The organism is uncultured Polaribacter sp. (genome assembly GCF_947501385.1).
In the GTDB taxonomy this organism is placed as follows: domain Bacteria; phylum Bacteroidota; class Bacteroidia; order Flavobacteriales; family Flavobacteriaceae; genus Polaribacter.
Genome location: NZ_CANMVP010000023.1, coordinates 1 through 57,671, shown reverse-complemented (window position 1 = coordinate 57,671; position 57,671 = coordinate 1). Strand labels below are relative to the sequence as shown.

At 30.8% G+C, this 57,671-nt stretch carries 52 protein-coding genes (1 of these 52 running past the window's edge); 15 read left to right on the top strand and 37 right to left on the bottom strand.

All coding sequences use genetic code 11. The features are described from left to right. Window positions 1–913 carry the 5' portion of a hypothetical protein gene (locus tag Q0998_RS14750; RefSeq protein ID WP_299671088.1) on the bottom strand. It extends 143 nt beyond the left edge of the window, so the window shows 913 of its 1,056 coding nt (coding positions 1–913); it begins with the start codon at window positions 911–913; its stop codon lies beyond the left edge, outside the window. 232 nt (window positions 914–1,145) lie between these two features. On the opposite strand from Q0998_RS14750, the gene Q0998_RS14745 reads away from it, so the two are divergent. The 3 genes from Q0998_RS14745 to Q0998_RS14735 all read left to right on the top strand — a co-directional run bounded on the left by Q0998_RS14745 (window position 1,146) and on the right by Q0998_RS14735 (window position 5,483). Next, window positions 1,146–1,637, top strand: coding sequence for a DinB family protein (locus tag Q0998_RS14745; RefSeq protein WP_299671086.1), 492 nt, complete (start codon window positions 1,146–1,148; stop codon window positions 1,635–1,637). 88 nt (window positions 1,638–1,725) lie between these two features. Then, the gene (locus tag Q0998_RS14740; protein WP_299671084.1) at window positions 1,726–2,637 is read left to right on the top strand and encodes a serine hydrolase; all 912 of its coding nucleotides are present in this window, start codon (window positions 1,726–1,728) and stop codon (window positions 2,635–2,637) included. A 20-nt stretch (window positions 2,638–2,657) separates the two neighbouring features. Further along, on the top strand, window positions 2,658–5,483 hold the full coding sequence (locus Q0998_RS14735; RefSeq protein ID WP_299671082.1) for an Npt1/Npt2 family nucleotide transporter: 2,826 nt from the start codon (window positions 2,658–2,660) through the stop codon (window positions 5,481–5,483). Here the strand turns inward: Q0998_RS14735 and Q0998_RS14730 are convergent. The 30 genes from Q0998_RS14730 to Q0998_RS14585 all read right to left on the bottom strand — a co-directional run bounded on the left by Q0998_RS14730 (window position 5,480) and on the right by Q0998_RS14585 (window position 43,827). Then, complete coding sequence (locus tag Q0998_RS14730) at window positions 5,480–6,787, bottom strand: serine hydrolase (protein WP_299671080.1); 1,308 nt, start codon at window positions 6,785–6,787, stop codon at window positions 5,480–5,482. The genes Q0998_RS14735 and Q0998_RS14730 overlap by 4 nt on opposite strands. Before the next feature lie 4 nt (window positions 6,788–6,791). Then, window positions 6,792–9,701 carry a PEP/pyruvate-binding domain-containing protein gene (locus Q0998_RS14725; protein ID WP_299671078.1) on the bottom strand — a complete coding sequence of 970 codons (2,910 nt, stop codon included), beginning with the start codon at window positions 9,699–9,701 and terminating at the stop codon, window positions 6,792–6,794. A 160-nt stretch (window positions 9,702–9,861) separates the two neighbouring features. Continuing rightward, window positions 9,862–10,854, bottom strand: a complete 993-nt coding sequence (locus Q0998_RS14720; RefSeq protein WP_299671075.1) for a DUF6695 family protein — start codon at window positions 10,852–10,854, stop codon at window positions 9,862–9,864. A gap of 5 nt (window positions 10,855–10,859) precedes the next feature. Continuing rightward, window positions 10,860–11,102, bottom strand: coding sequence for a DUF6095 family protein (locus tag Q0998_RS14715; protein ID WP_299671074.1), 243 nt, complete (start codon window positions 11,100–11,102; stop codon window positions 10,860–10,862). After that, the gene (gene murQ / locus Q0998_RS14710) at window positions 11,099–11,911 is read right to left on the bottom strand and encodes an N-acetylmuramic acid 6-phosphate etherase (protein ID WP_299671072.1); all 813 of its coding nucleotides are present in this window, start codon (window positions 11,909–11,911) and stop codon (window positions 11,099–11,101) included. Before murQ ends, Q0998_RS14715 begins: the two co-directional genes overlap by 4 nt. Window positions 11,912–11,963: 52 nt before the next feature. Continuing rightward, on the bottom strand, window positions 11,964–12,794 hold the full coding sequence (locus Q0998_RS14705) for a DUF4249 family protein (RefSeq protein ID WP_299671070.1): 831 nt from the start codon (window positions 12,792–12,794) through the stop codon (window positions 11,964–11,966). A gap of 37 nt (window positions 12,795–12,831) precedes the next feature. After that, window positions 12,832–15,210 (bottom strand): TonB-dependent receptor, encoded by a 2,379-nt coding sequence (locus Q0998_RS14700; RefSeq protein WP_299671068.1) that lies wholly within the window; start codon window positions 15,208–15,210, stop codon window positions 12,832–12,834. 87 nt (window positions 15,211–15,297) lie between these two features. Continuing rightward, complete coding sequence (locus Q0998_RS14695; RefSeq protein ID WP_299671066.1) at window positions 15,298–16,758, bottom strand: TolC family protein; 1,461 nt, start codon at window positions 16,756–16,758, stop codon at window positions 15,298–15,300. A 4-nt stretch (window positions 16,759–16,762) separates the two neighbouring features. Continuing rightward, window positions 16,763–18,139, bottom strand: a complete 1,377-nt coding sequence (locus Q0998_RS14690; RefSeq protein ID WP_299671064.1) for an ABC transporter permease — start codon at window positions 18,137–18,139, stop codon at window positions 16,763–16,765. Between the two features lie 7 nt (window positions 18,140–18,146). Then, on the bottom strand, window positions 18,147–19,394 hold the full coding sequence (locus Q0998_RS14685) for an RND transporter (RefSeq protein WP_299671062.1): 1,248 nt from the start codon (window positions 19,392–19,394) through the stop codon (window positions 18,147–18,149). 89 nt (window positions 19,395–19,483) lie between these two features. Beyond that, window positions 19,484–21,709 carry an NADP-dependent isocitrate dehydrogenase gene (locus Q0998_RS14680; protein WP_299671060.1) on the bottom strand — a complete coding sequence of 742 codons (2,226 nt, stop codon included), beginning with the start codon at window positions 21,707–21,709 and terminating at the stop codon, window positions 19,484–19,486. Window positions 21,710–22,413: 704 nt separating this feature from the next. Further along, a complete protein-coding gene (rplS, locus tag Q0998_RS14675) occupies window positions 22,414–22,764 on the bottom strand; it encodes a 50S ribosomal protein L19 (RefSeq protein ID WP_271487622.1) in 351 nt (116 codons plus the stop codon). A gap of 110 nt (window positions 22,765–22,874) precedes the next feature. After that, window positions 22,875–24,362: a glycosyltransferase family 39 protein gene (locus Q0998_RS14670; protein WP_299671056.1), complete on the bottom strand. Its 1,488-nt coding sequence runs from the start codon at window positions 24,360–24,362 to the stop codon at window positions 22,875–22,877. Beyond that, on the bottom strand, window positions 24,355–25,035 hold the full coding sequence (gene trmD, locus Q0998_RS14665) for a tRNA (guanosine(37)-N1)-methyltransferase TrmD (RefSeq protein WP_299671146.1): 681 nt from the start codon (window positions 25,033–25,035) through the stop codon (window positions 24,355–24,357). Before trmD ends, Q0998_RS14670 begins: the two co-directional genes overlap by 8 nt. Window positions 25,036–25,186: 151 nt before the next feature. Further along, on the bottom strand, window positions 25,187–25,468 hold the full coding sequence (locus Q0998_RS14660) for a chaperone modulator CbpM (protein WP_299671054.1): 282 nt from the start codon (window positions 25,466–25,468) through the stop codon (window positions 25,187–25,189). Window positions 25,469–25,471: 3 nt separating this feature from the next. After that, window positions 25,472–26,371, bottom strand: a complete 900-nt coding sequence (locus Q0998_RS14655) for a J domain-containing protein (RefSeq protein WP_299671052.1) — start codon at window positions 26,369–26,371, stop codon at window positions 25,472–25,474. 92 nt (window positions 26,372–26,463) lie between these two features. Continuing rightward, a complete protein-coding gene (locus Q0998_RS14650; RefSeq protein ID WP_299671050.1) occupies window positions 26,464–26,949 on the bottom strand; it encodes a hypothetical protein in 486 nt (161 codons plus the stop codon). 76 nt (window positions 26,950–27,025) lie between these two features. Continuing rightward, window positions 27,026–27,463, bottom strand: a complete 438-nt coding sequence (locus Q0998_RS14645; protein WP_299671048.1) for an Hsp20/alpha crystallin family protein — start codon at window positions 27,461–27,463, stop codon at window positions 27,026–27,028. 365 nt (window positions 27,464–27,828) lie between these two features. Then, window positions 27,829–28,722, bottom strand: coding sequence for a hypothetical protein (locus tag Q0998_RS14640; RefSeq protein ID WP_299671047.1), 894 nt, complete (start codon window positions 28,720–28,722; stop codon window positions 27,829–27,831). A gap of 112 nt (window positions 28,723–28,834) precedes the next feature. Further along, a complete protein-coding gene (locus Q0998_RS14635) occupies window positions 28,835–29,251 on the bottom strand; it encodes a hypothetical protein (protein ID WP_299671045.1) in 417 nt (138 codons plus the stop codon). 60 nt (window positions 29,252–29,311) lie between these two features. Then, window positions 29,312–30,262 (bottom strand): succinylglutamate desuccinylase/aspartoacylase family protein, encoded by a 951-nt coding sequence (locus tag Q0998_RS14630; protein ID WP_299671043.1) that lies wholly within the window; start codon window positions 30,260–30,262, stop codon window positions 29,312–29,314. Then, a complete protein-coding gene (gene rimK / locus Q0998_RS14625) occupies window positions 30,252–31,127 on the bottom strand; it encodes a 30S ribosomal protein S6--L-glutamate ligase (protein ID WP_299671041.1) in 876 nt (291 codons plus the stop codon). Before rimK ends, Q0998_RS14630 begins: the two co-directional genes overlap by 11 nt. Continuing rightward, window positions 31,124–31,564 carry a RimK/LysX family protein gene (locus Q0998_RS14620; protein WP_299671039.1) on the bottom strand — a complete coding sequence of 147 codons (441 nt, stop codon included), beginning with the start codon at window positions 31,562–31,564 and terminating at the stop codon, window positions 31,124–31,126. Before Q0998_RS14620 ends, rimK begins: the two co-directional genes overlap by 4 nt. A 60-nt stretch (window positions 31,565–31,624) precedes the next feature. Further along, on the bottom strand, window positions 31,625–33,181 hold the full coding sequence (locus Q0998_RS14615) for an NAD(P)/FAD-dependent oxidoreductase (RefSeq protein WP_299671037.1): 1,557 nt from the start codon (window positions 33,179–33,181) through the stop codon (window positions 31,625–31,627). 98 nt (window positions 33,182–33,279) lie between these two features. Next, complete coding sequence (locus Q0998_RS14610) at window positions 33,280–38,613, bottom strand: FG-GAP-like repeat-containing protein (protein ID WP_299671035.1); 5,334 nt, start codon at window positions 38,611–38,613, stop codon at window positions 33,280–33,282. Beyond that, a complete protein-coding gene (locus tag Q0998_RS14605) occupies window positions 38,613–39,071 on the bottom strand; it encodes a hypothetical protein (protein WP_299671033.1) in 459 nt (152 codons plus the stop codon). The genes Q0998_RS14610 and Q0998_RS14605 overlap by 1 nt, the downstream gene beginning before the upstream one ends. 188 nt (window positions 39,072–39,259) lie before the next feature. After that, window positions 39,260–40,747 carry a 7TM diverse intracellular signaling domain-containing protein gene (locus Q0998_RS14600; protein WP_299671031.1) on the bottom strand — a complete coding sequence of 496 codons (1,488 nt, stop codon included), beginning with the start codon at window positions 40,745–40,747 and terminating at the stop codon, window positions 39,260–39,262. Between the two features lie 219 nt (window positions 40,748–40,966). After that, window positions 40,967–41,893, bottom strand: a complete 927-nt coding sequence (gene prmC / locus Q0998_RS14595) for a peptide chain release factor N(5)-glutamine methyltransferase (RefSeq protein WP_299671029.1) — start codon at window positions 41,891–41,893, stop codon at window positions 40,967–40,969. A gap of 5 nt (window positions 41,894–41,898) precedes the next feature. After that, the gene (cls, locus tag Q0998_RS14590; RefSeq protein ID WP_299671027.1) at window positions 41,899–43,323 is read right to left on the bottom strand and encodes a cardiolipin synthase; all 1,425 of its coding nucleotides are present in this window, start codon (window positions 43,321–43,323) and stop codon (window positions 41,899–41,901) included. Between the two features lie 12 nt (window positions 43,324–43,335). Further along, the gene (locus tag Q0998_RS14585; protein WP_299671025.1) at window positions 43,336–43,827 is read right to left on the bottom strand and encodes a GNAT family N-acetyltransferase; all 492 of its coding nucleotides are present in this window, start codon (window positions 43,825–43,827) and stop codon (window positions 43,336–43,338) included. A 52-nt stretch (window positions 43,828–43,879) separates the two neighbouring features. Between Q0998_RS14585 and Q0998_RS14580 the strand changes: the two genes are divergently transcribed. The 9 genes from Q0998_RS14580 to Q0998_RS14540 all read left to right on the top strand — a co-directional run bounded on the left by Q0998_RS14580 (window position 43,880) and on the right by Q0998_RS14540 (window position 50,922). Beyond that, window positions 43,880–44,344 carry a hypothetical protein gene (locus Q0998_RS14580; RefSeq protein WP_299671023.1) on the top strand — a complete coding sequence of 155 codons (465 nt, stop codon included), beginning with the start codon at window positions 43,880–43,882 and terminating at the stop codon, window positions 44,342–44,344. Between the two features lie 3 nt (window positions 44,345–44,347). Continuing rightward, window positions 44,348–45,415, top strand: coding sequence for a bifunctional diaminohydroxyphosphoribosylaminopyrimidine deaminase/5-amino-6-(5-phosphoribosylamino)uracil reductase RibD (ribD, locus tag Q0998_RS14575; protein ID WP_299671144.1), 1,068 nt, complete (start codon window positions 44,348–44,350; stop codon window positions 45,413–45,415). Next, window positions 45,408–46,019, top strand: a complete 612-nt coding sequence (locus tag Q0998_RS14570) for an HAD-IA family hydrolase (RefSeq protein WP_299671022.1) — start codon at window positions 45,408–45,410, stop codon at window positions 46,017–46,019. The genes ribD and Q0998_RS14570 overlap by 8 nt, the downstream gene beginning before the upstream one ends. Further along, entirely contained in the window at window positions 46,016–46,876 is an 861-nt protein-coding gene (locus tag Q0998_RS14565; protein ID WP_299671020.1) for an EamA family transporter, read from the top strand. The genes Q0998_RS14570 and Q0998_RS14565 overlap by 4 nt, the downstream gene beginning before the upstream one ends. Before the next feature lie 273 nt (window positions 46,877–47,149). Further along, window positions 47,150–47,758: a YigZ family protein gene (locus Q0998_RS14560; RefSeq protein ID WP_299671018.1), complete on the top strand. Its 609-nt coding sequence runs from the start codon at window positions 47,150–47,152 to the stop codon at window positions 47,756–47,758. 207 nt (window positions 47,759–47,965) lie between these two features. Further along, entirely contained in the window at window positions 47,966–48,820 is an 855-nt protein-coding gene (locus tag Q0998_RS14555; protein ID WP_299671016.1) for a CPBP family intramembrane glutamic endopeptidase, read from the top strand. Continuing rightward, on the top strand, window positions 48,817–49,353 hold the full coding sequence (locus Q0998_RS14550) for a flavodoxin domain-containing protein (RefSeq protein WP_299671014.1): 537 nt from the start codon (window positions 48,817–48,819) through the stop codon (window positions 49,351–49,353). Before Q0998_RS14555 ends, Q0998_RS14550 begins: the two co-directional genes overlap by 4 nt. A gap of 220 nt (window positions 49,354–49,573) precedes the next feature. Next, window positions 49,574–50,563 carry a UDP-3-O-(3-hydroxymyristoyl)glucosamine N-acyltransferase gene (lpxD, locus tag Q0998_RS14545; RefSeq protein ID WP_299671012.1) on the top strand — a complete coding sequence of 330 codons (990 nt, stop codon included), beginning with the start codon at window positions 49,574–49,576 and terminating at the stop codon, window positions 50,561–50,563. Window positions 50,564–50,772: 209 nt separating this feature from the next. Beyond that, window positions 50,773–50,922, top strand: a complete 150-nt coding sequence (locus tag Q0998_RS14540) for a hypothetical protein (protein ID WP_299671010.1) — start codon at window positions 50,773–50,775, stop codon at window positions 50,920–50,922. Here the strand turns inward: Q0998_RS14540 and Q0998_RS14535 are convergent. Further along, a complete protein-coding gene (locus Q0998_RS14535; RefSeq protein WP_299671008.1) occupies window positions 50,919–51,320 on the bottom strand; it encodes a thioesterase family protein in 402 nt (133 codons plus the stop codon). The genes Q0998_RS14540 and Q0998_RS14535 overlap by 4 nt on opposite strands. Before the next feature lie 171 nt (window positions 51,321–51,491). Between Q0998_RS14535 and dnaA the strand changes: the two genes are divergently transcribed. From dnaA to Q0998_RS14520, 3 genes are read left to right on the top strand one after another with little or no spacing between them, the layout of a single operon-like run. After that, the gene (gene dnaA / locus Q0998_RS14530) at window positions 51,492–52,919 is read left to right on the top strand and encodes a chromosomal replication initiator protein DnaA (protein WP_299671006.1); all 1,428 of its coding nucleotides are present in this window, start codon (window positions 51,492–51,494) and stop codon (window positions 52,917–52,919) included. A gap of 32 nt (window positions 52,920–52,951) precedes the next feature. After that, window positions 52,952–53,410: a low molecular weight protein-tyrosine-phosphatase gene (locus tag Q0998_RS14525; RefSeq protein ID WP_299671004.1), complete on the top strand. Its 459-nt coding sequence runs from the start codon at window positions 52,952–52,954 to the stop codon at window positions 53,408–53,410. A 57-nt stretch (window positions 53,411–53,467) separates the two neighbouring features. Next, on the top strand, window positions 53,468–54,172 hold the full coding sequence (locus Q0998_RS14520; RefSeq protein WP_299671002.1) for an SAM-dependent methyltransferase: 705 nt from the start codon (window positions 53,468–53,470) through the stop codon (window positions 54,170–54,172). 92 nt (window positions 54,173–54,264) lie between these two features. Here Q0998_RS14520 and Q0998_RS14515 read toward each other — a convergent pair whose 3' ends face one another. The 5 genes from Q0998_RS14515 to Q0998_RS14495 all read right to left on the bottom strand — a co-directional run bounded on the left by Q0998_RS14515 (window position 54,265) and on the right by Q0998_RS14495 (window position 57,542). Next, window positions 54,265–54,891, bottom strand: a complete 627-nt coding sequence (locus tag Q0998_RS14515) for a peptidoglycan-binding protein LysM (RefSeq protein ID WP_299671000.1) — start codon at window positions 54,889–54,891, stop codon at window positions 54,265–54,267. Between the two features lie 328 nt (window positions 54,892–55,219). Further along, on the bottom strand, window positions 55,220–55,852 hold the full coding sequence (locus Q0998_RS14510; protein ID WP_366943656.1) for a DUF2279 domain-containing protein: 633 nt from the start codon (window positions 55,850–55,852) through the stop codon (window positions 55,220–55,222). 9 nt (window positions 55,853–55,861) lie between these two features. Beyond that, window positions 55,862–55,987 carry a hypothetical protein gene (locus Q0998_RS14505; protein WP_299670998.1) on the bottom strand — a complete coding sequence of 42 codons (126 nt, stop codon included), beginning with the start codon at window positions 55,985–55,987 and terminating at the stop codon, window positions 55,862–55,864. Further along, window positions 55,965–56,993 (bottom strand): endolytic transglycosylase MltG, encoded by a 1,029-nt coding sequence (gene mltG, locus Q0998_RS14500; protein ID WP_299670996.1) that lies wholly within the window; start codon window positions 56,991–56,993, stop codon window positions 55,965–55,967. The genes Q0998_RS14505 and mltG overlap by 23 nt, the downstream gene beginning before the upstream one ends. A 27-nt stretch (window positions 56,994–57,020) precedes the next feature. Beyond that, window positions 57,021–57,542, bottom strand: a complete 522-nt coding sequence (locus Q0998_RS14495) for a GNAT family N-acetyltransferase (RefSeq protein ID WP_299670995.1) — start codon at window positions 57,540–57,542, stop codon at window positions 57,021–57,023. Between the last annotated feature and the right edge of the window lie 129 nt (window positions 57,543–57,671).

Here is a 57,671-nt window from a genome sequence, read left to right as displayed (position 1 = left end):
CATTAGAATTGGTGTTCTTTCTAGTATTTGCTCCTACTGTTCTTTTAATTCTAGTAGGTGCTTTCGCATTTTCATTATTTCGAGTTACAGAAGTTCTTTTTGTATTCTTGTCTGTAGTTCTTCTAACATTCGTATTTGAATTTCTTCTAGTACTTGCATCGCTATTTTTTCTTACCTCTGAATTTCTTCTAGTATTTGCATCAAGGTTTCTTTTAGCTTCAGATTTTCTATAAGATTTAATACTACGTTTAGTGTTACTGTTATTTCTATTTACAGAAGTTTGTTTTCTTCTTTTTAGAATTTGAGATCGTTTTCCAATCTTCGCATTTCTATTTGCTTTGTAATAGAAAAAATTACGATCTTCTCTAAATTGTGTATAGTTTCTTCTAAAATCATTATTAAAAAAATACGCATGGTTATAGTTCCAAATAGTTCCTAAATTTAGGTTGATTCTAATGCCGTTGTGATTGTAAAAATTATCTCTTACATTTCCATAAAACACAGGATCTCCCCATCTGTTGTAGGATATATTTAAGTTTCCAACATTTGTAAGTCTATTTCCAAAATATCGCATGTAAACAGAACCTACTCTAGAGACGTTTCCTCTAAAATCATAGTTAATAAATACAGAACCAACACGTCTTATTCTACCTCTATAATCTCTATCTATGGTTACGCCATTTCTTCTTGTACGTACTCCGTTAAAGTCATAATATGTATCGTTATAATTGCTGTTAAAATCAAAATCACCATTCGTAAAAATAAAAAATTCAATTCCTCTTTCTAAGAAGTTAACAGAATTGTTATAAGAATGGTGAACCCTAATGTTGTTTGATAAATTTTCGCCATTTTTGGCTTCAACAGTAGAAACCATCATGAACATTCCTAATAATATAAGTACACCTTTTTTCATAATATATGGTTTAAGGGTTTTGCCTACTCTAATTGCTTTTCGGCTTCCGCATTTGTTGTAGTATTTTCAAAGAGCGTGCCAAAAAAGTAAAGATTTGTTTACATAGTACTACTAATGCTTAACTATTAATGTGTAAGAAGTTGTGTGTCATTTGATTATAAAATTTTTAAAATTCAGAAAGAACTCGTAATTTAGAAGCATATTTTACGACCATTATTCCAAAATAAATTACATGATTGAAACGATTGCCCAGAATTTAGAGAAAGGAATTCAATTATTAAAAAGTATTAGTGACGAAGAATATTCAGATAGATCAGTAGCACCTTATTATTCAAGTATAGGCTGTCATATACGTCATGTTTTAGATGTGTTTTCTTGTATTTTTAAAGGACTAGAAAATAAAGCAATAGATTTTTCTATAAGAGATAGAAATGAGCTAGTGGAATTAAAAACGACTATAGGCATCGCATATTTCGAAACAATCATTTTTCAACTTTATAAAATTAAAAAAGAAGATTTTAATAAAATAGTTAAAGTCTCTGATGATTTAGGGCAAGGAATTGAAACGGCAAATTATACACTTGCTGCGGTTTTAATGCAAACCCAAAGTCATACAACACATCATTACGCTAGTATTGGTTATTTGATTTATCAATTAGGTATTGAATTACCAAACACAAACTTTGGTTTTAACCCTACAACACCAATAAAAGTAAGAAATTAATGCTAGGTTTAGATAATATTAACAACTATAATTTGTTTACTGGCACATATTTTGTATATTATATACTATGATTGACAAAAAAATAAATATGCATTTTAAAAAAATTAAAGAACATTTTTTAATATTAACTTTTCTAGTATTTTCTGGGGTCGTTTACGGACAAAATGGGTTGCCTATAAGTCACGTAGATGATATAGACCCAATTGCAGAAATTGAAAATGCTGAATTAAAAGATATCTTAACCAAACAAATAAATTCTAATAAAAAATGGAAACGCCTTGTAGCAGGAAGACAAATGTCTATTGGTATTGTAGATTTAAGTGATCCTTTAAATTTTAAGTATGCAGGAATGAATGATAATTTTATGATGTATGCTGCAAGTTTACCAAAAATTGCCATTCTTTTAGCGGCTATGGATGCCATAGAAAATGGTGAAATGGAGTATACCGATGAAATTAAAAAAGATTTACGCTTAATGATCAGTAAATCGAACAATCAGGCATCTACGAGAATGATTGATAGACTTGGGTATAAAAAAATTGAAGAAGTTTTACGAGCTCCAAAAAATAAACTATACGATGAAGAAGTTGGTGGTGGTCTTTGGGTTGGTAAAAGATATGCAGCTGCAGGAAAAAGAAGTCCAGATCCTATGAAAGGTCTAAGTCATGCGGCTACAACAAGACAGGTTTGTAGTTTTTATTACCAATTGGCATTAGGAAACTTAATTAGTACAGAACGTTCTAAAGAAATGTTAGATATTATGAAAGATCCTAAGTTGCATCATAAGTTTGTAAATACTTTAGACATTATTGCACCCAAAGCAACGGTTTATAGAAAGTCTGGTTCTTGGAGAAATTACCATTCAGACTCTGCATTGGTTTGGGGTCCAAAAAGAAAATATATTATTGTAGCTTTAATTGATAATGATTATGGTGAACAAATTATTAGAAATTTAGTGAGACCTTTAGAAAAGGTATTAAAAAAAGCCCGTTCTTTATAGTTCTATTTATGAAATAAGCTGTGAGAAAGATTATTACAAAAACATTTGGACTAAGAGATGATGAGATAGGCATCTCTTTTTTAATGCTATTATATATTTTTATAATTATTACGGTTTTACTTATTGTAAAACCCACTGTAAATGCACTTTTTGTATCTCAATTGGGTGCAGATAACTTGCCATTTGGTTATCTTTTAGTGGCTGGTGTGGCTGTACTAACAACCTATTTTTATAATAGAGCCATCAGAAAATTTTCTCTTGTAAAAGTTACTGTAATTTCTTTAGTCATATTTAGTTTGGCTTTTGTTGCTTTAAGCTTGGTATTAAGACATGATATTATTAGTAGTTGGGTACTTTATTTCTACTATGTATTTATATCCTTATTTGCTGTAGTAGCAACTTCACAATTTTGGTTGTTTGCGAACATGGTTTTTAATGCCAGAGAAGCCAAAAGAAATTTTGGTTTTATTGGCGCAGGAGCTATTGCAGGCGGAATATTTGGTGGGTACTTAACAAGTATCATCGCTACCAGCTTTGGAAACGAATATGCTATCTTTCTTGCTGCATTGTTAATTTTACTTTGTATTCCTATTTTAAAAAGTGTTTATAATTTAAAAATTAAATTTTTAAACTCTTTTAAACGAAAACAAGTAATTGCAGATCAAGAAAATTTAGAAAGTTCTTCTTTACGTTTGATTGCAAAATCGAAACACTTAACATACATTGCCTTAATTACAGGAATTGGAGTTATTGTAGCAAAACTAGTAGATTTTCAATTTAGTGCTTTTGCTTATGAAGCCATTCCAGATTCTGATGAATTGGCTGCTTTTTTTGGATTCTGGTTTTCAACATTTAATGTTGTTGCGCTTGTAATACAATTATTTCTTACCAATAAAATTTTAACTAGAATAGGGGTTTCTTCAACCTTATTAATTCTTCCATTAACTATTGCGTTTGGGAGTTTGCTATTTTTAACATTTCCAGAATTATGGGTTTTAATATTGATAAAAGGAATTGATGGCAGTGCGAAACAATCTTTGAATAAAGCCGCTGTAGAATTGTCTATCATGCCAATTCCGTTGTTAGTTAAAAATCAAGCAAAATCTTATATAGATGTTGCTGTAGATAGTATTGCAACTGGTTTTGCGGGTTTTTTATTAATCTTTTTAATAAAGAGATTAGATTTAGACTCTTCTTACATTACTGTAATTGTATTGTTGTTTACTTTTATTTGGATCTTATTAATTTACCGTCTGCGTGAAGCCTATTTTAATTCTTTTAAAACAAATATTCAAAAGACATTAACTTTTGAAGCAAATTCAGAAAAAAATAAAAAGACAGAAAATACCATTGCAGATGTTAAAAATATTTTAGAAAATGGCGATGAAGCTTCTATTTTAAGCATATTAGATCGCTTAAAAGATTATAAGGAAACCTCTTTTAATACTAAAATTATTAAATTGTTAGACCACCCTTCTAATAAAGTGAAAACAGAAGCTATTGATTACTTAGATTCTTTTGAAGATCTAGATATTTTAGACAAAGTAGAGACGTTGGTTCATGAGAAAGACGATGTTTTGGTCTACATAGCTTTAGATTATATATTAGCACATTCTCCCATTACAGATGAATCTTTTTTTAATAAATATTTAGACAACCAAAATGAATACATCGCAAATGGTGCACTACTAACACTAGCGAAACAAAGCTCTAACAATGCTAAACTAGGTGAAAAATACAATTTAGTAGAAAGATTAGAGCAAAGAATGTATATTTTGACTTCAGATGATGTAGATGCTAAAAAAGAGCTGCTAGCGGGTTTATTAATGAGTATTGCCTATACAAGACTTATAAAATATTATAAATATATAAATATCCACCTGAAAAGTAATGTAAATTATGTTGTAAAATTTGCAACAACTGCTGCTGGAATTTCTTCAGATGAGGTTTTTATAAACGATTTGTTAGCGTTATTAGAGTCTAAAACGCATAGAAAAAGAGCGATAAAAGCACTTAAAAGCTATGGTCCAAAAATTATTGAAATCATTTTAAAAATTGATAAGAATAATCAGCTTAAACCTTCCATTAGAAAATTTATACCAAAAGTAATTGAGTCTTTTAATAATGAGGAAGCCGTAAGAATTTTAATGCGTTTGTTAAAAAGTAAAAATGCAGTTACAAGACTAGAATCATCAAAATCATTAAAAAAATTAAAGAAAAGTAATCATCAATTATACATCAGTACAAGAGTTATTAAAAATCAAATATTTAGAGAAAGTAGTTACTATAAAAATACCCTAGAAATTATCAATTCGATACAACACATTATTAATGAGGACTTATCTAAAGAAGAAGATGCATCTGATCAGAATGTTTATGAAGCAAGAAAAGACATGATGACTGCTTTAGAAAAAGTGCTAGAGTACAATTTAAAATGTATCTTCAACTTATTGAGTTTAATTTACAATGAAGAAGATATCAATATGACCTATATTGGCATACAGAGTGAAATTAGAGAGGCTAAAGTAAACTCTTTAGAATTTTTGGATAACATTCTTCAAAGTAAAATTAAAATGATGGTACTACCTGTTGTAGAGAATTATATTGTAGATGACAAGTTGAATTCGCCCGTTATAGCGCTTAAAGTATTGACTGAAAAGAAATATTTACAAAGAATTATGAGAATGGGAGGTACCCAACTAAAAATTCTTGTTCTTAAATACCTACAAGTATCTAAAAACAAGAATTATATTTCAATTGTTTTACCTTTAAAAAAGTTTAAAAATAGCGAAGTGAAAGAAATAGCAACAAAAACCTATCACTTGTTTATTACAAACAATCATTAATTATCACCACCGTCATCTAGCGTATACTCTTCCTCTTTAATTTCTAGTTTCCTCACATTTGCATCACTATTAATAATGTCGTCTATTTTGCTTGCCAAATACATGTGTGCACCCGCAGAATTTTTGTTTAAAACGTTAGACATTAAACAAACAATATATTTAATACCATTGTCATGCTCTACAATAATAACAGAGTTCATATAATTGAAAACGTTACCCGCATAACTAGAACAATTCGGGTTTTTATTTCGATCACATTTGTAATAACTACCAGATTTAAAATACACAGCTGCACTGTCTAATCTTTTAGAATAGGCGTAACGGATTCTTCTATCTGTTAAGTATAACAATCTTTTCATTTCTAAGCTTGCCGCTTTATCAATTACTTTTCCTTGTTCTAATTGTGCTAAAAATTTCATCAAACCTTTTGGCGTTCCAATACTACCTCCTTTTCTACTCAAATGTCTTCCAGAACCTCTAGTGAAAAAACCACCTAATTTCCATTCATTTTCTTCAATTCCTAAATCTCTTAAGGGTTGATTCACAACTCTGTGAGATAAATTTGTTAAAGAATCTCTTGGGGTATCTTCAAAATATTGCTCCGCTTTTTCTGCATCTAAAAAGAAGTACTCCTGCCCAAAAGCAGCCATTAACATCGCCTCTCTATACAGAACGCTAGCTGCGCCATTATTACTCACAGAAACCATGTGGTCTAACCATTCGTATAACGAAAATTCATCACTTGCACGAACTGTTCTTTTTACCAATTTGTCTGTTTCTATGTCGTACACAGGAATTGTATGATGATCTCCTGTTCCCCAATATCTAGAAGTTACTCTAATATTCTTTAAATAGGCAGCTCTTTCATCCCAATCTGGACATAGTTTTGCCAACTGATCCATTACCGCTAATAAAACAGCTATTTTACCAACACTTCCTGGTTGATAACCCACATTTTCTCTATGTGCTGCATATCTTAGTTTTTCAGGATTACTCATATCCATAATAGCTACAGAATACGCACCAGAAGGCATTATTCTTTTTAATTTTCTTTCAAAATCGTTGTCAGCAACTAATAAATCCGCTACGCTGTCTTTCTTTCTATCTAGAAGATTTAATTTTATATCAGAAAGCTTTTTAAAAGCTCCTGCAGGTATTCTTGTATAGCGAACACTGTCTCGTTGAAATTGTCTTAGTTGATACAATCTTGCGATTCCAGTGCTATCATAGCCGTCTATCGGATATTTCATAAAACCTAAAGATGCAATGATTAAAATTCCTAATACTATATATTTTCCTTTCATATTTTTATATTCTTTCCGTTAATTTTATTTTTGTGTTATTTTTTACTTTTGGTGCAATAGAGTTTAAATAATCAGAACTTTTAGCTTGCTTATTTTCAACAAATGGTCTTATTTGAAACAACCAAAGTTTGTTGTCTTTAAAACCAAACTCAACATCATGCGCGTGTTGGTCTTCCAAAGATTTTGAACCAATTTTATTTCTAATTTCAGTAGCTAACTCTCTAATTTCATTTATATTTCCTTCATTTAAAATAGGATTATTAAAAGTAGTATAATATTTTTTTGTACTTCCTGAGGCTGGCAAACGAATATAATCTGCTTGTCTTGCAGGACTTAACAAATAGCTTGTCTCTGAAGTAATTAATCTGGTTTCTGCAGATTGTCCATCTACAGCACCACCAGCTCCTCTACTAAAAGCAACAGTTAAATCGTTTTCTGAACCTTGATTAATTCCTTTTGTAATCATAACACCAGAATAATCTACATCTACACTTGGTATAATTAATATAGAAGGATATACATTTTCTGGATTCAGTAAGTATTTTTGTCTCCATTTAAAACTTCTTTCTGTGTATGCAGAAGCCCAAACTTGTTTGATTCCTTGAATAATTTTTTCTTCTTTTAAGATATTGAAAAGCGTAAGGTTTAAACCAGCTCCAGTAAATTCTTTCAAATCCTCCATATTGGTATCACTTCTTAAAAAGACAGGAACATTCCCAATTCTATCTCCAAATACAGATTTGAAACTGCTTTTTAAATCTTCAGTAAAACTACGATCTAAGTTGATGTTTAACATCGCTGCGTGCAATTCTTTTAAAGAAGAAATTAAGAATTTTTCTATTTGCTCATCAGAAGTATTATTTGCTTTTAAAGCTTCCGCCTTCGAAAAAGTACTATTTAAAAACTCCCAATAGGTTTTGTTTTTATTGGGCATTTGTTTGTTCATGTGTGTTCTAAAAATTCCGAAAGGAATAATAAGACCTTCAACAACTTTGGTAGGGAAAAGATTTTTCAATTCTCCTAAATTTGCTGCTTTTGGCCCACATAAAATCCCCGAATCGGTTGCTTTTACATCTCTCATATTTATGATTTTAGAGACGTCTAACTTTAATTTGTCAGTGGGTACTCTAATCATATTTTTTGTTCTTTCTTTCTTATCGAACAATTTTACTTCTTCGGCAGTCATGTCATTTTCTAATTTTAAAATAACATTTCCTTTACTAGAAACCGCATAAAAAACATTTCTATTGCTATATTTTTCTAATGATTTTAAATTGTCACTTGACAATGCGGCATTTGGAATTCCTAAATTTCTAGCTAACAATTGTACGTGAGAAACTAAATTTCCTTCAGAAACGGTCATAATTCCTGCAACCGGCTTTAGGTCAGATGGTGGTTTTTGAAAAATATAAATGTTGTTTTTATTTACTTCTACTGCATCAGGATTTCCATCTACCACAATTAATTTACCAAAAGCATACCCAGGATTTAAACCTCTGATAGCGCCTTGGTTGCTAATGTTCATGACATTGTTGTTGATGTTCGAGATTTTTGCAGCAAAACCATTTAATTTACTAACGGTTTCACCCAAATTAAGGGTAATAGAATTTCTAATTCTATCATCTATAAAACCATAGGCTAAAGATTCAAAAGCCGCATACTCATTTACATCTTCTTGATAATTCGCTTTTACCAAAGAAGTACTCCACTCTACAATTCTTCTTGCACTTGCCACCAAAGAATTTAATTCTCCTAAAGTAGTTTTTTCATTTTTTAAGGTATTAGAAAAAACAGGTTTTACAATTTCGTACTCCCAAGCTTCAATTAAACCAGTGGCAAAAGACGCACACGTTAAAGTTTGTACTTTTAGAATTGTTTCGGCTAAAGTATCAGGATTCCAATTTTGAGTTTCAATCAATAAAATCTTCTCTAACTGATTTGTTAAGTCTAAAAGATGTAAACGGTCTTTTCCATTTTTAAAAAGCGTAATGTTTTGTCTTAAGGATTCTAAATTGTCTGTAAGCCTAATCACAATTTCTTTGGAAGATAAACTAGTTTTGTCTTCATTTACAAAATCTTTTAAACCATTAAGAATGCCTTTTGAATCTTTAATTTTAGCAATGTCTTCAGCAATTGTTTTATAATTTAAAGGTGCGTAAAACTCTTTCATAGTATTTAAGAGTTTATCAAATGCCTTTTTATCTTTTGCAGAAATTTTAGATGCATTTTTTTTCATGTAATTCTGCACTAAGTAAATGTCAGATTTTTGCGGATTTCCATGAATTTTAATTCGTATGTCCATAAAATCAGAAATCTCTTCAGCCAAAACTTTAGATTCACTTCTCATTAATTGCGCAATGTTAGAATCACCATTATGAGGAATGTCTTTTAAAGACTGTCTTACCAAATAATAGTTTGCATTTAAAAAATCATCATTTTTTAAAACTTTCTCGAAGAATTCTTTTCCCCAAGCTTCTTCATCTTCAGATTGAATGGAACCCCTGTAGAATTGTCCTTTTCTTAAAACCCAACCATCATCTACATTTGCTAAGTATTGGCCTATTTGGTATTGTTTCAATCTGCTAAAATTATGATCAGCATCTAAAAAATCTTCAATATTTGTACTCGCTAAAATTTCAGCAAAAAATAAATGATTACTTTTTCTTAAATCTAAAGCAGAACCTTTAAAAGAGGCATGTTGAATTCCACCACCAATGGCATCTGGACAAGGGTCTTTTGGATCTCTAATACTACCATCTTTACAAAACCATTTAATTCTATAATACGGCCCTCTAATATCTCTCTTGTAAGTATCTATTAATTGTTTCACTTCTTCAGTAGTTTTTTCTTGTGCATTGGTTTTCGAATTGAAAAATAAAGCCACTAAAAAAGTTATAAATATTATTTTTTTCATATTGGTTTCTTAATTTCTACAAATTTATGTTTTTGAAAGTTATAATTGAATTATTTAGCTTATTAAGGCTAACAATAAAACGGATTGAGTTAAAACTTTTTCTTTTCTTTTTTAATTTTCTCGAAAAAGAAAATTGAAAGACAAAATTATGTTTAGAAAATTATATTTTATGAAAAGAAAAAACCTGTTGGTCTTGTTTGATATACGCCTCTTTACAATTTGTTGGATGTATAAAATCATAGTTTTGTAAATTATTAAAACCTGTTTCAATGATTGAAAATATACCTTCAAAATCTTTTTCTCCGTCCGATGTGAACCTTTCAATAGTATAGTTTTTTTCTGTTATTTTGCTTTCAATTTTAAACCAAGCACCACTTCCAATGCCACCTAACCAAGTGCCATTTTCTAACTGAAAAACGGCTAAGTTTGGCAATTCTGTACCGATTAAATTGGGCTCTGTATCAAATTTATTTAAAAAGGAAGCTTTGTATTCTTTTACGATAGATCTGTTTTTATATTGAGTAATTTTCTGATTGTAGACCGTATAAATTAAATTGTTGGTGTTTCCTCTAATTACATTGCCTATAGGACTTGGTGTAAATAAATTCGATTTTTTTAAGAGGGAAGCAATCTTCTTATTTTTTGAAGATGCAATGATACTATCTGTGACAAACCGTGCGCAATTAGAACCGTTTTTTAAAAAGACACCGTAAGGAATTTCTTTTTTTTCTACAAACTGATGAATAAATTTTTGAGCTTTATTAAAATCGATTTCTTCATGAACACTTGCCACCAATCTTCCAGCACCATGTGTTTTATTAGGGTGTTTTTCTATCCAAAGTAAAATTTCTTTTAGGTTCGATAATTCTTTATTTTTAAATGTTGCAGCAATAGCAATTTTTAATTCTGGATCTGTTTCTTTCGATCGAACACGCCCGTTCCCATACGTTGTTATATACCGTCCGAAATCAAAATAATTAATTTCAGAATTTCCTTTTTGAATTAACAATAAAGCAGCGTGACCTGCTTGAATAGCATGCTTTCCGCCAATACCAATTTTGGGCCAAACATTACTTAAAGTTTCCCAGTAAGCGGGTCTTACAATAGTATCTGGATAGGAAAGGATGATGATAATTCCGTCAGAATTTTGCATTGGCATCAATTATTAAAAATGGCTTCTAATAAGATTTTAAATGTTTTAAAAGCAACATAAATAGTAAATATAACGAGAATACTTGCAGCCAATAAAAGAATATACGATAGGTATTCTTTAGACGTGTTTTCAAACTTTTTTAAGGCTTTAAAACCCATGGTAAGCGTTATTGGTGAAGCAATAAATAAAAAAACTAAAAGAGATAAATATTTTAAACCTTTTCCTAATAAATTTACGTTTGTACTCATCTTTTGTGGTTTTCGATGGCATTTCTAACATTGCCATATTTTTCTAAAAGGCTAGAAGCTTGCGTTGTGTCAATATTTAGTTCTTTTGATAAGATTTTCTGTCCTCTTTCTACCAGCTTATTATTAGACAATTGCATGTCTACCATTTTATTTCCTTTCACTTTTCCTAACTGAATCATTGTGGCTGTAGAAATCATATTTAGCACTAATTTTTGAGCAGTTCCTGCTTTCATTCTAGAGCTTCCTGTTACAAATTCTGATCCAACCACAACTTCTACAGGAAATTGAGAAACCGTTGCTAAAGGACTATTTTTATTACAAGCAATACAGCCAGTAATAATATTACTTTCATTACACTTTTCTAAGGCAGCAATTACATATGGTGTGGTACCAGAAGCAGCAATACCTATAACAACATCTTTTTCTGAAACATGATACTTTTGTAAATCTAACCAGCCTTGTGTCTTAGAATCCTCTGCAAATTCAACTGCGTTTCGAATAGCAAGATCTCCGCCCGCAATAATAGCCACAACCAAATCATGAGGAACACCAAAAGTTGGCGGACATTCAGAAGCATCTAGAATTCCTAACCTACCTGAAGTACCTGCACCAATATAGAAAAGTCTTCCTCCATTTTTTAAATTTCTAACAATATTTGTTGTTAATAGTGTTATTTGAGGTAAGCATTTTTCTACTGCTAAAGGTACTGTTTTGTCTTCTGTATTAATATGTGTCAATAATTCCTTAACAGACATCTTTTCTAGATGATTGTACTTAGAATCTTGCTCTGTGGTTTTTATAAAATTCATCGTTCAAAAATACTGTTTTTTTATATTTTGAATGTTGAATTAAAGTGAAGTTTTAATTTTTCTCTATCAAATCTATATTAAAGGTATCTGTTTCAGAAATATGAAAATAGCCTAAAGGGAAATTCGCTTCATTTGTTGTGTTTATCATGTTTCCTAGCAAAGAGGAAGGTACAGATTGAAAAGGGCCACCGCCAGTTGTACCACTTTGATCTAGTAAAATTCTATAATAGGTAAAATATTCTTTGGTTATACCAGACATTTTTACAGTAACATTGGTGGGAACTTCAATTTCATCTTCTTGATAGAAAAAAGAAAAGTTATAATCTGTACCATTAAAAAAACGATCTTCTAATGCTAAGAATAAATTGTTTGTAAAATCAAATAAGTAATAGTTTTCAGTACTTTTATCATCTTTAAAAGCAACTTTTACTTCTATTTCTTCACCAGAAAAAAGCGTTTCATCTCCTTGAATAACACTTGTAAAAGGAGGAGATTTTATCTTCGTTGCTTTTCCTTTGTAGGTTTCATTTTCATAGAGAACTGTCAATTCATACACAATATCATCTTCAGGAATAAAAGAAATTATAGGTGTAAAATTTCCATCAGAATTTGTATCCGTAAAATTAATAATGGTATTGTCTGATAGATTTGTTAAAAAAACAACAGCATTAGAAACGCTAGGAATATTATCCTCAAAATAATCTGCAGATAACCTTAATTTAACGATTGTATTGGCAACAATAGGGTTTTGATCAAACAAAACCTCAAAAGAAGCATCAACAATTAATTTTGGTGCTATTGATGGCACATCTACATCTACAACTTTTTCGCAATTAGCAAAAAGTAATATAAATAAAATAGAGAATATTTTTATATTTTTCATTATTATATTTTTAGCAGCAATGGGCGTAAGCCCATTGTTAAAATTTAAAATTGTAAGTTACAGAAGGTACAATACCAAAAATAGAGGTTTGTACAGCTTCATTTCTAAAGGTTTCTTGGTTCTGTCTAAAGGCTAAAGAAGCTGCATTTTGTCTTCCATATAAATTGTAAATACCAAAAACCCATTCACCTTGCCATCTTCTGTTTTTATTTTTTGTTGGCGTTAAGGTTGCAGAAATATCAACTCTGTGATATGCAGGTAACCTGTCTGCATTTCTTCTATCATCATCATAAATTGGCACATTTAAGCCTTGCACTTCATATTGCCCAACTGGGTAATTTGCAGGTTGCCCAGTTTGAAAAACAAAATTACTATTGAATTTCCATTTTTTGTTCAATTTATAACTAGCGTTTACAGAAAAATCATGTGTTTTATCAAAAGGAGTGCTGTACCATTCGCCATTATTAATTCCTGGTTCGTTTGCATTTCTACCTTCGGTTAATTGTTCAGAGCGCGAAAGTGTATACGCGATCCATCCTTGAAAGTCTCCTTCGTTCTTTTTAAGCAGTACTTCTAAACCATACGCTCTTGCTTTTCCGTTTAAAATTACAGTTTCAATTTGGTTATTAGCAATTAAATTGGCACCATTTATATAATCGATTCTATTCTGAATGTCTTTGTAAAAAGCTTCTGTTTCTAACGTATATTTTCCATCTTTAAAAGATTTAAAATAACCAACTGCATATTGATCTAATAATTGCGGTTTTACGTATTTGCCACTTGGTGTCCAAACATCTAATGGAGTAGGAGAGGCAGTGTTAGAAAGCAGGTGTAAGTATTGCACCATTCTATTATAACTTGCTTTAATTGATGTATTATCATCTAAAATATAAGACATAGAAATTCTTGGCTCGAAGTTGTTGAAACTGCTAATTACATCACTTCTTTTATAGTTTTCTGTGCCTATTGCTTCTGCAGATTCGTATTTTTTAAACTCATCATTATAAATAACGGCTTCATTGTTGTCGTAAACGTTTAATTCATCTTGACCCAAACGCGTAAAATTGCTAAATCTTACACCATATTGCAATCTAAAATTGTCGCTAATTTTATGTTCTACATCTATATAAGCTGCAAATTCATTGGCATATTTATCAATTAATTTTTCTGAAACAATCCCCGAATCTTCTCTATTGGGAATAATTTCTCCTGGATTAAATTTGATGTAAATATTGTTAACGCCATAACTTAATTTTATATTCTCACTTATATAGTGATTAAAATCGTATTTAAGATTGAAGTTGGTAATACCAGAATCCCATTCAAAACCTACAAAGTCTAAAATTAATCCATAGAAATAATCTGAATAAATTAAAGATAAATTAGAGAATAGTTTATCAGAAAAAAGATGATTCCAACGTAAATTTACAACGGTGTTTCCGTATTTATTCACAAAATTGTCGCTAATTCCAAAAACATCCTTTCCAAAATACGTAGATAGAAATAAATTATTACGATCATTAAAGCGGTAATTTATTTTACTATTTAAATCATAAAAATAGGCCTTATTATCATTGTCGAAAAGCGGTAAAAATAAATGCGCATAAGAAGCTCTACCACCCACTAAAAATGAACTTTTTTCTTTTTCTAAAGGACCTTCAATTAACAATCTTGAAGAAACCAAACCAATACCACCTGTAATATTAAAGTCTTTACTGTTTCCTTCTTTTTGATAAATGTCTAACACAGAAGACAATCTTCCGCCGTATTTTGCAGGAATGCCTCCTTTGTATAATTTTACATCTTTAATTACATCGGGATTAAAAACGGAGAAAAATCCGAATAAATGGGATGAATTGAAAACAATTGCTTCGTCTAATAAGATTAAATTCTGATCTGCAGCACCACCTCGAACATTAAAGCCAGATGCGCCTTCACCTGCACTTGTAACTCCTGGTAACAAAATTAAAGATTTTATAATATCGGCTTCTCCTAAAACCACCGGAATTTGTTTTATGGTAGCAGAAGTTAGTCTGTTAACGCTCATTTGTGGCGTTCTAATATTTAACTTTTCAATATTACTTTCTATAATAATTTCATCTAAACTTTCAGATGCTTCTTTCAGCTTATAGTTTTTTGTTGTTTTTTCTAGAAGTTCTAAAGATTCAATAATTGTTGAATATCCTAAATAACTAACTTGTATGTTGTAGTTTCCTTTAGGAATTGTGATGGAGTAAAAACCATATTGATTGGTAGTTGTACCAGAGTTTAGTTCAGGAAAATAAACAGAAACTCCTATTAAAGTTTCATTGTTAGCATCGTCATAAACAGTTCCACTAAGGGTTATCTTTTCTTGAGCAAATAGGGTAAAACTCATCAGAAAAAATATCAGAAACAATTTTTTAAAGTATCGCATTTTTGTTTAATTATTAAGTAGATAATTGCAACAAAAGTACAACTCTAAAGTGCTAAAAAAACGTTAAAAGTATTTTAAAATAAGGTCTTAATCGTAAATAATATCATTCACTTCAATTTTTCTGTTTTTCATAAAATCATACAAGGTTAATCTTCTTAAGGTGTAATAATCTACCCAGAATTGTTCTAAAGAATTTAAATATCGAAGTACAGAATTATCCTTTTCCTGCAAAGCGATGTTTAAATCTGTAATTGTTATTTTTCCTAAAATGAATCTTTTCTTCGTGATGTCATATCTTTTTATCGCAATTTCTTGCGCTTTTTGAGCAGTTTCTAAAAAGTTTCGCTGGTTTTGCCAATTTAAAACGTGTAAGTATATCTCTTGCTCAAACTCTTGTTCATCCTGTTCTACATTTGTATTTATCAGATCTTTGTTTGCTTCCACTAATTTTCTTCGAGATTTAGAAACGCCCCAATCTAAAATAGGAATACCCACAGAAATGGTAACTCTTTGTTGTTGGTTATAATCCATAAACAAATCATTAAAAACGCTTCCTTGTTGAGATACACCAAAATTTGCGTTCAATCTTACTTGCAGTCTATTACTACCTCTCACTTCTGCTACTTCTTTTTCTGCCTGTATACGTTTTCTACGAAATTCTATTACTGCTTTTCTATTTGAATTTGCTTCTTCTAAAGCTTTTTCTACAGTTACTGTAAAAGTTGATAATTCCTTCGGAATATTTAAAGAAATATTCTCTGTTTCTAATTCTAAATAACGAGCCAGATTTTGAGAGCTTCTTTTTAGAGAAATTTCATTGGTAGTCACATTGTTTTTTGAGTTTAGTACAGATAATTCAATTTGAAGTAAATCGTTTTCTGCAATTTTCCCCATTTTAAATCTTCCTTTTGCGATTTGAAATAACGTGTCTTGATTCGATAAATTCGACGCTGCAATTTTAGTTTGCATTTGCGCTTTTAACAGCGCAAAATATCTTCTAGCTGTATTTAAAGAAATTTGCTCCATGTTTTCTATAAATTCCCTTTTTGCTTCTTCATAAAGTAAAGGCTCTATTTTTTTATCCCATTTAAACTCATTGTAAAATAGAGAGTTTTGCCTATAGTTTATAGAAAAAGGAACCACTGCAAACCTTGTGGCATCATTAGAAAATAAATCTACACGTTCTAATTGAGAACTAAAAGATAAGGTACCCCCAGTAAGTGCTACATTCTGATTTAAAGATAAAACCCCTTCTAAACGAGATTGGTTGGTTTGTACAAATATATCTTCTCCTTCATCATTTGTAATTCTGTTTATAGAGTTAGAATATTGTGGTAGCGTTGCATCTAATCTTAATTGTGGTAAAAAACTTGCTTTGTAGTTTCTATAACGCCAATAACTTGCCTGATTTTGATTTAATAACGCTTTATAATCAGGAGATTTTTCTTGCGCTATTGCTATTGCCTGATCTAAGGTAATAAATTGTTTTTCTTGTCCTAAAGTAATTCCTGTTATTAGAAAACAAAGAGATATAATTATTTTTTTCATAGTTTTATTCATGTCTAATAGCTTCAATAGGACTTTTACTTGCAGCAGATCTTGCAGGAGCAATTCCAAAAACCAAACCAATTAGTGTTGCTACAAAAAATGCTAGTAAAATAGAACTTAAAGATAATATCGTTTCAATACCTGTGGTAATTTCTAAGATATAGGAGGCAATAATACCCAAAGCAATTCCAATAATACCACCACCAATGCTTACCAATACAGATTCTGTTAAAAATTGAAGAATTACATCTTCTTGGGTTGCACCTATGGCTCTAATAATGCCAATTTCTTTTGTTCTTTCTAAAACAGATGCCAACATAATGTTCATAATACCAATACCACCAATGAGTAGAGAAATACCTGCAATAATACTTAAAACGATGTTGAAAATTTGTTTGGTTTTTTGTTGTTGTTTTAGCAATTGAATAGGAATAGAAATTTCAAAATCTAACCTATTGTTATGTCTTCTTTTTAACATTCTACTCAATACATCTGCAGTTGCGTTTAACTCTTTTGAGTCATTAACTTGTACAATAAGTTTGTCTATTTGATGGTAATTACCTCTGGGAATTCTCTTTTTTGGACCTTGTTGTTGGCCTCCAATAATAATCATCCCACCTCCACTAAAATCTAAGGGTTCGTCACTAATAATTTTTCTGTCTTTATAACGAACTAAAAAGGTTTGTAATGGAATATAAATATCTTGATTCATATCTCTAATCCCTAAGTTTTCTTGCGCAGTATCTGAAATAAATTTTTCTTCAATGACACCAATTACTTGCAACCAAACATCTTTCACTTTGATTCTTTTTCCAATGGCACTTTCTCCAGTAAAAAGTTTTTTCTCAATTTTCTTACCAATAATACAAACGGGTAATGCATTTTCAGATTGCGGTAAAGAAAAGTTTTTTCCACTTTCTATATCGATGTTAGAGGTTTCAAAATATTCTTTAGAAACGCCAATTAATTTTACGGGACTTTGTCTTCCTTTTTTAATTACATAGGTTTCTAAGATTATTTCGGGACTCACAATTTTTACAGAAGGGATATATTTTTGAATACTTTTTGCATCCAATAAGTCTAATCCTTTAGAAAAACGATTCGATTCTGCAGCCCCATCTTCAGATTCCTCATCGGAGTTGCTGTCAGATTTTTCATCAGAAATGGGAGTAATTACGATATTATTTACGCCTACTAATTCTAATTGTGCTAAAATTTCTTTTTCTGCACCACTACCAATGGCTAGCATTGTAATTACAGCGGCAACACCAAAAATAATACCTAAAGAAGTAAGGAGTGTTCTAATTTTATTGGTGGCTATTACACGTACAGCTTCACTAAAATTAGATTTTAGCTTTTCTATATAAATTTTGTTAAACATAGAAAAGTTAATTTAGTTTTGCTATTCTCGTTTTGTCTTGTCCTTCTGGTTTGTTTAAATAAACTTCATCAGATTCAGATAAACCTTTTTCAATAATTACAGCGTCGTTATTTGAATCGCCAATTTTTACTTGTTTTTTATTGATGGAGAAACCAGTTTTGGTGTACACATACGTTATAGAATCTTTAGAAAAAACCGCTTCTAAAGGTATGCTTAAAACATCTTTTCTTTGAAAGGTTAAAATTCTGTTTGAGGTGGTCATTCCGGGTCTGATATTATTATCAGTTTCATTCAACTTAATTAATACTTGAAACACTTTAATATCCGAACCCCTTTTCTTTTCACCAACATTCGCAACATCAGTTACAATACCATCTAATTCAACATCAGGAAAAGCATCAAAACCTACTTTTACGGTGAGCCCTTTTTTAATTCTTCTAATATCTACCTCGTTTGCGTAGGTTTTAGATTCCATTTTAGTTAAATCTGGTAAACTAGCAATAGAAGGATCCCAAGGACTAATAGAAGAGCCTACTTTTTTCTTCACTCCATTCCATTCTCTCACATAAGTGATCATTCCGTTTCCGTTTGAATAGATGGTGAACGATTTTAATAAATCTAAAAGATTGTTTAATTCTTTTCTAATTTTCGAGACTTTTGTACCTACTTCCACCATTCTGGCATTGGCTTGTCTCTTCTTAATTTTATAATTTTCTTGCTTTTCTCTATAATCTCTTTCAAGTTTTTCAAACTGAATTTCTAATTTTCTAATCGTTGCAGGTGGTTCATAAATAGATTGCTTTAATTCTAACTTCGTTTCTTCCATACTAAAGCCTAAATCTTTTAAAGAATTACGTTCTTGTTTTAAAGATAAGGTAGTGTCTAATTGTTCTTGTGTGTATTTAGAAACGGCTGCTTCTAAATTTAATCTTGCATCTATAACTTGCTCATTTACTCCCGAAGGATCAAGTCTACCAACATATTCACCCTTTTTTACAATGGTGCCTTCTGCAACTAAATCTTGAATTTTTATTTCTCTCAGTTTAAATTTTCTTAGATTTTCTGGACCATTAATTTTTTTTAAACTGGTAGATTGGGCTTCACCAGAGGTAACAACTTCACTTACAAAATTTCCTTTTTTAACTTTGGTTGTGAGATACACTTTACCATCTGAAGATGGTGAAAAATAGCTGTAAGTAGCGAATATTAAAATGAGCGCTATTACAGCAATTAGAGTAATTTTTTTCTTAGTCATGTTGCGTTGGTTTGATACAAAACCAAATCTAAATAAAAAAGAGTGCTAGCTAGCACTCTTTATGTTAATGTTTTATGAAAATTTTACAACTAGAAACCTTCTAATAATGAATTTAAAGTAATATTAGGTCTCATTGCTTTATTAGCTAACGCATTGTTGGGTTGATAATAGCCCCCAATCTCAACAGCAGAACCTTGAATTGCATTCAATTCTTTTATGACTTTACTTTCATTAGCTGCTAAATCGTTCGCTAATTTTGTGAAGGCTGATTTTAATTCTTCATTCTTAGTTTGGCTAGCTAAAGCTTGTGACCAATACAAAGCGATGTAAAAATGACTTCCTCTATTGTCTAACTCACCCACTTTTCTAGAAGGTGATTTCATATGGTCTAAAAAGGTGTCTGTAGCATCGTCTAATGTTTCCGCTAAAACCAATGCTTTTTCGTTGTTGTTTGACCTTCCTAAATGTTCTAACGAAACGGCTAATGCTAAAAATTCACCTAAAGAATCCCAACGTAAATGGTTTTCTTCTAAGAATTGTTGCACATGTTTAGGAGCAGAACCACCAGCACCCGTTTCAAACAAACCACCACCATTCATTAAAGGAACAATAGACAGCATTTTTGCTGAAGTACCTAATTCTAAAATAGGGAATAAATCTGTTAAATAATCGCGTAAAACGTTTCCTGAAACAGATATGGTATCTTCTCCTTTTTTAATTCGATCTAACGTAAAATGAGTTGCATCTATTGGTGATAAAATTTGAATATCTAAGCCAGTAGTATTATGATTTGGTAAATATGCATTTACTTTTTTAATGATTTCAGCATCGTGTGCTCTGTTTTTATCTAACCAAAAGATTGCAGGCATTTTAGAAGCGCTTGCTCTAGTTACTGCTAACTTTACCCAATCTTGTACTGGGGCATCTTTTGTTTGGCACATTCTCCAAATGTCACCAGTTTCTACTGTGTGGGTTATTAATGTATTTCCATCAGCATCTAAAACGACTACCTTACCGTTTTCAGAGATTTCAAAAGTTTTATCATGAGAACCATATTCCTCCGCTTTTTGCGCCATTAAACCAACATTTGGCACAGTACCCATTGTTGTAGGATCAAAAGCACCATTTTTTTTACAAAAATCGATGGTGGCAGTATAAATGCCCGCGTAGGAGCTATCAGGAATTATTGCTTTGGTGTCTTGTAATTTACCATCGGCATTATACATTTGGCCAGAAGTTCTAATCATTGCTGGCATAGAAGCATCTATAATTACATCACTTGGTACATGTAAATTGGTAATACCTCTTTCACTATTTACCATTGCCAAATCTGGTCCATGATCCATAGCAAATCTAATGTCTTCTCTAATTTCTTTGCGTTTTTCTTCTGATAATTCACTTAATTTTTCTAGTAAATTACCCAATCCGTTATTGACGTCAACTCCAATTGTTTCAAACGATTTGCCATGTTTTTTAAACAAATCTTTAAAGAATACACGAACAGCATGGCCAAATATAATGGGATCAGAAACTTTCATCATGGTTGCTTTCATGTGCAAAGAAAACAATACGCTTTTGTCTAAAGCATCTTCATACTGCTCTTCTAAAAAGTCAATTAATGCTTTTTTACTCATTACAGTCGCATCAATAATTTCTCCTTCCAATAAGTCTAAAGATTCTTTTAAAACTATTTTGGTTCCATTTTTTGCAATGTGGTGAATACTTATCGTAGTTGCCTCTTTGGTAGTTATAGATTTTTCATTGTGTGCAAAATCACCTGATGTCATGGTAGCTACATGTGTTTTAGAATCTGCAGACCAAGCACCCATAGCATGTGGATTTTTACGGGCATAATTTTTTACCGCTTTTGGCGCTCTTCTATCTGAATTTCCTTCACGTAAAACAGGGTTTACAGCAGAGCCTTTTACTTTGTTGTACAATGCTAAAACAGCTTTGTCCTCGTCTGTAGTTGCTTCTTCAGGATAATTCGGAATTGCATAGCCCAAAGACTGTAATTCACTAATAGCTTCATTTAATTGCGGTACAGATGCACTAATATTTGGTAACTTTATAATATTTGTGTCTGGTTGTTTTGCCAAATCTCCTAGTTGCGCCAAAGCGTCTTCTACTTTTTGATCTTCTTTTAAATAATCAGAAAAATTAGCCAAAATTCTCGAAGCTAATGAGATGTCTTTTACTTCAATTTCTATGTTAGAAGATTTTGTAAAAGCTTTAACAATGGGTAAAAAAGAACGCGTTGCCAAAGCAGGTGCTTCGTCTGTTTTTGTATATATTATTTTAGCTATTTTGCTCATGTAAATTGAATTTTAGGTAATTGTACAAATAGGATTGCTTTTTAATGAAGAATCATTTTTAGGAAAGCGAGCAAATTTAAGAATTATAGTTGGTATTATTATTGGTAAAATGCTATTAATTGAAGGGTTTTATTGCATTTTCGATAATTTTTGAAATCGATTTCGTAGAAGTTTAAAATAAAAGCCATATCTAACAATTTCTTGCTATGATATGGCTTCTTTGAAATAGTTTCGAAACTAGTCTGCATTGCTACAGAATACATAAGAATACACTTATATTTCTTTCTTTCGAATGAAATTATACTAACTATTTCTTGTTTTGAAACATTCTTAATTTTAAAAAAGCATGCTGCTTTTTGAAGATTTTTATCAATGTTTCTATTGCTTGTTTCCTAAAATCAAATATGTTCAAAAAAAAAGTTTTTTACCACGAATTCTTCTACTTTGTATTTTTAATTATTTGACAACCAATATATAAAGAACGTTACTTTATGAATTTACTGATAATTTCTTTTTAGCTTTTGAAGACCAATCAGTTTAACTACTTTGTAAATACAATTGCAATATATATACGTTTTATAAATCTACAAAACATTTAACTAATTATAAATCAACATTATATTAACTTAGGTTATGAACATTTGTTAATTAAAAAAGGCGCTGTAATACATACAGCGCCTTTTAATTTTTTATAAATTGAAGAATTATCTTCTTTTTTCAGTAATTCTAGCTTTTTTACCAGTAAGACCTCTAAAGTAGAAAATACGTGCTCTACGTACTTTTCCTCTTTTATTAACTTCAATTTTTTGAATAGAAGGTAAGTTTACAGGAAAAATTCTTTCAACACCTACAGTACCAGACATTTTTCTGATTGTAAAAGTTTCAGAAAGACCAGCGCCTCTTCTTTGTATCACAACTCCTCTAAAAAACTGAGTTCTTACTTTTTCTCCCTCTTTAATTTCGTAGTATACAGTAATTGTATCACCAGCTGCAAATTCTGCAAATTCTTTTTTTGTTACAAATTCGTCTTGAACAAATTTTATTAAAGCTTCCATATTAAATATTTATAATTTTTTGTAAAGCAACGTTCACGATTTTTTCGTCAGAGGTTAATTTAGCGTGTGCAAAAATAGTACTTTTTTTTAGTTGATAAAACTAAAATCAATTATTTTTTAGGTTGATAATCAATACAATAGAAAACCCAAAATTTTCTTGCTTCTTTACTGTTTATTTTGATGATAATTGGCGCTAATTCAGTTACTTTTTTAAAGTATGAGGTCAGTAAAGGATTCACCTCTCCTTTTTTGTCCGCATCTCTAAAACGCTTATCAGAATCTATAAACAATGCGTTTTTTCCTTTTAAGGTTGCTAAGTTATCGCCTAAATAATCGAAATGCAATGCTGGTAAACCTATAATGTTTTGAGCATACACTTTGTCATCCATAAAAAAATTTAAACAGGCAGTTGTTTTGTAATTATCATTAGAAAACACAAAAGTGTTGGTATATTTTTCTTGTAACTTTTCGGTTTCTAAAGCCAATTCTTTCCAGCCAACCCAAGTATCATCACTTTTAATAGGTACCAAATAGAACATAACTTGAAGACCTACTAATACATGAAAAACAATCGATATTATAATTTGAATTTTCAATAATTTTTTACTGATAAACATTCCTGCGAGGATAATTCCTGAAATATAAGAAGGCATCATCCAATTTAATTTTACCCAATAAATAGGAGTGATAAGGAAAAACCCAACAAAAGTAGGAACAAAAAAGGCTAACAAGAATAGTGTTTTTGATTGTGGAAGTTTAAACTTCAATACAGCTCTTTTAATGTATTTAAATGTGAATGTAACAATGACCAAAAATAAAATAGGCAATAATAAAAAGAGTTGATGCCCAATGGCACCAAAGAAATTTTTAGGAGAAATTTCGAACTTACTAATAGAATTTGTTCTTGCAGAAGATTGAAATACAAAGGAGGCAAATTCATTTTTATAGTTCCAATACCAAACGGGAAATGTAATTGCAACCGAAATAATAATTGAAACCCATAACCAAGGAGAAAATAGTAGTTTTCTATATTTATTAGAGAATAATAAAAATGCAAACAAACCAATTTGTAATAAAATGGCGGTGTATTTACTGTTGAATGCAAGCCCCATAGCAATTCCGCCTAAAATCCAAAACCATTTTTTTTCTTCAAAAATTGCTTTGTACAAACAAATTAAGCTCAAGGTCCAGAATAGTAATAAAGGTACATCTGGCGTGGAATTAAAAGATAGAATAGAAACAAAAATAGTAGAAGCAAATAGAATGAATGCTTTGTGTTGTCTGTTTTTAGATAAAAAATAACAAGAAAGTTTGTAAAAACTTAGGATGGTTAAAGAGGTAATGGTAAAGTCTGCAAACTTTACAACAAAAACAGTTTGCCCAAAAGTATCTGTAAATGCTCTTAAAATGTAACCAATCATCCCTGGATGATCAAAATAGGAGAGCGATAAATTTTGTCCGTATAAATAGTAGTATGCATCTTGCGGCATTAGCCCCATAAACGGAAGCAATAGCAATCTAAATATTTGAAAACCTAAAACCCAGGTAATTGCTTTGTTGGTTTTATAATAAGATGTAATTTTTTGAATACTACTCATCTTCTAGCAAATCTGGTCTAATATTTTTTGTTCTTTCGAAGGCTTGATCACTTCGCCAATCGTCAATTTTAGGGAAATTTCCAGTCAATAATATCTCTGGAACTTTGTTTCCTTCAAAATCTGAGGGTCTCGTATATACAGGAGGAGATAATAAGTTGTCTTGAAAAGAATCTGTCAAAGCAGACTGTTCATCGCCAATAACACCGGGAATCAAACGTACAATTGCATCTACCAAAACCGCAGCAGCCAATTCACCACCAGTTAAAACATAATCTCCAATAGAAATTTCTTTGGTGATAAATAGATCTCTAATTCTTTGGTCTACACCTTTGTAATGTCCTGTAAGAATTAAAATATTTTCTTTTAATGAAAGTGTATTTGCGGTAGATTGATTCAATGTTTTTGCATCTGGAGTCATATAGATCACTTCATCATAAACGCGTTCTGCTTGTAATTTCCGAATACAGTTTGCAATGGGTTCAATCATCATGACCATTCCTGCGCCGCCACCAAACTGTGTATCATCTATTTGTTTGTAGTTTCCTAAACCGTAAGAACGTAAATCGTGAATTATAATTTCTGCCAAACCTTTTTCTTTAGCACGTTTTACAATTGAATGGTTAAACGGACTTTCTAATAAATCTGGAGCTACTGAAATAATATCTATTCGCATAGTTGCAAATGTACCTTTTTTAGCGAATTTTTGAATTGTGTTTTCGGAAAGTTTTGTCAATGCTTTTGAATGCGGAAAACTAAAGTAAAAACTTAGCGGAATGTTATTTTAAAAAATGAATAATTTTTGATATTTTATAATTAGTGTATATTTATTGATAAAAATCAATTTTATTTTTCAATTCAATTAATTCTTGTTGCAATGAATGTATCTGAGATGTTAAATGATTTATAACGTCTAAAGCTTCGAAATTTACATTTAAATCATAATGTAATCTCATCATTTTTTCAATTTGTTGAATATCATTTATTCGTACATGTTTAGAATTTTTGATTTCTATGATCTCAATCAACTCAACACTAGATAATGATTCGATAAAACTCGAAGGAATATTGTAGTACTTACAAAACTGTTTAACTGCTATAGTTGTCATAATCTATCTTAATTTAGATAACTGTGTAAATAATTCTTTTTCTTTGGAGGTTAAGTTTGTAGGTGTTTTTATTTTAAATTTTACAAATAAATCTCCAAATTGCCCTTCTTTTTTATAAATGGGCATTCCTTTTCCTTTTAATTTAACCTGCGTATCTGTTTGTGTTTCTGGTTTTATTTGCAATTTCAATTTTTTATTATCAATGGTAGTAATTATCAAATCTCCTCCTAGAATAGCTTTGTATACATCTAAATCTACTGTTACATAAAGATTGTTTTTATCTCTTCTAAAAGGTGTGTTGTTTACGATGTTAAATTCGATGTATAAATCTCCATTTATCCCGCCATTTGCAACTTTTTCTCCTTGATTTTTAATTTTTATAACTTGTCTATTTTCTATACCTGCAGGAATGGTAAGACGTATATTTTTGTTATTTACAGTTAATGTGTGCTTTTTTGAGGCAAGAATGTCTGTTAAGTTTAACTGCAATTGGGCATTGTAATCTCTCCCTTTAAAACCACCTCTTCTAGTGTTTTTTTGCTGAAAACCATCACCAAACATAGCACTAAAGAAATCGGAAAAATCTTCTTCATTAAAAGGATTATGGGTTTGCTGACCTCCTTTATAAGAATAGTTTTGTTGCTTTTGTTGTTCTTTTGCTTTTTTAAATTCTTCTGCATGCTGCCAATTTTCACCATAAGCATCGTATTTTTTTCGATTTTCAGGATTGCTTAGCACTTCGTTTGCCTCATTAATTTGCTTAAATTTCTTTTCTGCTTCTTTGTTATTAAGATTTACATCTGGATGGTATTTACGAGCCAATTTTCTATAAGCTTTCTTAATTTCTTTTTCTGAGGCGCTCTTATTAATTCCAAGCAATTTATAATAGTCTACATATTCCATAAAAACTTTTTTTATTGTTTAAAAGCGTTTTATAAAAAAAATGCTCAGCTTTTAATGAGGTGAGCATTTTAGATAAAACATTGTAAAATAGGTTAGTTATCTTCTTTTGACTTTTTCTTTTTTTCTTCTAACGGAAACTGTTCTAGAAAGAATTTATTTTTTAAAGAATCCATTTTTTGTAACATTCTGTTTATAATTTCTTGATTTCTGTCAAAATCTCCTCTAAAAAAATCTTCTTTAAAAAAGTTGTTTTTAAAAGAACTATCTTGTTTAAAAAAATCATTAAAGAGTGAATGATTCCATGCACTGTTCCTATTAAAATGTCTGTTAAATTTTTTAAAAATACTATCATTCAGCATCGCATCTGTATCTATGTTAGAATAATAATAGGTATAGGTAGAATCTAATCTGATGAGATTTCCGTTTTCATCATATTCTTTGTTCACCTTATAATCAATTTTAGGTTCAATCTTATGCTTTGCGTTTTCGGTTTGTTTTTTATCTAAATCTTTTTTTGTTTGTGCATTACAACTAACCAGAAAAAAAACAGAAAACATTATAAAGATTATATGTTTCATAATTTCTAATTTTTAAGTTAGGTAAATCCTAAGAAACCTAGGTGGCAAAATTAGCCACCTAGGTTAAAACATTCAATTACTTAATTTTAATCTGCTTTATAGGCTTTGGTTTTGCCTCTTCTTTCTTAGGAATTGTAAGAGATAGAATGCCATTTTCGTAAGTAGCGGAAATTTTATCATCTTCAACTAATTCAGGAAGGGTAAAAGAACGTGTAAATGATTGATAACTAAATTCTTGTTTTGAAATTCGTTCATCATCCTTAACTTCATTTTCTATTTGTTTTTCTGAAGAAATAGTTAACAAATCGTTATTTAGTTCAATTTTAAAATCTGATTTTTCAAAACCAGGTGCAGCAACCTCTACAAAAAATGCATCTGTATTTTCTTTAATATTTACAGATGGTAGCGTAGTGTTTGTATTTGAATAGTTGTTTCGATTCCACCCTTCAAAATCATTACTAAAAAATCTGTCTAAAAAATTTGGTAATCTGTCTTGATATCTAACAAGCGTCATAATAATTATTTTTAAAAGTTAAACATTTATTTTTGAAAATGATAAACAAATGAAATGCCAAACGTATACAGCTGACAGTTAGTCATTTGTGATTAATTAAAAATGACTTTTTTTCATAAATAATTCTTTATTTACCTTATGTAATGACAATTTTTCAGGAAGATTTCTATTTTTTAAATGAAAACCTGATACAACAGACATAGGGAAATTGTAAATTTTTTCAATAATTTAAGATTGAAATTATAGAAAAAATTTTCAGAGACAAAAATGTTATTCAACTGAAATACTATGGGAATGTTATATTTAAGATTTATTTACATTTTGAGAGTGTAGGATAATTTTGCCGATCTTATTTAGTAGAATTACTAATCTACCATTAAAGTAAAAGGAATATTGTAGTTTATGCCTACATTTATTCCTGTTTGTTTACCAGCAATAATCTTAGGTAGCTCATACATTACTCTCTTCACTTCAGCAGTAATTGCAGGATGTGGCGCTCTAACTTTTACATCGTTTATATCTCCATTTCTATCAATTTTAAAACCAATAAAAACTCTTTTTTTTCCTTTGCTCAAACCAAGTCTATTTGGTAAACTAGCATCAAATTTTCTAGAAAAATGCATTTGAACACCTTTGCTAAAACAATTTTTCAATTCTTTAATATTAATTGAATTCTCACAACCTGGAAAAATTGGAGGTTTTTCAGAGCTCAACGTTGTACTCGTATTAATTTTACTTTCATTATCCTCGAAAGAAAGGATTTGTAAACCATAATTATTAAAATTGCTGCTATCTGTAATGTTAAATTTATTTGTAGGGTACTTTTTAAAAAGCGTAAAAATTTTATTTTCTAATTCTTCAGACCTTGAATTAGATTTAAGATTAAAAGGTCTATTATTTTTATCAAGTTCGAAATTGATAGATAATCTACTATTTATTCTATTTAAGTCTGCTTTTTTGATAATTTCTTCAGGTAAATTTTTAGATAAATACGTTGAAAACAGATTGTCTCTTGTTGGTTTTGTTATTTTTTTTATAGTGGAAAATCTCTCTTTATAGACTGGTTTTTCATCATTTTTAATTCTAATAGAGAAACTATAAAGAGATTCAATTTTATCATTATTAAAAGTTGCCACCTTGTTGACAATTGGAAAAGAGTTTAAGGTTTTTTCAATTTCATTTATAAACCCATCAGGGACTCTAGATTTCTTATTTACCAATTCACCATTTTTATTTATTGCAAATTGAACAAAAAGCAATGTCTCTTTTTTACTTAATTTAGAAAAATCTAGTGAATGATAAAAGTGTTTTTCAACTTCATCTTTTAGACAAGTTTTAATATCTTCAAAGTAATCTAAATCTTCACATGAATTAAAAACTGCGGGTGTTTCTTCTTGTATTAAAGATGTTTCGCCTACCTTTCTTTGAGATTATTTGTAAAGAATATCTATTCTTTCGGTCAAAATTTTCAATGCTTAATCTCTCTAAAGGATAATCTTTAAAAGCATTTTTAATTGAATTATATAAGTCTGATGGCTGATAAGCTGAAAGAGAAATTTTAAAGGGCTTATGCTCTTTATTAACATTGAAATAGAGTATTATATTTTTACTATTTTTCTGAAATCGTGCTTTTTTCAAATACTTATTTGGAACCAAATCATCTAAATATGTAGATAAATCATTTTTGGGATTTGGATTTGATAATTTATCGTAGTTAACGTTTTTTTTAGATTGAGAAAAACTGATGACAGTAAACAGTAATAAGGTAAATAAAACGATTTTTTTCATAGCTATTTGATTTTTATTTTGGCTAAACTAACCATAAGAAATGCTACTGCCAAATCATTTTTACTCTTCCAAACTAATATGAAATAAAGCATCTCCTTTATTTACAATAGGTGTTTTATTAATGCAAAAAATATGACAATCTTCTGGCGCATAAATTTTCTTTTTAAATTCACCAAAAGGATCTTGAATGACGCCTAAAACTTCTCTTTTCTTTACAAACGTTCCGTTTTTGGCCATTACTTTAAACATTCCAGAATAAGACGCTCTTAACCATTTTGCTTTATTTACAAAAACAGGTGTTGCTCTTACACTTATTTTTCCCTCTATAACACCTAAACGAATTAGAACATTTTTTGTTCCGTTGACACCTTCGCTAATAATTGTAGGGTTCAATTCTTTCGATTTTCCTCCTTCAAATAGTAAAATGGTTTTCCCCATTTTATGCAAGGTATCTCTAAGAGATTTTGTAATATTATTAGAAAAAACAATCATTGGTGGGTTAAAAACCTTAGCCAATTCTAGTGCTTTTTCATCGTCTTTATTGCATCTAATTTGGGCAATATTATCACGCTCACCACCACCTGTATGAAAATCAATTACATAATCTACAATGGGTGCAATTTCTTTGGTAAATTGGTAGGCAAATTGGCTTGCCAGAGAACCGTTGGAAGAGCCTGGAAACATTCTATTTAAATCTCGACCATCAGGAAATTCTCTGGTTTGAATTAAATAGCCAAAAATATTGAATACTGGAATACAAATAATGGTGCCGTTTTGTGGCTTATTAATTCCCAGATCGATAATCTCTCGAATAATACCCACACCATTGGTTTCATCACCATGAATACCTGCCAATAATAAAACAACTGGACCAGGATTTGAAGAACGTTCTATAATTACAGGAACATTTACCGTAGTTCTTGTATGCAACTTGGCTACTTTTAGATCTAAAACGGTACGTTTTCCTTCAGGAATTTCTTTTCCTAAAATGCTAAATGGTTTATTCGACATTTAATTCTAAATAACGGATAATTTCTTTTGCAATATTTTTTCCTGTAGCTGTTTCGATTCCTTCTAAACCAGGAGAAGAATTCACCTCTAGAACTAAAGGTCCTTTAGAAGATTGTAACATGTCAACGCCTGCAACACCTAAGCCCATGGCTTTTGTAGCTTTTAAAGCTGTTTTTTCCTCTTCGTCTGTTAATTCTATGATATTTGCATTTCCACCTCTGTGCAAGTTCGAACGGAATTCTCCTTCTTTTCCTTGACGTTTCATGGCACCAATTACCTTTCCATCAACCACAAAAGCTCTAATGTCTGCGCCACCAGCTTCTTTAATAAATTCTTGCGCAATTACTCTTGCACCCAAACCATTAAAGGCTTCTAATACAGAAGTCGCAGCATTTTGAGTTTCCGCTAAAACAACACCCAAACCTTGGGTTCCTTCTAGAAGTTTTAAAACTAAAGGAGTGCCTCCCACAGATTCAATAACATGTTCTACGTCTTTTGTATAGTTAGTAAATACTGTTTTTGGTAAGCCAACACCAGCTCTTGCTAAAATTTGTAAACTGCTTAATTTATCTCTAGATCTTACCAAAGCTATGGAAGAAACGGCGGTAAAAACTTTCATCATTTCAAATTGACGAATTACCGCAGTACCATAAAAAGTAACAGAAGCTCCAATTCTTGGAATAATGGCATCGATATCATCTAAATATTCTCCTTTATAAAATATCTTTGGCGCTCTTTTTTCAATTTCGATATTGCATTTTAAATGATCTACCACTAGTACCTCATGTCCACGTTTTTCAGCAGCTTCCACCAATCTACTTGTTGAATACAATTTTGGATTTCTAGATAAAATTACAATTTTCATTTATTTTTATTTTTTAATTTATGTGATAAATTTTTCTTAACCGTATCGATTATGAACTTTTTGTTTAGAAATTTTCTTCCAAGTAAGATAGGAAATTTCATGTCTTTACGCTCGCTTAAAGTTAAATAAATAGGAAACGTTTGATTGAAAATAAATATTTCTGTATGAATCATAAAACGTTTTTCAGAAATACCATTTGAACTTTTTACAATTTTAGACGCATAATTTTTAAAAGTAAACTCTTTATTATTATAAAAAGCATGCTCTGGATCTAATAAGGTGAATTGTATTAATGGCTCTCCGTTTACCGTTATTTCTTTAATGTTAGAGCAGTGTATAGAAGAGGTATACGCGCCAGAATCTATTTTCACATCAATCTCTAAAAGTGATAATTCTGGAAAATCTGCTTTGTCTGAACGACCAATAGTAATTTTCATTGATAAACTTTAAATTCTTGTAAAGTTATAGATAGTTACTGAATTAGCAGTACAAAAGTTTTATAATTTTGAAATCGCTGCTTCCGCACAACGTTCACCATCCATTGCAGCAGAGACAATACCACCCGCATAACCACCACCTTCACCACAAGGAAATAAACCTTCAATTTGTATGTGTTCTAAGTCTTCTTTTCTTGGAATATTTATAGGAGATGACGTTCTCGATTCTACCCCCACAATATTCGCTTCATTGGTAAAATAACCATGCATTTTTTGTCCGAAACCAACAAATCCTTTTCGCAATCTGCTACCAATAATTTTTGGTAAAAGTGAGTGTAGTGGAGCGGAATTTAATCCAGGTTGATACGAAGTTTCATTTAAGTCTGTTGAAATTTTTCCATCTACAAAATCTACCAATCTTTGTGCAGGTGCCGTTTGTGTTCTTCCTCCAGCAAAATAGGCAATTTTTTCTAAGTCTTTTTGAAACTCAAGTCCTCTTAATTCGCCAAAATGATCGTATTTTTTAAAGTCTTTATCAATATCCAATTCAACAACAATACCTGAATTTGCAAATTTGTTATTTCTTCGAGAAGGTGACATTCCGTTAACAACAACTTCACCACTTGCTGTGGCTGCAGGCACAATAAAGCCACCAGGACACATGCAAAAAGAATAGACACCTCTATTATTTACTTGATGCACCAAGCTATAGGCTGCTGCTGGTAATAATTCATCTCTCTCGCCAGTACAATTGTATTGTATCTGATCTATAATTTCTTGTGGATGTTCTACTCGAACGCCCATTGCAAAAGATTTTGCTTTGATTCTAATTTCTTTTTTATGTAGTAATTCGTAAATATCTCTGGCAGAATGTCCTGTTGCTAAAATGACAGCATTTACCGTCATTTCTGCTCCATTTTGGAGTTGAATAGCTTGTAATTTATGATGGTTTATAACAAAATCGATAACCTTGGTTTCAAAATGTATTTCTCCACCAAATTTTAAAATATTTTCACGAATATTCTGAATAATTTTTGGCAGTTTATTGGTTCCAATATGCGGATGTGCATCAATTAAAATTTGTTCTGTTGCACCGTGAAAGACTAAGTTTTCGAAAATTCTTCTAACATCGCCACGTTTTAATGAGCGTGTATATAATTTTCCATCAGAATAGGTTCCAGCACCACCTTCACCAAAGCAATAGTTAGAATCTTCATTTACAATATGATCTTGATTGATGGCTTTTATATCTCTACGTCTTTCTTGCACATTTTTGCCACGTTCTAAAATAATGGGTTTGTATCCTAATTCTATACAGCGTAATGCCGCATACATTCCAGCTGGTCCGAAACCAATAATATGAATTTCTTTGGCATTAGAAACATCTTTGTATCTAAAAGTATAATCAGATTTTTCTGGAATTTGCTCATTTATATAGACAGCAACTTTATAATTAAAGATGATGTCTTTTTTACGAGCATCAATCGATTTTCGTAGAACTTTTACTGCGGAAATTTCTTTTTTATCAATGCCTAACTGCTTAGAAGCTTTGAATAAGAGCGTATCTTCTTTACGTTCTTCTATTAAATTTACCCGAAGTTGAATTTCTTTAACCATTTGGCAAAAATAGATAAATTAAGAATTAATTATTCATAAAATTAAATAAAAAAAGGAGCTCTATGAGAGCTCCTTTTAGAATAAATAGTAATTAATTTTTAATCTTTAGTGATGATTAATTTTTTACTAACCGTTTCATTTTTAGTTATTATTTTTAAGATATACAAACCAGACGATAAGTTAAAATTACCAATGGTTACAATATTATCTGAACTCTCCTCTTTAGAGATAAATTTGCGTTCTATAAGTTTACCAGTAGTATCAAAAAGAAAGATGTTTGTGTCTAAACTAACAGCAGTCAATCTAATATCAAAAATACCGTTTGAAGGATTCGGATAAATAGACAAATTATCATTTAAAGAAGGCACTGTAGCAACACTAGATTTGGTATCTCCTTTTGCATTTGCACCACCACCTACACAAGTTGCAGTACATGCACCTAAAGAATCTGCATGATCTGTATCAACACCGTGTAGTGTTAAGTGCTTCATTACAGCATTCTTACTAATAACAATTTCTACATGTTTGGTTCCTTTTTTACCACTTGTATGATGACAAACCACCACTTTTCCGTTGGGTCTTCCCTTTCTATCAAAACCTCTTGCATCAATGACACAAACGTATAAAGAGGTACTAGCAGAACAACCATTTGAATTGGTAACCGTTACATTGTAATAGGTACTTACTTCTGGCATAATACTAGGATTTGCTTCGTTAGAAACAAGCTCTCCAGAAGAAGTTGTCCACTGATAAGTAAAACCAGTTCCTCCAGAAACAACTGTAGATAGGTTTACTGTTTCGGCAAAGCCTAAGAAAATAGTATTTACTTTCTGCGTATTTACAGCATAGAAATCATTGATACTTACCGTAGGAATATCTCCAATAACAGTAACAATTGCCGACATTGCAGCAGTATTACCAGAAGCATCTGTAGCGGTTAATGTTACTAGATTCTCACCGATATCATTACAGGTAAAACGATCGTTGTCTAAAGCTAATGCAAAGGTACAGTTGTCAAAAGTTCCGCCATCTACATCCTGAGTAGAAATTGTAGCTTCGCCATTTGCAAGTGTTACCGCAACAGCTTGTGTAATAACCGTTGGATTGGTCACATCGTTTACCGTTACATTTGCAGTTAAAGAAGCTTTGTTTCCATTAACATCTTCAACCGTTAAAATTACTTCATTTACACCAACATTCGAACAACTAAAAGATTCAGCGTTTAAAGAAAGTGTTTTGATGCCACAGGCATCAGAAGAACCATTGTTGATCATTTCTGGTGTAATGGTTACATATCCGTTTGCATCTAAATCTAAAGAAATGTCATTGGTAACCACTATTGGTGCGGTTACATCGTTTACAGTTACTATTGCTGTTTGAGAAGCAACGTTTCCGTTTACATCGGTAGCTGTTAAGAGCACTTCATTTACACCTACGTTAGCACAACTAAAAGTGTTGATATTTAAAGCAAGAGATTGAATACCACAAGCATCTGTAGAACCATTGTTAATCATCTCTGGACTAATAGAAATGTTACCAGAAGCATCTAAATCAACAACAATATTTTGAGTGATTACATTTGGAGCTAATGTATCTCCAGGAACTGTAAAAGTTTGTGTAATATTTGTTCCTCCTGGTTTACTTACAGTAACCGTATAGTCTCCTGGGTTTAAGTTTGCAATATCTTGAGTTGTTTCTCCATTACTCCAACTGTACGTAATACACGGACTATTTGAAGAAATGTTTATCTCAATTGCGCCATTTAATGAATCTGAACAGGTAGCAGGAGTAATTGATTCTTCTGAAACGGTTACTTCTTCTATAAAATCAACAGTGTTTATTTTAACTCTGTGTTCATTATTAAGACCACCAGTTGCTGCTGTAAAGCCCCAAAAGACACCACTATTACCTGAGAAAATAGTGTTTATAATATCTCCTGTATAGTTAATAATAGTATTTCCTTGGAAAACTACTTTAAAGCTATTCGTATCTTTTTTCCAAGATATTTTTACATTATGATAAGCTCCATTTTCTAGATTAGAAACAACATGAGGACCCGAAAGGTTGTTGCTTGTAGAATGATTTGTATCTCCATTTTTAGTAAGTGCTACATGGTCTTGATATGGATCACTTGTATTTCTATAAGTATCAAATTCTACAGCCAAAGAAGGGTTTATTCCTAAGTATCCTAAACCACCACCAGATGAACCTTGATTGGTGCTTAAAGGTTGAAGAACAAAAGCCATACCATCTGCACCGAAATCTTTATTTCCTAAATAAATATCAAAATCTAATTCGAAATCAGATGAAAGATTTAATTTGTTTTGATACCAAACTCCTCCAAATTGACCATTTACAGCGCTCGTTAATTTATATGTAGAATTCCCTAAATAAGAGGAATTTCCAATATTCACATAATCTGCCTGATTAAAAGTAGTTTGACTTGAGCCATCTGTAACAGTTACAGTTGCTTGGGCGCTGTTTGAGTTTCCGTAGATGTCATTAACTGTTAACGTAACTTCATTATCTCCATAATCTGCACATGTAAACTGGTTTGGAGAAACCGTTATTGAGCTTATTGCACAATTATCAAAAGATCCGTTATTTATAGCTTCTGGAGTAATAGAAGCATTCCCTGCCGAATCCAATTCAATTGTAAGATTTTGAGCAAATACAGTTGGTGCTTGATTGTCTATTACAGTAAGTACGAAATCTTTAGTTTCTATACCACAAGCATTTTCAGTCGTAACAGAAATAGTTGTAGTTCCTGAATTGTAAATTAAGCCAGATCCTGTTCCACTTCCAGAACCAATAGTTGCTCCTGTTAATATATAGGTTAAGGTCGGAGTAGGATTCCCTTCTGAAATAACTTCATAATTTATAAGAGCAGTACATAAACCAGCATCTGTAAATACATCAAGATTGTTTAAAGTAGAAGTTATCGCTGCTTTTTCACAAGTAATTTCTGCGGTTAAAGGTAAGGATACAAAACCTTGATTACAGTCATTAGAATTGAAACTCAAGAATGCAGCATATGATGTAATGTTAGGTGCATTAAATATTACCTCTATCGTAGCAGAGTTTCCTGGGGCAATAAAACCTGGAGCAGCAAAACCACTTAATGCAAATGCACTTGCATCATTTCCGCTAACTTGAAGATTTGTAATATCTAAATTACCAGAACCAGTATTGCTAATTGTAATTGTTTTGGTATAATCTTGATTTGGTAAAGCATTACCATAATCTCCGTTACCAGAAACTTCTAATTCTGCAGGATTTGCAGTGATTATAGTCGCATCAGAAATAGCAGAACAACCAAATAAATCGATTACACGAACACTATAATTACCAACGGTGGTTGCTTCATAAGATTGTTGTGTTGCATTTGGTATATCAACCCCATCTTTCATCCATTGATAGATAGAAGACTCTGTAGCTGTTAAAGTAGAAGATCCATTAGGCGGACATAGAAATGCATTACCACTTGGAGAAATATCTACTGTTGGATTTTCATTAACTACAACTGGTGTTGCTATAGATTCACCTGAACAACCACCTGCGTTTGTAACAATCACTGTATAGTTTCCTGTTGCCGTTGCAATATAGTTTTGATTTGTTGCATTTGTAATCACTGCACCGTCTTTTTTCCACTGGTAAGAGTCACCATCATTTGCATTCATCTCTACAGTTTCTCCTTGACAAACGGTACTTTGACCCGCTACAATAATAGCAGCAGGTTGTACGTTAACTATTGCTGTACAAGTAGATTGATTTCCTGCACCATCTGTGGCAGTTAAAGTAACGGTGTTTTCACCAATATTAGCACAAGTAAAAGTTGTTTCAGACAGAACTAAAGATTCAATACCACAGGCATCTCCAGAACCATTATCTATCATTTCTGTTGTAATTGTTACAGTTCCTGCTGGACTTAATGCTACAATTATATTTCTACAAGAAACCGTTGGTGGCGTAACATCATTTTGCGCGCCTGTGTTTCTATGAAAACGAATGGTGTTACTACTAATGCCTGAAGTTGCAATATCTGGAACAAAATCTCCGTCTAAATCTCCAATAACAATACCCGAAACTTCAGCTCTATTAGAAGAAGAATAATCGAATCTTGCAGCAAAACTTGGTGTTCCAGCTGAGCTTGTAGTATTTCTATATACAGAAAACACATTTACTCCTAAAGATTTCGTAACAATATCTGGATATCCATCACCATCTACATCTCCAACTCCAATTCTGTAGTTATTTACAGGAGAAGGAATATTTACTGTTGTTGCAAAAGAAATATTACCAACTGTTGAAGTATTTCTCCAAATTGCAGTATTAGTAGCTCCTGTATAATTACAAGAGGTAAAATCTATTCTTCCATCTTTATCAAAATCTGCAATCATTGCTCTGTAAGGAAATGTTCCTGCTCCTGTTGGATCTGAAGACCAGTATTCTGGACTTTCAAAACTAGCAGTTAAGCTACCATTAGCTGTAGTGTTTCTTATAGAAACCGCTCTGTTAGCACCTCCTTGAGAAGCTATAAAATCTGTTTTCCCATCTCCATCAATATCTGCAACTTGAATTCCAGTACATCTAGATCCTACATTTTGAACAACTTGTCTAGCTGTAAAATTAAAATTTCCTGGTCCAGTACTTGTATTGAAAGCTATCCAAACAGTATTTCCATTTTCTCCAATGATATCAATTTTTCCATCATTATTAAAATCACCCGCTCCAACTTGATAGTTAGAAACTAATCTACTATCTGTAACATAAAGTAGACCAACATTTCCAACACCAGTGCTTGTGTTTCTCATGATAGCACTATTAGTTACTATGTCTTTAAGACCATCACCATCAAAATCTGCTACTGCAATAGATTGTGCTGCGCCTCCAGTTGAACCATTGTTATATCTTCCAAAGTTAATAGTACCAGGTGTACTATTATTAGTAGCAATGGTAATACCTCCGCCATTGGCTGCAGAAATTACTTCAGGCTTGCCATCATTATCCATGTCTTGCGAAAGCATGTTGTAGGCACCATAAATACCTGTTAACTCTTGCGAAGTATTTTGATATGAAGTAGCCGTTAAAGGTGTAGGACAAAAAATTCCGTTAAAATGTGTTTTAGAATACGCTGTTAAATTACAGTTGTTCTTTACACTTATTAAAGCAGTAGTGCTTCCTTCTGGCACTCTAACTTCTAAAGTTCCAAAAGAAGAAGCAACAATTGTAGCCTGTGTTGCTCCAAAAAACACCTGATTGTTTGCAGGCGTAGCATCAAAGTTGGCACCTGTAATGGTTACCGTACTTCCTATAAAACCTGTTTTAGGTGAAAAATCGTTAATTATAGGTCTATCGTTACACTGTGCAATTGATGTTCCACTTACTCCCAAGCAGACCATCATTACTATTATTGATAATATTTTTTTCATTATTCTGTTTGATACGTTATTTTAATCTTCATAGAAGCTAATTCTATGTTTGCTGGAAAATCAAATTTTAAATTTGAATGTTCGCTAGAACTACAAGAAGCAATAAACATGTCTCCTAATTTTGAAGCAAAAGGAGCTACTACAATTTGAGCGGTGTTGTTCTTATTATCAGAAAAGTCTAATGTAAATCCTACTTTAGGATTTGTACCATCTTCATTAAAAGCATTTATTAAAATGGTTGCATTAGAATTAGTGGAGCATTTTACAACACTATAAGAAACGTCATAATGAAATGATGCTTCTTCTAGAGCTGTCCAGTTTTTAAGTGTTTCTATATTAGATTGCGCAAAACTAAAGCTTGAGCAAAATAAGACAAAACTTAAAAAAAATACTGTTGGTACATGTCTTTTAATAAAGGGCAAAGACAGACCCTTTTTGAGTAATGATTTTTTTTTCATTGTAAAAAAGTTTGGTTAGTTAAGTGGTAAAAGTAGGTTGAAAAACAACGTTTTTATAATAATTTTGTAAAATCAGGTATTAATACCCCCCCTTTGTAAAAACTGATTTCTAAACATACTTTACCAGCAGTAAAATTGATGAAAACAAATGAATTACAATCGAAATTAGGGGGTAGTTTTTCCTACCCTTAAAAATAAGTAACTGGTTTTAAGGTGTTTAAATTGTAGGTTTTTTCTTTTAATTCTTTTCTGTTTTTTACACTTATCTTAGAATAGATATTTCGAATATGATACTTTACGGTGTTGGTAGAGATAAATAATTTTTCTGCAATTTGGTTGTTATTTAAATCTTCATTTAAATATCTTAGAATTTCAACCTCTCTTAGGGTAAGTGGTTTATTTGAGATGTCGTTTACTTTTAAAAATGCTAAATATGAATCCGTTTTAAAATAATTTCCATCTATTTTAGAAGTTTTATCTCGTATATGTTTTTGAAGCTGTTTTGTGTTTTTATGCTCTTGTTCTATTTTGTTTTTCATTTTATTGCTAATCGCATAGGTAAAAACAATCATATCTAGCCAGCTTGCAATTTTTACAATATTCATATCTCCAAAAACTTCCCAATATCCAAATGGATACCCTAAAATAAAGTAAACTGAAAAAGGAATAATTAGTAAATATCCTAGAACATAAAATCTTGCAGAAGGTATTTTTTTTAAATAATAAATACCAAATATCCACAATATTGGAAATAGAGAAATACCCACTGCATCTGCAATTGCAATAAAAATAAATTTATTTGTTATAGAATAGCAGGCATACAAAAGTAATACCGTTATAGGGAATAAATATATTATTTTGGTAAATACAGGTCGTCTTTTATGTAAGTCTAAAAATTTAACTGAAAAAAGTAAAAACCAAATTTCATTAGAAATGTGAATTAAAAATTCCAATTTATAGTACGTATCATTCCCTCTAAAATATCCTATTAATGAACCATCGTACAATAAAAAATTGAATGTTAGGGAAGTAAGAAATAGTAAATAATATAAATAGATTTTATCTCTAAATTTAAAGAAGAAAAAAAAGTTTAATATAATTACAGCTATTGCAGTTCCGTAATACAAACTATTTATTGTTTTCTTTTCCATCACATATGATAAAAAATCTTTTTTATATAAAATTTTAAGAGGAAAGTTTGCTTCTTTAGGAAAAATAACTTTTAAGTAATAAGTACTTTGAATTTTTTTATTTTGTAGAATTTTAAAAGCAGGAAATTTATAGGAAATAGCCAAATCATTTTTCAATATACTATTACCCGTAGATGTGATAAAATCTGTAGTATTATTCGAGTGGTTGTAAACGTCTATTCTATCTATATTATGTGTTGGTATGTAAGCAATAAGTTCCGATGATGTAGAATTTCTAACATTCAACTTCATCCAATAGACACCATTTTTCTTTCCTAAACTATTGCTTTTAGGAAGTTTTATAAATGTATAAGAATTAATAATATCATTAATCTTATAATTATTGTCTTTGAGGTAAGAAATGTTATAATTAGTAAAACTTATTTCTTTTTCTATATTTTTTTGTCCTGCTGTTTTTAAAGAAATGAAAATAAAAAATAAAGTAATACACGGCAGCAGCCATATTCGTTTTATAATTGAAGGCATAAAAAGGGTAAATTACATGAAATTATTTAAACAATGGTATGCAAGCTGGTATGCTTTTATAACTGTTTGAATAATGATTGGTAATTTTTAAATATCAATATATGAAGAGCACTGAAAAATTGTTTAAAATTACACATCGAAAAAAAGTTTAGGTTAGTTGATACATGTAAAATTATGTGAAATAAATTTAATTTCCACATATTTTGTTAAAAACAGGTATTAATACGTACTCCTAATCATTCTATCATTTCCAAATAAATCTTTCTTCAATTCAATATTTTTGAACCCTTTTTCTTGCAACATTAACTCTGTTTCTTTTCCTAAATATTGGTTGATTTCAAAGAATAACAGTCCGTTTTTAGAAAGATGCTGTTTGGCTAAATCTGCAATTTTATTGTAGAAAATTAAAGGATTTTCATCAGTTACAAACAATGCTAAATGGGGTTCGTTTCTTAAAACGTTGTTTTTGATTTCTACTTTTTCTAGCTCTCTAACGTAAGGTGGGTTAGAGACAATAATGTCGAATTTATTATTTAAAGAGGTTCTTGACTGCGCTCGAACAGCCATTTTATTTAGATTTTCTGTCTGTAAAATATCTAATTCAATAAATTCAACTTCAACTTTATTTAAAACTGTATTTTGTTTCGCAATTTTTAGAGCTTCAGTAGAAATATCAATGGCTGAAATTTTTGTATTGTTTGTGTTTTTAGCTAAAGAAATAGGTATACAGCCCGTTCCTGTACCTATATCTAAAATAGATAAAACTTTTTCTTCGCTCTTAGCCGAATTAAGATCTGTTTTCTTACTTCTTAGCTTTTTAATTTCTAATAAAATCCACGCTACCAATTCTTCAGTTTCTGGTCTTGGTATTAAAGTATTTTCATCAACAATAAACGGCAAACCATAAAATTCTGTTTTTCCTAAAATATATTGAATAGGTTCTTCTTTTTTTAAGCGTTGAATACTATTTTTTAAATCAAATAAATTTTCATTAGAAATTAAAAAATTTGGTGCTAATACAGTATCTATTCTTTTAAGGTTGAGTTTTTCTTCAACAAGAATAAAGAAAAGTGAATCAATTTCTGTTTTTGGATAGTTTTTTAAAAGTTCTTGATTAAGAAATAGCTTAAAATTTTTGAGCGTCATAAAATCTACAATAAAGGGCTGAAAAAACGACACAAACGTTCTAATGTTTTTTGCTTATTAGATCTGTCTAAAAATTCATCTAGATCTATTTTGTTGGCTTTTTCTTTTCTTAAATTGAATTCTTCTCTAACTTCTGAAGTTATTTCTTTGTCAAAAATTATGGCATTCAATTCATAATTATGCTCAAAACTTCTACAGTCAAAATTAGTAGAACCTATAGAAGTAATTTTATCATCAATAAAAATTACTTTACTATGCGCAAAATCTTCTCTTAAATAAATCTCCACACCAGCTTTTAACAAGCTTTCAAAGTAAGAATACATGCTGTAAGTTGCTACTTTAGAATCGCTTTTTTCTGGCAATAATAAAGTCACTTTTACACCACTTAATGCGGCAATTTTAAAAGCTTCTAGAATAGGGAAAGTTGGCACAAAATAAGGGTTTAAGACACAAATACTTTTTTCAGCTAAATTGATAAAGCTTAAATATTGTTGCATTACTACAGATTGTTCATAATCTGGACCACTAGAAACAATATGAATCTTTTTATCACTAGCTGCTTTATGAACCTTAGTATATCTTTCTTCTTTACCTAAGTCTATTTCTGTTGCATAGTAATAATCTTTTAAAAAAGACTTATGCAAATTGGCTACAGCATCTCCTTCAATTTTTATATGAGCATCTTGCCAAATTCCTAAAAAATCGTCATCATTTATATATTCATCTGTAATATTTACACCACCTGTAAAACCAATTTTATTATCGATAACACAAATTTTTCTGTGGTTTCTATAATTAAGCGTAAATATAAAATTACCATAACTTAAGGGTAATTCTGGGTGTATTTCTACACCAATTTCTTTCAATTCTTTTTTTATTTTACTTTTTAGATGAAAACTTCCAATGGCATCGTACAAAATTTTAACTTCTACATTTTCTTTTCTCTTCTGTCTTATGATTTCTAATAATTCAGTAAGTATTTTTCCTTCTTCAATAATATAATATTGTAGGTGGATGAATTCTTTTGCGTTTTTTATGGCTTCAAAAAGAACGTCGAAAGCTTCTTTCCCATTTTTTAAAACCTGAACTTTATTATGAACTTCTAGAGGAATGCCAGTGTTATTGTAAATAAGATTCGATATTTTTTCTGCTTTTCTGCTTTCTAGCTTATCTGTATGTTGATTCTCTGTATTTTTAAAAGTACTTTTAATATATTTCTTTCTTTTCTTTGTTTCTTTTAATTCTAAAAATTTAATTTTCCTTCGATTGATACCGAAAAGTAAAAAAGTAAAAACCCCAATAAATGGAAAAAAGAAGCAAATAAGAATCCAGCTTAAAGACTTAGAGGGTTTTATTCCAAAGTATAAAATGTTATAAAAAGCCCAACCGAATAAAATCAAATGGACTCCTGAAAGTATATAGTAAATCAAAATAATATGTTTTTAAATTTTTTTAAGCATCCACACATTGCATGAGTAGTGGCCAGTATTTCCTAAGGGTTTTTCTATATTTAAAAAACCATTTCTTTTATATAATTTTTGAGCAGCTTCCATATACGGCATGGTTTCTAAATAACAACTTTCAAAACCAAATTCTTTTGCTTTGCTTAAGCATTTAGAAATTAATTTAGTGCCCAAACCCTTTCCTCTCGCCATTGGCAAAAAATACATTTTTTGAAGTTCACAGACATTATCATCACAATTATCTAACTTTGCAATGCCCGCACCACCCACAATTTTATTTTGATGCACTACTACAAAATAAGCGACGTTTTCTTTTTGGTAGTTTTCAAACATTTTATCTGTAGCTTTATCTTCATAAGCTGTACCAATTTTTGGGGCACCCATCTCTAAAATAACACTTCTAATTACTTCAGAAAGCTCTTTATTATCTTCAGGTTTTATTTCTCTAATGATAAAATCCTCATGTGTCATTTATTACTGTATTTTTGCAGGAGCAAGTTACCTAATTTTTTAATTTTTTTTGATGAAAAATGCAGTATATTTTTTGATATTCGTTTTATTAATGAATAGTTGTTCTGTTCAAAAAGAACCTATTTTTATAAAAGTAGACAACATAACAATAGTTAGTTATGCTGCAGACACTATAAAGTTAAAAGCAGACGCTTTTTTTGAAAACCCCAATGATGTTGGTGGAAAAATTTCTACAGATGAAATTAAAGTTCTTGTAAATGGGGCAGAAGTGGCACAGGTATTTTCAGATGAATTTAAGGTACCTGCAAGAGATGAGTTTTCTATTCCTTTAATAGCGCATATTCCTACTAAAAACCTTTTAACTTCTAATAAAGATGGTCTTTTAGGAGGTTTGATAAATTCTTTAATTACCAACAAAGTAAATGTTAGAATTAAAGGGAATTTAGAATATATAGTCTTTGGGTTTAAAAAAGAGTTTTTAATTGATAAAACACAAGAATTAAAAATAAAATTTTAAGCTATCAATCACGAATTTTACATACAGCGTTGTTTGCAAATTGCCAAAAACGGATTCGGGACTTCGCGTCCAAATCCTGCAGTTGGCGCAGTAATTGTACATCAAAATAAAATTATTGGAGAAGGGTTTACTTCGCCTTATGGTGGAAATCATGCAGAGGTAAATGCGATTAACGCTGTAAAGAATAAAACTGTTTTAAATGAAGCTACTATTTATGTAACTTTAGAACCTTGTGCCCATTTTGGTAAAACACCACCTTGTGCAGATTTAATTGTGCAACATAGATTGAAACAAGTTGTAATTGGTACTGTAGATTCTAATAGTTTGGTTGCTGGAAAAGGAATTGAACGTTTAAGAAACGCAGAAATTGATTTAATTGTGGGGGTTTTAGAGGATGAATGTAAAGTACATCACAAACGTTTTTTTACGGTTCAAGAAAAAAACAGGCCCTTTATTATTTTAAAATGGGCAGAAACAAAGGATGGCTTTCTGTATCCTGAATTTGTTTCAGGTTTTAATAAAGTTCAGAAAGAACTTCAGGGTGAACCCATTTGGATTTCAAATCAATATTCACAACAATTGGTGCACAAATTACGAAGCAAAGAACATGCAATTTTAGTAGGAACAAATACGGCGTTGGCAGACAACCCAAAATTGAATGTAAGATCTTGGACGGGAGAAAATCCTGTAAGAGTTGTTTTAGACAGAACGTTACGAATTCCTAAAACGGCAAATGTTTTAGATGGAAGTGTAAAAACGATAGTAATTACGGAAACCAAAATAGTGCACAAAGAATCAAGAAATTCTGTGATTTTTGAAGCCATAGATTTTTCAGAAAATCTGGCACAACAAATATGTGATGTGTTGCAAAAACACAATATTCAATCTTTAATTGTGGAAGGTGGGGCACAAACATTACAAACGTTTATAGATGAAGATTTATGGGACGAAGCCTTAGTTTTTGTCGGAGAAAATACTTTTAAAACGGGCATAAAGTCACCGAAAATCAATAAAAATTACACCGTAGAAAACATCCAAAGTAATGTTTTAAAAAAATATAGAAATGATTAAAAATATCATCTTCGATTTTGGAGACATTTTTATCAATTTAGATAAAAAACGGTTTGCTAAAGAACTACAAAACCTAAATATTTTTCAAGAGTCTGAAGAAATCTATCCAATTTTACATCAATATGAAATGGGGTTGATTTCTACAGAAAAATTTTTACTTTTTTTTGAGAAAAAATTAGCAATTTCTCCAGAAAAAATAATAAAAGCATGGAATTCTATTTTAGTAGATTTTCCAAAAAGTCGATTCAAATTTATTCAAGAATTGGCCGCATCTAAAAAGTATAGGTTGTTTTTGTTAAGCAATACAAATGATCTGCATATTTCTTGGATTCAAGACAATTGGGGAATGCCATTGTACAATGCCTTTAAAAATTGTTTTGAGCAATTTTATCTATCTCATGAAATAAAAATGAGAAAACCCAATCATGATATTTACAAATTTGTGTTACATGAAAACAGTTTAAAAGCTGAAGAAACACTGTTTATAGATGATACCAAAGAAAACACAGATGCAGCAAAATTAGTGGACATTCACGTTTGGAACCTGAATCCGTTAAAAGATGATGTAACACAACTATTCACAAAAAACAGCCCTTTATTTTGATCTTTCTACTCCTAAGTGTCCTTTTTTCAACAGGATTATTTGTCATATTTAAATATTTTGGTATCTATAAAATAGACGTTTTAAAAGCAATCTTTGTAAACTATATTGTTGCATTTTCTATGGGCTTTTTATTGGCAGAAAGGCAAATACCAATAAATGAAATCTATTTAGAACCTTGGTTTTCTGGCGCGTTAATTCTAGGAGCACTGTTTGTATCTATCTTTTTTGTAATGGCAATGACGGCTCAAAAAAATGGAGTTTCTGTAACTTCTATTGCAGGTAAAATGTCTGTGGTAGTTCCTGTTTTTTTTGGAATTATTTTATACAATGAATCGGTCACATTCTTAAAAATAGTAGGTATTGTGATCGCGTTGGTTGCGGTATATCTATCTTCTGTAAAAGAAGAGAAATCAGAAAAAAAAGGCACCTTAATGTTTCCCATTTTATTATTTTTGGGTTCAGGAACTATAGATACTTTATTAAAATACGTGCAGACAAATCATGTTTTAGATGAAGATATTTCTATTTTTTCTGGGAGTTTATTCGGTATTGCGGCTATTTTTGCTTTTATTATTTTAGTCATCAAGTCTATAAAAAAACGAACGCCTTTTGGTTTGAAAAATATAATTGCAGGAATCATTTTAGGAGTTCCAAATTATTTTTCTATCATTTTTTTGATAAAAGCATTACAGAACAAAAATTTTGAAAGTTCAACGCTATTTACCATAAATAATGTGGCAATTGTAATTGTATCTACTTTGGTTGGTTTGTTGTTATTTAAAGAAAAATTCAGTTTCAAAAATAAAATCGGAGTCGCTTTGGCTGTTTTAGGAATTGTATTGGTAACTATTGCTTAATTTTATTATCTAGTTAAAGGTTAAAACCCTGCAATTTTATTGAAGTTACTTTAGTTTCTATAAATGTTTTAGCCACGAATTCACTAATTGATTCACCTAATTTGATTGAATTTAGCGAATTTCACGAGGCAGACTTTTAGTCTGCTAATAGAGTGGTTTATTTTTAAAGTTTTAAATTAAAATATTTAAACAATTAACAATGCTTTCTATATTTTTATGTGGTCAATCTTTTAAATTTAACCATTTTGTAAAAGAAATGGTTAAATTGCTTAAATGAAAGAAGACGCCTATAAAACCATTGAAAAACCATCTGAGGAAACCCTTTTTAAAGAAAAAGGAAGCAAATTTTTTGGATATGCTTTTCCTGTGTTGTCTGAAGAGGATGTTAAAGAGAAATTAGAAGAGCTTAAAAAAAAACATCATACTGCACGTCATTTTTGTTATGCCTATCAAATAGGCATTGAAAAAACTCAATACAGAGCAAATGATGATGGCGAACCTAACAATTCTGCAGGCTTGCCCATTTATGGTCAAATCCAATCATTTGAAGTCACCAATATTTTAATTGTTTCTGTGCGTTACTTTGGCGGAACAAAACTAGGTGTTGGTGGTTTAATTTCAGCGTATAAAAGGTCTGCTCAACTTTCTTTAGAAGCTTCAGCCATTTTAGAAAAGACAATTAATGTTCAATACAAACTGACGTTTAATTACGATTTGATGAACGCCGTTATGAGAATCATCAAAGAGAAAAATATTGAAATCGTCAGTCAGACATTAGAAATGGATTGCCAATATATTATTTCCGTCAGAAAAAAGGATGCAAAAAGTATTTTTAAGATTTTTGACAACCTGTATAAGGTTTTCATTAAGAAGTTGGAGTAAAATGCAGCTTGATTTTAATAGAAATTATTAAAGTGACATCATACTAACTTGGCTTTAAGTTGAATTGTATTTAAAGAGGCACCGAGATTTTAATAGCTAAGATGATAATTATCATTTTAAAGAATATCCAATCATTTTATTTTTGGTAAAGAAGAATTAACACCTACGAAACGATATGTTTAATAGACAAAATGGTTGTAGATAATTATGAGAGAATACATAAAAAAAAACTCTGTTGCACTCTTTTTTACTTTGACATTTATGATTTCTTGGAGCGGAATTTTGATTATTACAAACCAAACAGGACTTCCTGCCGCCAAAGAACAATTTGATGAATGGCTTCCAATTGCAATGATTCCATATTTATTAGGGCCTAGTATTGCGGGTTTTATTATGATTGGTCTAACCAAAGGCAAAACGGAATTTAGCGAGTTGTTTAAAAAGTTGATGAAATGGCGCTTAAGAAGTTCAACATATCTAATAGCTCTATTTGTCGTACCATTACTTTCAGTTATTTCTCTTCTTATTTTGTATCAATTTTCAAAAGTATACATTCCAGACATTATTACTGCAGATGATAAATTAACACTCATTTTAAGTGGATTAGCTTACGGAATAATCGGTGGTGGGCTCTTTGAGGAATTAGGATGGTCTGGTTTTGCAACTCCTAAACTAAGAGAAAAATATGGCGTATTAAAGACCGGTTTAATCATTGGTGTATTTTGGGGAGCATGGCATTTTCTTCCTGTTTTTTGGGGATCTGGTGATCGTTTGGGCAATTTAGATGTATCAATATTTTTACCTGGTTTGTTTTTCCATTATGCAGGTTTAATACCTGTACGTATACTTATCGTTTGGCTTTATGATAAATCACTCAGTTTAATTCCTCCCATAATTTTACATGCAACGTTAACAACATTCACATTTTTTATCTTCAATATCTCTCAGTTAGGTATCTCTCTTTTTATTTATTATGCCCTTCTTTCTATCGGGTTTTGGATTTTTGTCGCCTTTATTATTAAGAGAAAACCACTATTGAGACTACATAAAATTATAAAATGAAAATACTTATTATTTATGGCACAAGTGAAGGGCAAACTCGTAAAATTGCCCGATTTATGGAAGATATCCTTCAAGATGAAAATCATAAAGTGGTAATTGCGGATGCAACAGAAGAACCTCCTAAACCAGATGATTTTGATGTTGCTTTGATTGGAAGTTCAATACACATGCACAAATATCAAAGTTCTATTTATGAGTATGTTTTGCAAAATAAAGATATACTTAATAAAAAGCCTTCCGCATTTTTTTCTGTATGCTTGGCAGTTGCATCTGATATTGATGAGGAACATAAGGAGGCCAATGCCATTGCTGAGAAATTTTTAAAACAAACAGGCTGGCAGGCAAGAGAAATCAATCATATTGCAGGTGCAATAAAGTATACCAAATACGATTATTTTAGACGATTAATTATGAGAATGATTGCAAAAAAACAAGGTGGGAACACGAACACTTCTAAAGACCATGAATATACTAATTGGGATGCTGTTAAATATTTTGTGCTTGACTTTGTGAGTAAGATAGAAAAATATTGAAAGTACCAACAAAAATTAGAAATGGATTGCCAATATATTATTTCCGTCAGAAAAAATGATGCAAAAAGTATTTTTGGAATTTTTGACAACCTGTATAAAGTTGATGTTAAGTTAATTAGTTGGTTTTTAATTGTAAAATAAATAATTTTCTTTTGATTTTAATCTCAAAATATTTTGTAGTTAATTTTTTCTATTAGATTTACAAAAAATAAAAGCGGAAATGACGTCTTATACAATTAGTGAAATCAACAATATTTTAAACGGAAAGTTGATAGGGATTACTACAGGAAAAATTAACGGTCCAGAAGAAATAAAAAAAGCAAATAAAAATCAAATTACTTTTATAGGAAGTAATAAATATACAAAGTTTTGGTCAGATTCTAAAGCTTGTGCTGCTTTGGTAAATATTAGTTGTAAGATTGAGCCAGGAGAAAATCGTGCCTTTATTATAGTCAGTAATGTCGATTTGGCAATGGCTAAAATATTAGAACTTTTTAATCCTCCGCCTCCAGTTTTTGATACAGATATTCACCCAACAGCTGTAATACACGAAACAGCTATCATTGGAAAAGGTTGTAAAATTGGTCCAAATTGTTATGTGGGTAAGAACGTCGAACTAGGAAAAGAGGTAACTTTATATCCAAATGTTTGTGTGTTTGATGAAACCATTATTGGTGATAATACGATTGTTTGGTCTGGTACTGTTATTCGAGAACGTTGTATTATTGGCAGCAATTGTATTTTTCATACAAACGTAAGCATTGGGGCAGATGGTTTTGGTTACAGACCAAGTGCAGATGGGAATGGTTTGGTTAAAATTCCTCAAATAGGAAATGTTATTATTGGGCATTTTGTTGAAATAGGCGCAAATTCTTGTGTAGATAGAGCAAAATTTAGTGCCACCATTATTGGCGATGGTTGCAAGATTGACAATTTAGTACAAATTGCACACAATAGTGTCATGGGACGTTCTTGTATCATGGCAGGACATAGTGGATTGGCGGGCTCTGTTACGTTAGGTGACGGAGTTATGATTGGCGGCAGCGCATCTATTAAAGACCATACCACCATACATTCTGGTGCAACAGTTGGTGCTGGTTCTGGCGTTATAGCAGACGTAGAGGCAGGTAAAACGGTGTTAGGGTATCCAGCGCAAGATGCAAGAGATATGTTAAAACAATGGGTGAAAGTAAGAAAATTGATGAGTTAATGAAAAGTCATTCAAAAATGATGCAAAAAGTATTTTTAAAATTTTTGAAAATTGATATAAGGTAGAGGTGAAGAAATTGGAGTAGTATTTAATTTGATTCTAAAGGTATTTCCTTATAACTTCGCTAACTACTTATATAAATCATTGAAACGACACATCTCAGTGTTAACATTGGCATTCAATGCGGAACGCACTAAGACTTAAAAAACATGAATAAAGTAAGAATTATAGGTTTAATGGCATTAGTAATTGGAATTATTATTCAATTTACATTAGAAAATGATTTTATCTCTGCATTATTAATTGGTCTCGGAATTGGATTACTTGTAGTAGGTAGAATAAAAAAATCAGCTATTTAATCGAATCCTAAACTTTTCAACAAATAATCTGGACAACGAGTGGGTTTCATCGTTTTCATTTTCATAAAAGCCAACACAGAATTTCCTGTGCAAATTAATTCATTTTCTTGATTTTTAATTTCATAATCAAATTCAATCTTAACCATCGGCTTTTTTTTAAGAAAAGTAGTTATGGTTAAAACATCATCATACAACGCCGGTTTTATAAAATTGCATTTTAACGAAATTACAGGTAGCATTATTCCGCTGATTTCCATATCTTTGTAAGTAACCCCTAAAGAACGTAACCATTCTGTTCTACCGAGTTCAAAAAATTGTGCGTAGTTGCCATGATAGACAATGCCCATTTGATCAGTTTCAGAATATCGAATTCTAGTTTTTGTTGATGATTTTTTCAATTTTTGTAGACAGAATTTAGAGAAGCATTTTACGTAAAAAATAATTAATAATCAATAGCAAATTGATTTTTTTATACTGAATTTTATTCACACTTTTGTATAACCTAAGGAAGTGGATAAAAAACGCTGTGATATCCGATTTAATAACTCAAAATAGTACCATAACAATAAATGACTTTAACTGCTGACTCTGTTTGGAATGATTGTTTGTCTTTTATCAAAGACAATATTAAACCACAAGCATATAAAACTTGGTTTGAACCTATCAAACCTGTAAAACTTTCAGGAGAGGCATTAACGATTCAGGTGCCAAGTAAATTTTTCTACGAATGGTTAGAAGAACATTACATTAAATTATTAAGAGTTGCATTGGTAAGACAACTAGGAAATGATGCCAAATTGATTTACGATGTAAAAATGGAAAACAATTACAGCAGCAATAGACCGCAAATTGTTAAAATTCCTAGCTCAAATAGAGATCCCTTAAAACCTCAAAGAGTTACCGTTCCTTTAGAATCAAATAAAAGAGAATTAAGAAATCCGTTTGTAATTCCAGGATTGCAAAAAGTAAAAATTGAATCTCAACTAAACCCGAACTATAATTTTGTAAACTTTATAGAAGGAGATTCTAATAGGTTGGCGCGTTCTGCTGGTATGGCAGTTGCAAACAAACCAGGAGGAACTTCTTTTAATCCGTTATTAATTTATGGTGGAGTAGGTTTAGGAAAAACGCATCTATCACATGCAATTGGGGTAGATATTAAAGACAAATATCCAGATAAAACTGTGTTGTATATTTCTTCGGAAAAATTTACACAACAATTTATAGATTCCGTAAAATCGAACACCAGAAATGATTTTATTCATTTTTATCAAATGATCGATGTGTTAATTATTGATGATGTTCAGTTCTTATCAGGAAAAGCAGGAACACAAGATGTTTTCTTCCATATTTTTAACCATTTACATCAAAATGGAAAGCAAGTAATTTTAACTTCAGACAAAGCACCTGTAGATATGCAAGACATAGAACAGCGTTTGTTATCTCGTTTTAAATGGGGATTGTCTGCAGAATTACAAGCACCAGATTACGAAACTAGAATTTCTATCTTACAAAACAAATTGTTTAGAGACGGTGTTGAAATGCCAGAAGATATTGTAGAATATATTGCTAAAAATATAAAATCTAACGTTAGAGAATTAGAAGGTGTTATTATTTCTATGATTGCACAAGCCTCTTTTAATAGAAGAGAATTCTCTTTAGAATTGGCAAAACAGATTGTAGATAAGTTTGTAAAGAATACAAAGAAAGAAGTCTCAATTGATTATATTCAGAAAGAAGTTTCTAAATATTTTGATATGGATGTTGCTACTTTACAATCTAAAACCAGAAAACGTCATATTGTACAAGCGAGACAATTGGCCATGTTCTTTGCAAAAAGATTAACAAAGACTTCTTTGGCAAGTATAGGGAATCAAATTGGGCAAAGAGATCATGCCACCGTTTTACATGCTTGTAAAACAGTAGACAATCTAACAGAAACCGACAAACAATTTAGAAAATACGTTGACGACTTAACTAAGAAGTTAACATTCTAAACGGACGCTTAAAAAGCTCAAATTTTTTTTTGATGAAAAAAGTATTGATGGTTTGCTTGGGGAATATTTGTCGTTCGCCACTAGCAGAAGGTATTTTGCAATCGAAAGTGAGTACAGATGCAGTTTTTGTAGATTCAGCAGGAACAGCTGCGTATCATGTAGGGAATCTTCCCGATGAACGCTCTGTTGAAGTTGCTAGAAAATACGGCATTGATATTACAACTCAAAAAGCAAGAAAGTTTACGGTAAAAGATTTTGATAATTTTGATGTTATTTATGCAATGGATGATAGCAATTATCAACATATTATTTTGTTAGCTAGAAACACAGAAGAGCATCAAAAGGTAAAAATGGTTCTGAACGAAACACAGCCAGATCAAAATTTTTCAGTTCCAGATCCTTATTATGGCGAAAGTCAAGGTTTCGAAAAAGTTTATAAAATGCTAAACGAAGCTTGTGATATTATTGCAAATAATTTTATCAGAAAATAAATAATGTATGTTTTATCAGTGAAAATTGATAAAGATTCGAGTCTAAAAATAAAAATCATGATTGGCAAACTCTATTTAATTCCCACAACTTTAGGAGATACAGAACCTTTAGAGGTCATGCCTTTGTCAGTAAAAAAGGTAGTTGAAGAAATTGATTATTATATTGTAGAAAGTGAAAAGTCTGCGAGAAAATTTATCAAAAAAATTTCACCCAAAAAATCACAATCCTCTTTACACTTAATGTCTTTAGATAAATATGCTGAAGATATCGAAACCAGTACATATTTAGATATTTGTAAAGAAGGAATACATGTAGGTTTACTTTCAGAAGCTGGCGTACCAGCGGTTGCAGATCCTGGAGCAAGTATTGTAAAGTTGGCGCATGAAAATAACATTCAAGTGGTACCTTTGGTTGGGCCAAGTTCTATTTTAATGGCAATGATGAGTTCTGGTATGAACGGACAAAACTTTGCTTTTAATGGCTATTTACCAATTGATAAATCAGACAGAAAAAAAGCTATTAAAGATTTAGAGAAATTATCTAAGGATAAAAATCAATCTCAAATTTTTATAGAAACGCCTTATAGAAACGAAAAGATGTTTGCAGATTTAAAAGCAACCTTAACACCATCCACCAATTTATGCATTGCTGCAGACATTACGCTGTCTTCAGAATTTATAAAAACATTATCGATGGAAGATTGGAAACATCAAACACCAGATTTACATAAAAAACCTGCAATTTTTATAATTCAGAAGTAAACGGAGGTTTCACTTATTTTAACAATCCTATAGAAATAGAAATTCATAAAAAGCAACTATTCATAAATAAAAGAGTTCTTATTTAAAATCTTCTAAACTCTTGCATTTTTATTTGCTACAATATTAGAAACATCGTAATCACCAAATTTTCTTAAATAAGATTGGATGGTTGCGCCATAAGCATCTGCAAAATGTTGAGAACCATTACTTCGTAAGAATTTCTTTACATTTCCTGCACCACTTAAATGCGCAGCTGCTAGAATACCAGATTCGGTAATTTTAATTCCATTTATATTTTTACCAACAGAACGTTGTATGTCTTTTCTTAAAATCCATTTGTTCACTTTACATAAAGCGACAAAGGCTTTTTCTTGTAATTCAGGATTTTTTAAAAATGCTTGTGTATTGTAAATTCGAAATCTTTGTAAAGTTGTGCGACCAAATTGGTATTTCCCTAAATATCCTAAAGTATTTACAACCGTATATTTTCCTTGCGATTCTTTAAAAGCAACAGCTTCTTTAAAAGCAACAAAATCTCTCTTTAAGTAAAGAAGGTCATTTCCTATAAATTTAGGAAAATTTGTTTTTGTTTTCGAAACCGTTTCTGATTTTGAAATATCTTTTTTATCAATTGAAGTTGCATTGATAAAAAGTAAAACGAGACTTAGTAAAAGTATTTTATTTTTGATAAATTGTATTTTTCTGTTTTGCGGTTGCAAAGTTACAATACATTTTAAAACTTCCTGATTATCAATATGTTAAATTTATCTAAAAATACAAATAATGAAATTTTATTTGTCCTTTGGTGTTAATTTCGAGTGTTGGAGCTGGAATCTTTATGAAATTGACAACAGAAAAGACGGTTTGTAGGAATTTCGAATTTGTACTAATTTTTGTCAAATCTAAATCTAAACTTACATAAAATTGCCGGTAAGGATCTTTCGACACAGGGTTAGCAGCTTTTGTTTCTCCATACAACATTCCCTCAGCGCCATAACCAAAAGCAATATTTAACCATTTAGGGAAACTACTTTCTTTGTTAAAAGCTCAGATGTTTGCAGAAATCCAATAGGTTTGCCCATTATAATCTTTTAAAGTCTGTTGAATAAAATTTTCACCCAATGTATTTGGTCTTTGTTTGGCAAAGTTGGTCTGATGAAAGGAATATTTAAGGGTAATTCTTTGCTCATTCCATAAAATTTCCTGACCAACTAATAAACCAGTTCCTGCAGCATTTGCTAAAATATCTCCAGGTGAAGCGCCCCATTCTTTAGAAAAACCGTCTAAAACTTCAACAGCTGTTAAAAAAGCAAAACCATAGGTTGCGCCATAAATTAATTGATTTTTTTTTGAAATTCCAGCCCAATCCAAAGCTTCCATACCAAGTTTACCTAGATGATACGAAGTCATCAAATGACCAACTTTATCCATTTGTTTCCATTCTGCATTGTCATTCGTAAAATGAAAACTAGAACGTTCATAATCTTTATACCAAAGTTGATCGAGCGCTAATAGTGTTCCAGTTGTTAAAACACTCTTAGTTATAATGATTGCGTTTCTTCTTTTGGTATGTAAAGTATCAGATTTTTTTAAAAATGAAGATGCTTGTGCTTGTAAAATGAGTGTACTAAAAAAAAACACATATAAAAATATGTTTTTTTTACTTTTTATAATGATCATTTGATTGTGTTATTTTAACTTCCAACTTCCAACTTCCAACTTCCAACTTCCAACTTCCAACTTCCAACTTCCAACTTCCAACTTCCAACTTCCAACTTCTATCTTCCAACTTCTACCTATTAACCCCTTGATCATTTAACCAATTATGATATTTAACGGCATTTCTATTGTGTTGTGCTAAGGTTTTAGCAAATGCATGATAACCTAATTTCTCTACATTTACACACATATAATAATAGTCATGGTCTTCTGCATTTAAAACAGCATCTATTGTTATTTGATCTGGCATAGAAATTAGCGTAGGAGGCAACCCTGTATTTTTATAGGTATTATAAGGAGAGTTAATTTCTAAATCTACATTTAATACTCTTTTTACTACATAATCTTGCCCTTTTTGTTCTTTGATTACATATATTACTGTTGGGTCTGCTTGCAGCGGCCAGCCTTTTTTTAACCTATTTAAATACAAACCAGCCACTGTAGGTTTTTCAGATTTTTGTGCAGTTTCTTTTTGAACAATAGAGGCTAAAATAATTACTTCATCTTTTGATAGATTTAATTTTTTTGCTTTTTCTAACCGGCTCTTGTTCCAAAATCTTTTATAGGCAACCAGCATTTTTGTTCTAAAATCTTCTGCTGAAACCGTCCAATAAAACTCATAGGTATTTGGAATGAATATTTGTAAAACAGATTTCTCTGTTAAATCATTCTCTTTTAGAAATTTTTCATTTTTGAAAGCATTCATCAAAGAAATTGAATCTGTTTCTAATTGTTCTGCAATTCTCTCTACAAATTTTTCTAAAGTGTCTTGATTGTTGAAAGAAACTTTTAAAGGGGTTTGCCTTCCAATTCTAAGCATATTTACAATGTCATTATTAGACATGCCTTTTTTTATAAGGTACCTGCCTGCTTCTGTACTCTTAAATTTTTTCTGACTTTTAACCCATGTAAAAGAATTAAAATCTTCTAAAAAAGGAGCTATTTTCGCATCTAATTGCGCCATAGTATCTGACTTTCCGATAAAGATTTCGCCATCTTTAAGAACATTGTCGGAAAAAATTCTTTGGTATAAAGTAAAACCAATCATACAAGCCACTAAAAAAAGAGCAGCTACAATTCTAAATATATTTTTCTTGTTCAATCGTATAAATTTTAAAAGGCTGTAAAGTTACTCTTTTATCAATTGAAATAGTATTTCATCTTTAAATTTTCTATCAGAAAAAATCCAGTCTTTTTTTACACCCACTTTTTTAAAATTTTTTTTGGTGAATACAGCAATACTTTTCTTATTCTCACTAGTGATGTTTGCATACAATTGATGCAAATTTAAATGTCTGAAAGCATACGCTATTAATACAGATAAAGCTTCTAAAGCAACACCTTTTTGCTGAAAATCTGGATGAATTAAAATTCCGATTCCAGCTCTTTTATGTTGCGGATTATAATCGAAAAGATCAATCATACCAATTTGTTTCTCTGTAGATATTTCCTCAATTAGTAGGCGCAATTGTTTGGCTTCGAAAAGATCTAAATGTGCATTTTCTAAATATTGTTTTAAAACGTATTTAGAAAAAGGCGTTTGTGTGTGGCTTACTTCCCAAAAAGACTCATTGTTTTCTATTTCGTATAAAAACTCTAAATCTTCTGGTTCTAGCGCGCGTAGTTTTATGTTTTTACCATCTAAGGTCATATTTTTAATGTTTTATAGAACAAATATATTGAACCATTCAAAATTTAGCGTTTGTCATCCTATGTTTGCAAAAGGATATGGATTAAAGTATTTATATTAGATAGATATTAATAAAAAGGAGAAAGAGCA

Excerpts from the sequence above, each read along its gene's own strand:
- Q0998_RS14620 (WP_299671039.1), bottom strand. The coding sequence starts at position 31,564 with ATGAAAATTACTATTGGTCGTTCAGACAAAGCAGATTTTCCAGAATTA.
- Q0998_RS14610 (WP_299671035.1), bottom strand. The coding sequence starts at position 38,613 with ATGAAAAAAATATTATCAATAATAGTAATGATGGTCTGCTTGGGAGTA.
- Q0998_RS14725 (WP_299671078.1), bottom strand. The coding sequence starts at position 9,701 with ATGAAAAAAATAATATTTATAACTTTTTTAGTGGCTTTATTTTTCAAT.
- Q0998_RS14605 (WP_299671033.1), bottom strand. The coding sequence starts at position 39,071 with ATGAAAAAAAAATCATTACTCAAAAAGGGTCTGTCTTTGCCCTTTATT.
- rimK (WP_299671041.1), bottom strand. The coding sequence starts at position 31,127 with ATGAAAATTGTAATTTTATCTAGAAATCCAAAATTGTATTCAACAAGT.
- Q0998_RS14650 (WP_299671050.1), bottom strand. The coding sequence starts at position 26,949 with ATGAAACATATAATCTTTATAATGTTTTCTGTTTTTTTTCTGGTTAGT.
- Q0998_RS14555 (WP_299671016.1), top strand. The coding sequence starts at position 47,966 with ATGAGAGAATACATAAAAAAAAACTCTGTTGCACTCTTTTTTACTTTG.
- Q0998_RS14720 (WP_299671075.1), bottom strand. The coding sequence starts at position 10,854 with ATGCAAAATTCTGACGGAATTATCATCATCCTTTCCTATCCAGATACT.
- lpxD (WP_299671012.1), top strand. The coding sequence starts at position 49,574 with ATGACGTCTTATACAATTAGTGAAATCAACAATATTTTAAACGGAAAG.
- Q0998_RS14695 (WP_299671066.1), bottom strand. The coding sequence starts at position 16,758 with ATGAAAAAAATAATTATATCTCTTTGTTTTCTAATAACAGGAATTACT.
- Q0998_RS14740 (WP_299671084.1), top strand. The coding sequence starts at position 1,726 with ATGCATTTTAAAAAAATTAAAGAACATTTTTTAATATTAACTTTTCTA.
- Q0998_RS14550 (WP_299671014.1), top strand. The coding sequence starts at position 48,817 with ATGAAAATACTTATTATTTATGGCACAAGTGAAGGGCAAACTCGTAAA.
- Q0998_RS14670 (WP_299671056.1), bottom strand. The coding sequence starts at position 24,362 with ATGAGTAGTATTCAAAAAATTACATCTTATTATAAAACCAACAAAGCA.
- Q0998_RS14660 (WP_299671054.1), bottom strand. The coding sequence starts at position 25,468 with ATGACAACTATAGCAGTTAAACAGTTTTGTAAGTACTACAATATTCCT.
- Q0998_RS14560 (WP_299671018.1), top strand. The coding sequence starts at position 47,150 with ATGAAAGAAGACGCCTATAAAACCATTGAAAAACCATCTGAGGAAACC.
- Q0998_RS14510 (WP_366943656.1), bottom strand. The coding sequence starts at position 55,852 with ATGATCATTATAAAAAGTAAAAAAAACATATTTTTATATGTGTTTTTT.
- Q0998_RS14540 (WP_299671010.1), top strand. The coding sequence starts at position 50,773 with ATGAATAAAGTAAGAATTATAGGTTTAATGGCATTAGTAATTGGAATT.
- Q0998_RS14525 (WP_299671004.1), top strand. The coding sequence starts at position 52,952 with ATGAAAAAAGTATTGATGGTTTGCTTGGGGAATATTTGTCGTTCGCCA.
- rplS (WP_271487622.1), bottom strand. The coding sequence starts at position 22,764 with ATGGAAGCTTTAATAAAATTTGTTCAAGACGAATTTGTAACAAAAAAA.
- prmC (WP_299671029.1), bottom strand. The coding sequence starts at position 41,893 with ATGACGCTCAAAAATTTTAAGCTATTTCTTAATCAAGAACTTTTAAAA.
- Q0998_RS14715 (WP_299671074.1), bottom strand. The coding sequence starts at position 11,102 with ATGAGTACAAACGTAAATTTATTAGGAAAAGGTTTAAAATATTTATCT.
- Q0998_RS14730 (WP_299671080.1), bottom strand. The coding sequence starts at position 6,787 with ATGAAAGGAAAATATATAGTATTAGGAATTTTAATCATTGCATCTTTA.
- Q0998_RS14520 (WP_299671002.1), top strand. The coding sequence starts at position 53,468 with ATGATTGGCAAACTCTATTTAATTCCCACAACTTTAGGAGATACAGAA.
- Q0998_RS14580 (WP_299671023.1), top strand. The coding sequence starts at position 43,880 with ATGAAAAATGCAGTATATTTTTTGATATTCGTTTTATTAATGAATAGT.
- Q0998_RS14635 (WP_299671045.1), bottom strand. The coding sequence starts at position 29,251 with ATGAAAAAAATCGTTTTATTTACCTTATTACTGTTTACTGTCATCAGT.
- Q0998_RS14615 (WP_299671037.1), bottom strand. The coding sequence starts at position 33,181 with ATGGTTAAAGAAATTCAACTTCGGGTAAATTTAATAGAAGAACGTAAA.
- Q0998_RS14700 (WP_299671068.1), bottom strand. The coding sequence starts at position 15,210 with ATGCGATACTTTAAAAAATTGTTTCTGATATTTTTTCTGATGAGTTTT.
- murQ (WP_299671072.1), bottom strand. The coding sequence starts at position 11,911 with ATGAATTTTATAAAAACCACAGAGCAAGATTCTAAGTACAATCATCTA.
- dnaA (WP_299671006.1), top strand. The coding sequence starts at position 51,492 with ATGACTTTAACTGCTGACTCTGTTTGGAATGATTGTTTGTCTTTTATC.
- Q0998_RS14495 (WP_299670995.1), bottom strand. The coding sequence starts at position 57,542 with ATGACCTTAGATGGTAAAAACATAAAACTACGCGCGCTAGAACCAGAA.
- Q0998_RS14630 (WP_299671043.1), bottom strand. The coding sequence starts at position 30,262 with ATGTCGAATAAACCATTTAGCATTTTAGGAAAAGAAATTCCTGAAGGA.
- Q0998_RS14655 (WP_299671052.1), bottom strand. The coding sequence starts at position 26,371 with ATGGAATATGTAGACTATTATAAATTGCTTGGAATTAATAAGAGCGCC.
- trmD (WP_299671146.1), bottom strand. The coding sequence starts at position 25,035 with ATGCGAATAGATATTATTTCAGTAGCTCCAGATTTATTAGAAAGTCCG.
- Q0998_RS14685 (WP_299671062.1), bottom strand. The coding sequence starts at position 19,394 with ATGACTAAGAAAAAAATTACTCTAATTGCTGTAATAGCGCTCATTTTA.
- Q0998_RS14680 (WP_299671060.1), bottom strand. The coding sequence starts at position 21,709 with ATGAGCAAAATAGCTAAAATAATATATACAAAAACAGACGAAGCACCT.
- Q0998_RS14570 (WP_299671022.1), top strand. The coding sequence starts at position 45,408 with ATGATTAAAAATATCATCTTCGATTTTGGAGACATTTTTATCAATTTA.
- Q0998_RS14645 (WP_299671048.1), bottom strand. The coding sequence starts at position 27,463 with ATGACGCTTGTTAGATATCAAGACAGATTACCAAATTTTTTAGACAGA.
- Q0998_RS14505 (WP_299670998.1), bottom strand. The coding sequence starts at position 55,987 with ATGATCAAGGGGTTAATAGGTAGAAGTTGGAAGATAGAAGTTGGAAGT.
- Q0998_RS14745 (WP_299671086.1), top strand. The coding sequence starts at position 1,146 with ATGATTGAAACGATTGCCCAGAATTTAGAGAAAGGAATTCAATTATTA.
- Q0998_RS14705 (WP_299671070.1), bottom strand. The coding sequence starts at position 12,794 with ATGAAAAATATAAAAATATTCTCTATTTTATTTATATTACTTTTTGCT.
- Q0998_RS14690 (WP_299671064.1), bottom strand. The coding sequence starts at position 18,139 with ATGTTTAACAAAATTTATATAGAAAAGCTAAAATCTAATTTTAGTGAA.
- Q0998_RS14585 (WP_299671025.1), bottom strand. The coding sequence starts at position 43,827 with ATGACACATGAGGATTTTATCATTAGAGAAATAAAACCTGAAGATAAT.
- Q0998_RS14600 (WP_299671031.1), bottom strand. The coding sequence starts at position 40,747 with ATGCCTTCAATTATAAAACGAATATGGCTGCTGCCGTGTATTACTTTA.